The organism is Pseudomonas sp. DVZ6 (assembly GCF_024259445.1).
Taxonomy (GTDB): Bacteria; Pseudomonadota; Gammaproteobacteria; order Pseudomonadales; family Pseudomonadaceae; genus Aquipseudomonas; species Aquipseudomonas peradeniyensis.
The window spans coordinates 55,011-111,699 of sequence record NZ_JANCLM010000004.1; the positions used below are offsets into that span (position 1 = coordinate 55,011).

General features: G+C 62.6%; 53 protein-coding genes and 1 tRNA gene (2 of these 54 only partly in view). 20 read left to right on the forward strand and 34 right to left on the reverse strand.

The window, feature by feature from the left end; translation table 11 throughout:
• Positions 1-1,325 carry the 5' portion of a serralysin family metalloprotease gene (locus tag NMG10_RS03685; protein WP_203647587.1) on the reverse strand. 133 nt of this gene lie to the left of the window's left edge, so only the first 1,325 of its 1,458 coding nucleotides appear in the window; it begins with the start codon at positions 1,323-1,325; its stop codon lies beyond the left edge, outside the window.
• Between the two features lie 441 nt (positions 1,326-1,766).
• Between NMG10_RS03685 and NMG10_RS03690 the strand changes: the two genes are divergently transcribed.
• Positions 1,767-2,144 carry a hypothetical protein gene (locus tag NMG10_RS03690; RefSeq protein WP_186712839.1) on the forward strand — a complete coding sequence of 126 codons (378 nt, stop codon included), beginning with the start codon at positions 1,767-1,769 and terminating at the stop codon, positions 2,142-2,144.
• A gap of 407 nt (positions 2,145-2,551) precedes the next feature.
• The gene (locus tag NMG10_RS03695) at positions 2,552-4,684 is read left to right on the forward strand and encodes a TonB-dependent siderophore receptor (protein WP_203647588.1); all 2,133 of its coding nucleotides are present in this window, start codon (positions 2,552-2,554) and stop codon (positions 4,682-4,684) included.
• 132 nt (positions 4,685-4,816) lie between these two features.
• Here the strand turns inward: NMG10_RS03695 and NMG10_RS03700 are convergent.
• Positions 4,817-4,906: transfer RNA gene (locus NMG10_RS03700), tRNA-Ser, on the reverse strand.
• Positions 4,907-5,196: 290 nt separating this feature from the next.
• Here NMG10_RS03700 and NMG10_RS03705 point away from each other — a divergent pair.
• The 3 genes from NMG10_RS03705 (at position 5,197) to NMG10_RS03715 (ending at position 7,845) form a co-directional block, all read left to right on the forward strand.
• Positions 5,197-5,886 (forward strand): crotonase/enoyl-CoA hydratase family protein, encoded by a 690-nt coding sequence (locus tag NMG10_RS03705; protein WP_234562521.1) that lies wholly within the window; start codon positions 5,197-5,199, stop codon positions 5,884-5,886.
• A gap of 192 nt (positions 5,887-6,078) precedes the next feature.
• The gene (locus tag NMG10_RS03710) at positions 6,079-6,798 is read left to right on the forward strand and encodes a 1-acyl-sn-glycerol-3-phosphate acyltransferase (RefSeq protein WP_203647590.1); all 720 of its coding nucleotides are present in this window, start codon (positions 6,079-6,081) and stop codon (positions 6,796-6,798) included.
• A 75-nt stretch (positions 6,799-6,873) separates the two neighbouring features.
• A complete protein-coding gene (locus NMG10_RS03715; protein WP_050704649.1) occupies positions 6,874-7,845 on the forward strand; it encodes a magnesium and cobalt transport protein CorA in 972 nt (323 codons plus the stop codon).
• A 217-nt stretch (positions 7,846-8,062) separates the two neighbouring features.
• Here the strand turns inward: NMG10_RS03715 and NMG10_RS03720 are convergent, their stop codons facing one another.
• Positions 8,063-8,788, reverse strand: a complete 726-nt coding sequence (locus NMG10_RS03720) for an amidotransferase (RefSeq protein WP_232856404.1) — start codon at positions 8,786-8,788, stop codon at positions 8,063-8,065.
• Positions 8,789-9,316: 528 nt separating this feature from the next.
• Here NMG10_RS03720 and NMG10_RS03725 point away from each other — a divergent pair.
• A complete protein-coding gene (locus NMG10_RS03725) occupies positions 9,317-10,120 on the forward strand; it encodes a cytochrome c (RefSeq protein ID WP_254463847.1) in 804 nt (267 codons plus the stop codon).
• Between the two features lie 13 nt (positions 10,121-10,133).
• Here the strand turns inward: NMG10_RS03725 and NMG10_RS03730 are convergent, their stop codons facing one another.
• The 4 genes from NMG10_RS03730 to NMG10_RS03745 form a co-directional block, all read right to left on the reverse strand.
• Entirely contained in the window at positions 10,134-10,466 is a 333-nt protein-coding gene (locus NMG10_RS03730) for a ribonuclease E inhibitor RraB (RefSeq protein ID WP_186712832.1), read from the reverse strand.
• A gap of 185 nt (positions 10,467-10,651) precedes the next feature.
• Complete coding sequence (locus tag NMG10_RS03735) at positions 10,652-10,888, reverse strand: hypothetical protein (protein ID WP_110736624.1); 237 nt, start codon at positions 10,886-10,888, stop codon at positions 10,652-10,654.
• Between the two features lie 144 nt (positions 10,889-11,032).
• Positions 11,033-13,108, reverse strand: coding sequence for an LTA synthase family protein (locus NMG10_RS03740; RefSeq protein WP_254463848.1), 2,076 nt, complete (start codon positions 13,106-13,108; stop codon positions 11,033-11,035).
• 299 nt (positions 13,109-13,407) lie between these two features.
• Positions 13,408-13,599, reverse strand: coding sequence for a PLDc N-terminal domain-containing protein (locus NMG10_RS03745; protein WP_203647593.1), 192 nt, complete (start codon positions 13,597-13,599; stop codon positions 13,408-13,410).
• Positions 13,600-13,725: 126 nt separating this feature from the next.
• On the opposite strand from NMG10_RS03745, the gene NMG10_RS03750 reads away from it, so the two are divergent.
• A complete protein-coding gene (locus NMG10_RS03750; protein WP_203647594.1) occupies positions 13,726-14,664 on the forward strand; it encodes a ZIP family metal transporter in 939 nt (312 codons plus the stop codon).
• A 149-nt stretch (positions 14,665-14,813) separates the two neighbouring features.
• On the opposite strand, the gene NMG10_RS03755 is transcribed toward NMG10_RS03750, so the two are convergent.
• A complete protein-coding gene (locus NMG10_RS03755; protein WP_203647595.1) occupies positions 14,814-15,344 on the reverse strand; it encodes a hypothetical protein in 531 nt (176 codons plus the stop codon).
• Between the two features lie 60 nt (positions 15,345-15,404).
• Positions 15,405-15,926 carry an ankyrin repeat domain-containing protein gene (locus NMG10_RS03760; protein ID WP_254463849.1) on the reverse strand — a complete coding sequence of 174 codons (522 nt, stop codon included), beginning with the start codon at positions 15,924-15,926 and terminating at the stop codon, positions 15,405-15,407.
• A gap of 268 nt (positions 15,927-16,194) precedes the next feature.
• Here NMG10_RS03760 and NMG10_RS03765 point away from each other — a divergent pair, with 268 nt between their 5' ends.
• Complete coding sequence (locus tag NMG10_RS03765) at positions 16,195-16,467, forward strand: DUF3509 domain-containing protein (protein WP_203647597.1); 273 nt, start codon at positions 16,195-16,197, stop codon at positions 16,465-16,467.
• Between the two features lie 18 nt (positions 16,468-16,485).
• Here the strand turns inward: NMG10_RS03765 and NMG10_RS03770 are convergent, their stop codons facing one another.
• From NMG10_RS03770 to aroC, 3 genes are all read right to left on the reverse strand, one after another.
• Positions 16,486-17,022, reverse strand: coding sequence for an oxidase (locus NMG10_RS03770; protein WP_232856409.1), 537 nt, complete (start codon positions 17,020-17,022; stop codon positions 16,486-16,488).
• A complete protein-coding gene (locus NMG10_RS03775; protein ID WP_232856410.1) occupies positions 17,022-18,176 on the reverse strand; it encodes an MFS transporter in 1,155 nt (384 codons plus the stop codon). Before NMG10_RS03775 ends, NMG10_RS03770 begins: the two co-directional genes overlap by 1 nt.
• Before the next feature lie 125 nt (positions 18,177-18,301).
• Positions 18,302-19,393 carry a chorismate synthase gene (gene aroC, locus NMG10_RS03780; RefSeq protein WP_203647600.1) on the reverse strand — a complete coding sequence of 364 codons (1,092 nt, stop codon included), beginning with the start codon at positions 19,391-19,393 and terminating at the stop codon, positions 18,302-18,304.
• 276 nt (positions 19,394-19,669) lie between these two features.
• Here aroC and NMG10_RS03785 point away from each other — a divergent pair, with 276 nt between their 5' ends.
• Positions 19,670-20,629, forward strand: a complete 960-nt coding sequence (locus tag NMG10_RS03785; RefSeq protein WP_234562876.1) for an alpha/beta hydrolase — start codon at positions 19,670-19,672, stop codon at positions 20,627-20,629.
• A gap of 151 nt (positions 20,630-20,780) precedes the next feature.
• Positions 20,781-21,563 carry a hypothetical protein gene (locus NMG10_RS03790; protein WP_254463850.1) on the forward strand — a complete coding sequence of 261 codons (783 nt, stop codon included), beginning with the start codon at positions 20,781-20,783 and terminating at the stop codon, positions 21,561-21,563.
• A gap of 170 nt (positions 21,564-21,733) precedes the next feature.
• Here NMG10_RS03790 and prmB read toward each other — a convergent pair whose 3' ends face one another.
• Positions 21,734-22,642, reverse strand: coding sequence for a 50S ribosomal protein L3 N(5)-glutamine methyltransferase (gene prmB / locus NMG10_RS03795; RefSeq protein ID WP_198742723.1), 909 nt, complete (start codon positions 22,640-22,642; stop codon positions 21,734-21,736).
• Positions 22,643-22,821: 179 nt separating this feature from the next.
• Here prmB and NMG10_RS03800 point away from each other — a divergent pair, with 179 nt between their 5' ends.
• From NMG10_RS03800 to NMG10_RS03820, 5 genes are all read left to right on the forward strand, one after another.
• Positions 22,822-23,412: a cysteine hydrolase family protein gene (locus tag NMG10_RS03800; protein WP_050704637.1), complete on the forward strand. Its 591-nt coding sequence runs from the start codon at positions 22,822-22,824 to the stop codon at positions 23,410-23,412.
• Positions 23,413-23,500: 88 nt separating this feature from the next.
• Entirely contained in the window at positions 23,501-23,821 is a 321-nt protein-coding gene (locus NMG10_RS03805; RefSeq protein WP_203647603.1) for a hypothetical protein, read from the forward strand.
• Between the two features lie 222 nt (positions 23,822-24,043).
• Positions 24,044-24,604 carry a Smr/MutS family protein gene (locus tag NMG10_RS03810; RefSeq protein WP_232856412.1) on the forward strand — a complete coding sequence of 187 codons (561 nt, stop codon included), beginning with the start codon at positions 24,044-24,046 and terminating at the stop codon, positions 24,602-24,604.
• Positions 24,605-24,673: 69 nt separating this feature from the next.
• On the forward strand, positions 24,674-25,219 hold the full coding sequence (gene folE / locus NMG10_RS03815) for a GTP cyclohydrolase I FolE (protein ID WP_110736603.1): 546 nt from the start codon (positions 24,674-24,676) through the stop codon (positions 25,217-25,219).
• A 57-nt stretch (positions 25,220-25,276) separates the two neighbouring features.
• Positions 25,277-25,648, forward strand: a complete 372-nt coding sequence (locus NMG10_RS03820; RefSeq protein ID WP_186712821.1) for a glutathione S-transferase N-terminal domain-containing protein — start codon at positions 25,277-25,279, stop codon at positions 25,646-25,648.
• A 156-nt stretch (positions 25,649-25,804) separates the two neighbouring features.
• Here the strand turns inward: NMG10_RS03820 and NMG10_RS03825 are convergent, their stop codons facing one another.
• Complete coding sequence (locus tag NMG10_RS03825; protein ID WP_050704632.1) at positions 25,805-26,407, reverse strand: glutathione S-transferase family protein; 603 nt, start codon at positions 26,405-26,407, stop codon at positions 25,805-25,807.
• A 144-nt stretch (positions 26,408-26,551) separates the two neighbouring features.
• Here NMG10_RS03825 and NMG10_RS03830 point away from each other — a divergent pair, with 144 nt between their 5' ends.
• The gene (locus tag NMG10_RS03830) at positions 26,552-27,742 is read left to right on the forward strand and encodes a benzoate/H(+) symporter BenE family transporter (protein WP_234562877.1); all 1,191 of its coding nucleotides are present in this window, start codon (positions 26,552-26,554) and stop codon (positions 27,740-27,742) included.
• A gap of 97 nt (positions 27,743-27,839) precedes the next feature.
• On the opposite strand, the gene NMG10_RS03835 is transcribed toward NMG10_RS03830, so the two are convergent.
• Both NMG10_RS03835 and NMG10_RS03840 read right to left on the reverse strand, forming a co-directional pair.
• Positions 27,840-29,780 carry a methyl-accepting chemotaxis protein gene (locus tag NMG10_RS03835; protein ID WP_254463851.1) on the reverse strand — a complete coding sequence of 647 codons (1,941 nt, stop codon included), beginning with the start codon at positions 29,778-29,780 and terminating at the stop codon, positions 27,840-27,842.
• A gap of 114 nt (positions 29,781-29,894) precedes the next feature.
• Entirely contained in the window at positions 29,895-31,292 is a 1,398-nt protein-coding gene (locus NMG10_RS03840) for a PLP-dependent aminotransferase family protein (RefSeq protein ID WP_254463852.1), read from the reverse strand.
• A gap of 123 nt (positions 31,293-31,415) precedes the next feature.
• On the opposite strand from NMG10_RS03840, the gene NMG10_RS03845 reads away from it, so the two are divergent.
• Entirely contained in the window at positions 31,416-32,591 is a 1,176-nt protein-coding gene (locus NMG10_RS03845) for an MFS transporter (RefSeq protein ID WP_254463853.1), read from the forward strand.
• A 4-nt stretch (positions 32,592-32,595) separates the two neighbouring features.
• Here the strand turns inward: NMG10_RS03845 and NMG10_RS03850 are convergent, their stop codons facing one another.
• Positions 32,596-33,357, reverse strand: coding sequence for an SDR family oxidoreductase (locus NMG10_RS03850; protein WP_110736592.1), 762 nt, complete (start codon positions 33,355-33,357; stop codon positions 32,596-32,598).
• Positions 33,358-33,533: 176 nt separating this feature from the next.
• Here NMG10_RS03850 and NMG10_RS03855 point away from each other — a divergent pair, with 176 nt between their 5' ends.
• On the forward strand, positions 33,534-34,535 hold the full coding sequence (locus NMG10_RS03855) for an NADP-dependent oxidoreductase (protein WP_232856419.1): 1,002 nt from the start codon (positions 33,534-33,536) through the stop codon (positions 34,533-34,535).
• A 100-nt stretch (positions 34,536-34,635) separates the two neighbouring features.
• Here NMG10_RS03855 and pyrF read toward each other — a convergent pair whose 3' ends face one another.
• Entirely contained in the window at positions 34,636-35,337 is a 702-nt protein-coding gene (gene pyrF, locus NMG10_RS03860; protein ID WP_232856420.1) for an orotidine-5'-phosphate decarboxylase, read from the reverse strand.
• Positions 35,338-35,519: 182 nt separating this feature from the next.
• Here pyrF and NMG10_RS03865 point away from each other — a divergent pair, with 182 nt between their 5' ends.
• Entirely contained in the window at positions 35,520-35,687 is a 168-nt protein-coding gene (locus NMG10_RS03865) for a DUF2897 family protein (RefSeq protein ID WP_082337674.1), read from the forward strand.
• Between the two features lie 47 nt (positions 35,688-35,734).
• On the opposite strand, the gene NMG10_RS03870 is transcribed toward NMG10_RS03865, so the two are convergent.
• The 10 genes from NMG10_RS03870 to rffA all read right to left on the reverse strand — a co-directional run bounded on the left by NMG10_RS03870 (position 35,735) and on the right by rffA (position 48,362).
• Positions 35,735-36,073 (reverse strand): ComEA family DNA-binding protein, encoded by a 339-nt coding sequence (locus NMG10_RS03870; RefSeq protein ID WP_232856421.1) that lies wholly within the window; start codon positions 36,071-36,073, stop codon positions 35,735-35,737.
• Positions 36,074-36,216: 143 nt separating this feature from the next.
• Positions 36,217-38,229 carry a nucleoside-diphosphate sugar epimerase/dehydratase gene (locus NMG10_RS03875; RefSeq protein WP_234562424.1) on the reverse strand — a complete coding sequence of 671 codons (2,013 nt, stop codon included), beginning with the start codon at positions 38,227-38,229 and terminating at the stop codon, positions 36,217-36,219.
• A gap of 79 nt (positions 38,230-38,308) precedes the next feature.
• Positions 38,309-39,340 carry a glycosyltransferase family 4 protein gene (locus NMG10_RS03880; RefSeq protein ID WP_232856423.1) on the reverse strand — a complete coding sequence of 344 codons (1,032 nt, stop codon included), beginning with the start codon at positions 39,338-39,340 and terminating at the stop codon, positions 38,309-38,311.
• Positions 39,337-40,335, reverse strand: coding sequence for an SDR family oxidoreductase (locus NMG10_RS03885; RefSeq protein WP_232856424.1), 999 nt, complete (start codon positions 40,333-40,335; stop codon positions 39,337-39,339). Before NMG10_RS03885 ends, NMG10_RS03880 begins: the two co-directional genes overlap by 4 nt.
• The gene (locus NMG10_RS03890) at positions 40,332-41,480 is read right to left on the reverse strand and encodes a glycosyltransferase (RefSeq protein WP_232856425.1); all 1,149 of its coding nucleotides are present in this window, start codon (positions 41,478-41,480) and stop codon (positions 40,332-40,334) included. The genes NMG10_RS03885 and NMG10_RS03890 overlap by 4 nt, the downstream gene beginning before the upstream one ends.
• A 106-nt stretch (positions 41,481-41,586) precedes the next feature.
• A complete protein-coding gene (locus NMG10_RS03895) occupies positions 41,587-42,825 on the reverse strand; it encodes a hypothetical protein (protein WP_232856426.1) in 1,239 nt (412 codons plus the stop codon).
• Between the two features lie 397 nt (positions 42,826-43,222).
• The gene (locus NMG10_RS03900) at positions 43,223-44,569 is read right to left on the reverse strand and encodes a Wzz/FepE/Etk N-terminal domain-containing protein (protein ID WP_232856427.1); all 1,347 of its coding nucleotides are present in this window, start codon (positions 44,567-44,569) and stop codon (positions 43,223-43,225) included.
• A 460-nt stretch (positions 44,570-45,029) separates the two neighbouring features.
• On the reverse strand, positions 45,030-45,938 hold the full coding sequence (locus tag NMG10_RS03905) for a glycosyltransferase (protein ID WP_232856428.1): 909 nt from the start codon (positions 45,936-45,938) through the stop codon (positions 45,030-45,032).
• A complete protein-coding gene (locus NMG10_RS03910; protein WP_232856429.1) occupies positions 45,938-47,236 on the reverse strand; it encodes an O-antigen translocase in 1,299 nt (432 codons plus the stop codon). The genes NMG10_RS03905 and NMG10_RS03910 overlap by 1 nt, the downstream gene beginning before the upstream one ends.
• The gene (gene rffA / locus NMG10_RS03915) at positions 47,226-48,362 is read right to left on the reverse strand and encodes a dTDP-4-amino-4,6-dideoxygalactose transaminase (RefSeq protein WP_232856430.1); all 1,137 of its coding nucleotides are present in this window, start codon (positions 48,360-48,362) and stop codon (positions 47,226-47,228) included. Before rffA ends, NMG10_RS03910 begins: the two co-directional genes overlap by 11 nt.
• 791 nt (positions 48,363-49,153) lie before the next feature.
• Here rffA and NMG10_RS03920 point away from each other — a divergent pair.
• Complete coding sequence (locus NMG10_RS03920; protein ID WP_232856431.1) at positions 49,154-50,026, forward strand: methionyl-tRNA formyltransferase; 873 nt, start codon at positions 49,154-49,156, stop codon at positions 50,024-50,026.
• Positions 50,027-50,194: 168 nt separating this feature from the next.
• On the opposite strand, the gene NMG10_RS03925 is transcribed toward NMG10_RS03920, so the two are convergent.
• The 6 genes from NMG10_RS03925 to NMG10_RS03950 all read right to left on the reverse strand — a co-directional run.
• Positions 50,195-51,244, reverse strand: coding sequence for an LPS O-antigen chain length determinant protein WzzB (locus NMG10_RS03925; protein WP_254463854.1), 1,050 nt, complete (start codon positions 51,242-51,244; stop codon positions 50,195-50,197).
• 594 nt (positions 51,245-51,838) lie between these two features.
• On the reverse strand, positions 51,839-52,102 hold the full coding sequence (locus NMG10_RS03930) for a lipopolysaccharide assembly protein LapA domain-containing protein (protein WP_232856450.1): 264 nt from the start codon (positions 52,100-52,102) through the stop codon (positions 51,839-51,841).
• Positions 52,103-52,118: 16 nt separating this feature from the next.
• Positions 52,119-52,415 (reverse strand): integration host factor subunit beta, encoded by a 297-nt coding sequence (ihfB, locus tag NMG10_RS03935; RefSeq protein ID WP_203647627.1) that lies wholly within the window; start codon positions 52,413-52,415, stop codon positions 52,119-52,121.
• Positions 52,416-52,738: 323 nt separating this feature from the next.
• Positions 52,739-54,415, reverse strand: a complete 1,677-nt coding sequence (gene rpsA / locus NMG10_RS03940; RefSeq protein ID WP_046856619.1) for a 30S ribosomal protein S1 — start codon at positions 54,413-54,415, stop codon at positions 52,739-52,741.
• Positions 54,416-54,538: 123 nt separating this feature from the next.
• Positions 54,539-55,225, reverse strand: coding sequence for a (d)CMP kinase (cmk, locus tag NMG10_RS03945; protein ID WP_203647628.1), 687 nt, complete (start codon positions 55,223-55,225; stop codon positions 54,539-54,541).
• Positions 55,222-56,689 carry the 3' portion of a bifunctional prephenate dehydrogenase/3-phosphoshikimate 1-carboxyvinyltransferase gene (locus NMG10_RS03950; protein WP_232856451.1) on the reverse strand. 740 nt of this gene lie beyond the right edge of the window, so only the last 1,468 of its 2,208 coding nucleotides appear in the window; its start codon lies beyond the right edge, outside the window; it ends in the stop codon at positions 55,222-55,224. Before NMG10_RS03950 ends, cmk begins: the two co-directional genes overlap by 4 nt.

Below are 56,689 nucleotides of genomic sequence, written 5' to 3' on the forward strand. Positions count from 1 at the left end.
GCATGACCGGTAAAGGCGTTGACGAACTGCAGCGGCAGCTTGTTCACGGCGAACGCGGAGATGGCCGACAGGTCGATCTTGTCCACGCCCGAGGTGAAGTCCATGATGCGATCCGGCGCCGCCTTGGTGGAGTCGCTGACAGCCGCGAACACGAAGGTGTCCGAGCCGCTGCCGCCCCACAGTTGGTCGGCACCGCCGCCGCCGTAGATGATGTCGTTGCCGGCACCACCCTTGAGCACGTTGGCCAGCGCGTTGCCGATCAGCAGGTCGTTGCCCGAGCCACCGAAGGCGTTTTCAATGGTCACGCCCTTGGCGATGGAGACGTTGCCGACCATGCCGCCGACGTCGGAGAACGACGCTTCGTTGAGGTTGATCTTCTGGTTCTGGGTGAACCCGGAGAAGTCGAAGGTGTCGTTGCCGCCACCGTCCCACACCGAGAACACCAGCTTCGACGAGGCCGAGGTGGCCGAGTAGAAGTCGCGATCAGCGGTGGAGTTGAAGCCGTAGGTGGTGTCATTGGCACGGGTGGCGTAGTTGGCGCCGTAGAGCTTCTGGATCGCCAGGATGTCGTCCATCAGCGGGGCCGAGGCGTAGTACTGACCGCCACCCTTGATGAAGTTCTGGCCGTTGTTGCTCTCGCTCCAGTAGCTCATGATGCTGTAGCCACGGGTGTCCTGGGCGTAGTCGGCATCACGGTAGGTCGGGTTGCCCTCGCCGGCGTTGTAGTCGCCAGGGTGGGACAGGCCCAGTACGTGACCGATCTCGTGGGTCAGGGTCTGACGACCGTAGTTGCCGGTGCCCGGGTTGATGTTGACCTGGTAGCCGCTGTTGATCAGGTACCAGGATTCACCCTTGTGCGAGCCCGGGCCGTCGAACGGCAGGTAGGCGAATGCCGCGCCGCCGTTGCTGGCGCTGAAGTTGCCGTAGGTCATGTGGCCATCGCCACCCGATGCCGCCTCGGTGAAGGTGACCTTGGCCACGTCCGCCCAGGACTGCATGGACAGCTTGGCTTGTTGCTTCTGCAGGTCGCTGAACTGGCTGAAGGTGCCCAGTCCGCGGCTGTAGAAGTCCGCCGGTGCCTTGGTCAGGAAGGTGTAGGTGAGGCTGATCGTGCCGTCCTTGTTCAGGTCTTTCCAGGAAGCGCCGTCACGCAGGATGTGATCGGCGGCCTGGTCGGCCGTGAAGGACTTCTTGCCATTGATGTTCGCGCCGCCGCGGTCGTACTGGTGGGCAAAGCTGTCGATCAGGCCGAAGGAAGAACTTGGGCCCTTCGGTTGCAGTGCGGAAACGGCGGAAACAATGGCGTTTTCTTTGACTTTCGACATGCAGATTACTTCCTTGTGTACAAAAAAGCAGTTGATGTCCGACAGGGTTCTCCCACCGGGCGAGAACTTCCTGTCACTCGCCTTTATGAGGCGCAAAAAAACTGACACACATTGAAACTTGATGTCCAGCGTTTTTTGACGTCATTTTTTCGTTTTCGAAAATTAAACTGCGCCGTACTAATTTGCGCAAACTGCGATGGATCAACGGCGCCAGCGATAAGCATTAGTTACAGTCATGCCCCATGACAGTTATAGACAACGGTTCGAAGTTTACTTTCGAAAATGCGACTTTCACTTGTTGAGCGCCACCGCTCGCTCGTCTATGCGCTTTACTGCGCGACAACCCGCCACACGACCCTCCGTCGCCTGCTCGTTGACTTGCCGGCGTGGCAAGCGCTCAGTAGGCGTTGGTCAACGACCCCTTCCTGACAGGACGACGCAATGACAAGACTCACGGTGCAATCCGGCGATTTCTTGCAAGGTGAAGGCGAGTATCGCAATGGAGCGCTCACTCTCAAGACCCCGCGCAGCCCCTCGCCCGGCGAGCGCATTTCGCTGGCGCGGATCAAGGACCTGAAGCTGGCCAACCTCGAATCGACCCGCAGCCTCGGTGGCGCCCTGGGCTGGGGCGTGGCCGGCGCCCTGGTGGCCGGCCCGGTCGGCCTGCTGGCTGGCCTGCTGCTGGGCGGCAAGGAGGAGGAAGTCACCTTCCTCGCCACCTTCAAGGATGGCCGCAAGCTGCTGGCCATCACCGACGGCAAGACCTGGTCGAAGATCGACGACAACTGGCGCCGGCACCAGCGGCCGGCGGCGGCCTGAATCAACGGCCGCTTCGTTCGTTCTGACATTACAAGCCCGATTACCGGCAAGCCGGCTCCAACAGGGGCAGATGCATCTGTAGGAGATCACACAGCCTTCCGGGCTGCGCTGTCGCGCAGGGAACAAGGTTCCAGCGTGGGAGCGGCGGTGCGCCGATGCGACTTGCCCCGCGATCACCGGCGAAGCCGGTGCCAAACGCCGCATCGCGGGGCAAGCCCGCTCCCACGCTGCCCCAGTCAAATCAAAGAATTATGTTTTGTTCCATGAGAGCGGGCTTGCATCAGCCATACGAACGTTTCCCCTGAAACCTCGAATCCCTCCCCTGGCAGCCTGCTACCATGGCGCCCTTTTGCCTGCCCGACAGCTGCCGAGCGATAACGGCGCGTCCACTTTTCAAGGAGCCTTGCATGACCCCGCTTCGCCCCCGCCTGCCCCTTGGCCTGCTCGGCCTGGGCCTTGCCCTGCACACTGGCCAGGGCCTGGCCGAGGACAGCGTGACCCTGGCCCCGGTGCGCATCTCCGAAGTTCAGGACAACAGCGGCTACCAGGCACGCGAAGCCCAGGTCGGCGGCCTGCACAGCGCGCCGCTGCTCGACACCCCGGCCTCGGTCAGCGTGTTCAGCCGCCAGCTGCTGGACGACCGCCAGGTGCGCAAGCTGAGCGAAGTGCTGCAAAGCGATGCCTCGGTGGGCGAAAGCTACGCGCCGATCGGCTACTACGAGAACTTCAACGTGCGCGGCTTCGAGCTCAATGCCGCCAGCAGCTACCGGATCAACGGCCAGACCATCGCCGGCGAGCAGAACGTGGCGCTGGAGAACAAGCAGCAGGTGGAGCTGCTCAAGGGGCTGTCGGGGCTGCAGAGCGGCGTGTCGGAGCCCGGCGGGCTGGTCAACTATGTGACCAAGCGTGCCGAGGACGTGCGCTCGGTCACGGTTTCGAGCAACGAGCAGGGCGAACGCTACCTGGCCACCGACCTGGGCGGCTGGTTCGGCGCCGAGCGCCAGTTCGGTCTGCGGGTCAACCTGGCCCACGAGGACATCCGCTCCTATGTCGACCACGCCGACGGCAAGCGGGATTTCGCCTCCCTGGCGCTCGACTGGCAGATCAACCCGAATGCCGTGCTGGAGCTGGACGCTGAATACCAGCACCGTGAGCAATATTCGGTACCAGGTTACCAACTGCTCGGCGGCAAGCAGTTGCCCCACAACGTCGACCCCAAGGATCACCTGGCCTGGCAGTCCTGGGCCAAGCCGGTGCAGAACGACTCGCTGAACCTGGGCGGGCGCTTCAAGTATCAGTTCAACGACAACTGGAACGGCACCTTGAGCGCTTCGCGCAGCAAGGTGGTGATCGACGACTACAGTGCCTTTGCCTGGGGTTCGAGCGAAGGTGCCTTCTTCGGCAGCAACGGCGACTACGACATCTACGATTTCCGCAGTCCCGACGACACCCGGCGGATCGACGAGGCACAGGCCACACTCGATGGACGCTTCGACGCCCTGGGCGTGAGCCATGAGCTGACCGTGGGTACCAGCGCGCAACGCCGCACGCTCGATCAGCGCCCGTACTACAACGAATGGATCGGCAGCGGCAATATCAACACCAATGCGCCAGCCTACGCACCTTCCGGCAAACCGATCGGCGCCAGCGAGCGCCGCCTCGACAGCCGCCAGTACGGCCTGTTCTTCAGCGACCGCATCACCTTCAACGAGCACTGGCAGACGGTGATCGGTGCCCGGGAGGTCCGGTTGGACGAGAAGACCTGGAACGAGAATGGTGTCGCCGGACGGCATACCCAGCAGTACCAGTTGCTGCCCAATGCGGCACTGATCTACAAGCCGCAGTCCGATACCACGCTCTACGCCAGTTACTCGAAAGGCCTTTCCGCAGGCGGCACTGCGCCCTGGTTCGCCAGCAACGCCGCCGAGATCCTCGCTCCGACCCTGTCGCGCCAGCTCGAAGTCGGCATCAAGCGCGATTGGCAGGGTATGAGCTTCAGCGCGGCGCTGTTCCAGATCCGCCAGGCCTATCAATATGCCCGCCCCGACGGAACCCCAGCGCCGACCTACGTGCAATCGGGCCAGCAGAAAAATACCGGTCTCGAACTCGGCGCCAGCGGCTGGGTGACCTCCAACCTGCAGATCCAGGCCAGCGCCGCAGCGATCCGCGCCCGCGTGCAGAACAGCGACACCGACGCCTACGAAGGTCACCAGGCAATCAACGTCCCGCGCCTGCGCGCGGCGCTGCAGGCCGACTACGCCCTGCCCGTCCCTGGCCTGGCCCTGCTCGGCGGCGCCCGCTACAGCGCCAGTAAGTACGCCAGCCACACTGGCGACGCAGAAGTCGGCGGTTATACCGTGTTCGACGTCGGCAGCCGCTACCGCACGACCATCGGCGGCTACGACACCGTGCTGCGCCTGACCGTGGACAACGTCTTCGACAAGCGCTACTGGCGCGACGTGGGCGACTACCTGGGCGACAACTACCTGTTCCAGGGGGCGCCGCGCACGGCACGGCTGTCGGCTTCCGTCAGTTTCTGACAGCGCCATCGCGGGGCAAGCCCGCTCCCACGCCAAAGGGAGCGGGCTTGCCCCGCGATCAGGGCTTCAACAAAAACGCGAGACAAACAAAAAGCCCCCGAACCTTTCGATTCGGGGGCTTTTCGCAGAATGTGGCGGTGAAGAAGGGATTTGAACCCTTGATACGATTTCTCGTATACACACTTTCCAGGCGTGCTCCTTCGACCACTCGGACACTTCACCGTTTTCTCTTCAAGCTATTCAGCCTGTCGAGGCGCGCTAATTTAGTAGAAGCCTTTCCCTTTGGCAAGCATTTTTTTCAGAATTTTCATGCGCTTAAGCCAATCGACCGAAATACCGGGGCAATCAGGGCAATGCTGCCATTGTGCCCAGCGCTTTTCCCGCCCCTCGCGCCGCTGCCCCGATGGCACAAGGCACAAGCTCCCGCCGCTGACTGACCAGTCAGTCTTGGCGCTTTACCTGGCCGGTGCCGCTGGGTAACGTCACCGCCACGCCCTCCAAAGGACTCTGCCATGAGCGAGCTGATTACCTACCACGCCGAAGACGGCATCGCCACCCTGACCCTGAACAACGGCAAGGTCAACGCCATCTCCCCGGATGTCATCAAAGCCTTCAATGCCGCGCTCGACCGCGCCGTCGAGGACCGTGCGGTGGTGATCATCACCGGCCAGCCGGGCATCCTCTCCGGTGGCTACGACCTCAAGGTGATGACCGCTGGCCCCAAGGAGGCCGTCGGCCTGGTCACCGCCGGCTCCACCCTGGCCCGCCGCCTGCTGTCGCACCCGTTCCCGGTGATCGTCGCCTGCCCCGGCAATGCCGTGGCCAAGGGCGCCTTCCTGCTGCTGTCGGGTGACTACCGCATCGGGGTCGAAGGGCCCTTCAAGATTTGCCTGAACGAAGTGCAGATCGGCATGACCATGCACCATGCCGGTATCGAACTGGCCCGCGACCGCCTGGGCCGTGCGGCCTTCCAGCGCTCGGTGAACAATGCCGAGGTATTCGATCCGCAGGGCGCCCGTGAAGCCGGCTTCCTCGACAAGGTGGTGCCTGCCGAGCAGTTGCTGGAAACCGCCCTGGCAGCGGCCCGCGAAATGAAGAAACTGAACATGCTGGCGCACAAGAACACCAAGCTCAAAGTGCGCAAGGCGCTGCTGGAGGCGCTGGACGAGGCGATCCTGGCGGATCAGAACCACCTGGGCTGATTGCCGAGTCTACTTCTCTGTAGGAGCGGGCTTGTCCCGCGAACACCGGCGAAGCCGGTGGCACGCACCGCGTCGCTTGTGTTCGCGGGACAAGCCCGCTCCTACAAGGGCCTGCCTGACATTTGTCGAGCATTTGCCCCTGACAGTGCACATCCGTACACTGCGCCGCGACTGTCCGGTGTGAGTCGTACCATGCTTTATATGCTTCGCATGCTCCTGTTGGCGCTGCACTTCCTGCTCGTGGGTGTCGTCGGTCTGGTGATCGGCCTGCTGCGTCCGTTCAACCCCGATAACAGCCGCCTGTTCGCCCGCCTGTACAGCGTGCCGGCCGCCTGGCTCATGCGCATCAAGGTCAAGGCCGAGGTCGGCCCGCTGTGGGACCAGCCCCCCGGCTGCGTGATCATCGCCAACCACCAATCCAACTACGACCTGTTCATCATCGGCCAGGTGGTGCCCCGCCGCACCGTGGCCATCGGCAAGAAGAGCCTGGGCTGGGTCCCGCTGTTCGGCCAGCTGTTCTGGCTGGGCGGCAATGTGCTGATCGACCGCAAGAACGCCTACCAGGCGCGCAAGGCCATGCAGACCACCACCCGGACCCTGCGCGACGACACCTCGATCTGGATCTTCCCCGAAGGCACGCGCAACCCCGGCGAGCAGTTGCTGGCGTTCAAGAAGGGCGCTTTCCACATGGCCATCGAGGCCGGCGTGCCGATCGTGCCGGTGTGCGTCAGCCGCTACACCCAACGCCTGGGCCTGAACAGCTGGCGCCAGCGCACCGTGGTCATTCGCTCGCTGGCCCCCATCGCCACCGCAGGCCTGACCCAACAGGACCTGCCCGCGCTGATCGAGCAATGCCGCAGCCAGATGCAGCATTGCATCGACCATATGGAAAGCGAGCTCACCGCGCCCTGATCGGCGTGCGGACTTGCCCCGTGCCGCTACACAGCCCAAGCTGTGTAGCGTGTTCAATCGGATAAGCGGACAACCATGGGTCGAGTCGTCGCATCGGCGGTGTACAGCGCCGGCAGGAAGGTCACCAACATCAGCCTCGACGAGGGCGCCGAATGGGCGCGCAAGCCCGGGCACTTTGTCTGGATCGGCCTGGAAGAGCCCAACGCCGAGGAACTGGCCAACCTGCAGCGCCAGTTCGGCCTGCACGAGCTGGCCATCGAGGACGCCCTGGAGAAACACAGCCGGCCCAAGCTTGAGACCTTCGGCGACGCGCTGTTCATCGTCACCTACTCGCCGGTGCGCCACGAGGGAAAGCTCGAGTTCATCGAGACCCATATCTTCGCCGGCAACGGCTACATCATCACCTGCCGCAACGGTCACTCGAAGTCCTATGCCCTGGTGCGCCAGCGCTGCGAGGCGCGTCCGCTGCTGCTCGAGCACGGCGAGGACTTCGTGCTCTACGCCCTGCTGGATTTCGTCACCGAGAACTACCAGCCGGTGAGCGAGGCGATCCACGGCGAGATCGAGGAGCTGGAACAGAGCGTGCTGAGCAATTCGCTCAAGGAAGAGGACATCCAGCGCCTGCACAGCCTGCGCCGCGACATCCTGCGCCTGCGCCGCTACGTGGCGCCGATGGTGGAGATCAGCGAGGAACTGCAGCGCCTGAGCTTCCCGTTCATCGACAAGAACATGCGCCCGTACTTTCGCGACGTGCAAATCCATGTCACGCGGCAGATGGAAGACCTGGCCGGGATCCGCGACATCGCCAGCCAGACCATCGAGATCGGCATGCTGCTGGAGTCGTCACGGCAAAGCATCACCCAGCGCAAGTTCGCCGCCTGGGCGGCGATCCTGGCGTTTCCCACGGCGGTCGCCGGAATCTACGGGATGAACTTCGAGAACATGCCGGAGCTGGCATGGCGCTACGGTTACTTCGGCGTCCTGGGGGTGATCGCCCTGGGCTGTTCGGGGCTGTATTACAGCTTCAAGCGTTCGGGCTGGCTGTAACGCCAATCGTGGGCGAGCCCGTTCTAATGGAATAAAAGTAACTTGCAGATTTCACTGAAACAGCGTGGGAGCGGGCTTGCCCCGCGATGCGATGTATGGCACCGGCTGCGCCGGTGATCCGGGCGGTGCGGCGTTCCGACAAGCCCGCTCCCACGCAGCCTCAGTCAAATCAAAGAATTGCGATTGTTCCATGAGTGCGGGCTTGCCGATGCGGATCTCAGATCGCGCGGCTGCCGGGCTGCTGGACGAAACGCAGCATCCACTCACCCACCAGATCCCCCTGGTGCTCGGTGGCCAGGCTGGCCACCGCCTTCTCATAGACTTCATTACCCAGCGACGCCTGTCGCGCGTCGAGCAATGCCCGGGAGTAGTCATGGACGAACTCCGGGTGCCCCTGGAAGCACAGCACCTGGTCACGGATGTGGTAGGCGGCGTTCGGGCAGAAGTCACTGGAGGCGATCACCGTGGCCCCTTCGGGCAGCTCGGTGACCTGGTCCTGGTGGCTGATCAACAAGGTCAGCTCGGACACCTGCGGGTCCATCCACGGCGCATGGGCCGCCAGGCTGTAGCGGTGAACGCCCACGCCCCAGCCCTTGTCGGCGCGCTCGGCCTTGCCGCCGAGGGTCAGCGCCAGCAGCTGGTGGCCGAAACACACGCCCAGCAGCTTCTCACCACGCTCGTAGAGCTTGAGCAGGTAGGCCTTGAGCGTCTGGATCCACGGATCGTCGCCGAACGAGTCGGCCTTGCTGCCGGTCACCAGGTACGCATCGAAGCGTTCGCCGTCCGGGGGATAGTCGCCGTTCATCACGTTGTACACATCGAATTCGGCCGCGATCGGCTGACGCGAGAACAGCTGCTCGAACATCCTGCCGTAGCCCTGGTACTGCGCGATCAACTCCGCTCGCAGGACATCGGTCTCAAGGATGCAGATGCGTAACGACATAGGGGTAGTCCTGAACGACATGTGGGTGGGATTTGCTGTAGAGACTGACGCGAAAGGGCCGTACAAGCAAGTAGGATGTCCGGACGAACGGTAGGCCCTGTAACCCTTGGTAACCCCTGCCGCGCACTCGTCTAGCCTGAGCGTGCCAGCGGGGTGGCCAGTGGCCTTAATGCCATGAGGAATCGACATGAAAATTGTTAGAACAAAGGGTTCTGAAACAGGGATGACGCGGGCCCTACTGTTGGTTGTATATCCAGATATACGCGGCAAGCAGGAACGGCGTGCAATCACGCCGCTGCGATCGACCCGACGCTAGACAAGGAAGCCAAGGGTTATTCAGGAATAACAACAAGAAGGCGGTCCGCCATGTTCAGACAATCCAAGGTACGCCAAGCCGGCCTCATACTCTTCGCCACGACGCTGTTGCTGATCCTGCCGAACCTCACCCGGCTGTTCGGCTGAACGCGGCGGTGGCCTTTTCCGAGCACGCGTGGGTAATCTGCCGACCTTGATGGTTGGAGATCGTCCATGCGCCTGTGTCTTGCCCTGCTCTGCCTACTGCTCGCCCCGACATTGTCGGCGGCGCAGTTGAACCTCGAACTGGGCGGCGACAGCCGGCGCTGGAGCAGTGAACAGCTACTTGCCCATCCGCAGGCGCGAAACATCACCATCGAACAGGACGTGGCCTACAAGCGCACCTTGCATTACCGCGCCGTGCCCCTGGCGGTGCTGCTGCAGGGCGTGAACCCGAGCGATCACCTGCAGGCCGTGGCCCTCGATGGCTTCGCCGCCGAGATGCCCGCCGGGCCGCTGTTGCAGGCGGGCCCCGCGCAGGCCTGGCTGGCCATCGAAGACCCCAGCCACCCTTGGCCCGCGCTGAGCAAGGGCAAGCCAGGCGCCGGGCCGTTCTACCTGGTATGGACCCAACCCCAGGCCAGCGGTATTCGCCCGGAACAATGGCCGTATCAGATCGCCAGCATCCGCCGCCTGCCCCCGGTCGAGACGCGCTTCCCCGCCCTGCTGCCCGACCCGGCCGTGGCCGAGAACGACCCGGTGCGCCAGGGTTTTGCCCTGTTCCAGCAGAACTGCCTGGCCTGTCATCGCCTCAATGGCGCCGGCGACGCGCACCTGGGCCCGGACCTGAACCTGCCGCACAACCCCACCGAGTACTTTCAACCGGCCTACCTGCGCCAGTACATTCGCGACCCGCAGAGCCTGCGGCACTGGCCGCAGGCGAAGATGCCCGGGTTTTCCACCCAGGTGCTGGATGAACCGGCGCTCGATGCCGTGCTGGCATACCTGAAGCATATGGCGGGGCGCAAAGCGCACTGATGCCCTTGCGGGTCTAGGCGATCGGCCTTTCCTGCTTGACGCCCCAACCCTCGACTTCGCCGCCGTAGGGCGAGACGACCTGTTCAAAGGCCTGTTCGAAGGCGCCGATACCGCCATGGGTGGCGTACATCACCTTGCTCAACTCCAGGTGCCAGGCGCCGTCGTCGCGCTCGCTCACCTGGGCGTTGAGCGATTCGCCACGAAACTGCCCCGCTGCCCGGCGTGCACCCGCCTCGCTGGGAAACACGGCGTAGAACTCGATGGGATGGATGCGGGTGAAATCAAAACCGCCAGCTTTCATCTGGCGCAGGACACTGCTGCTGATGTCGTCGTTCTGGCTGCTCATGAAACGTCCTCCTGCAAAGCAATGGATAGACTTTCCGTGCACAACGCACCTGCCTGGCACACAAGGAATGCCTGACAATACGAGCGGATTGCAAGACGCGATGAAAACGGCGGCGGCCCGCAGAGAAGGCCGGCGCCTGACTTGAGCGTAGCGCCTGAGACAGCGCTACGCCAGAGACACCCGGTTCAGGGCGCTTCGCGAATGGTGGTGATGGTCACGCCGCTCTGTTCCTTGAGCCAGCGCGCCGTGGGGGAAAAGCTGCGGTCCTGGAAGTCGTTGAGGTCCAGTTCGTCCATGAGCGGGAACAGGCGCGAACGGATGGCGCGTGCGGCATCTTCCTCGCTGGGGCGCTGCTCGGCATTGAGCAACAGCGTTTGCGGCTCGCCTTTCTGGTCTGCAAAGCTGACTTCCCATGCTTTCATCGATCAGCCCTCGCTGGCGCAACGGTGAATGGAACGGCGTACTCACTTGACCATGGTGCAGGGATGAATGTTCAGCCGCATACATGAAACCGCATGAAAAAAGCCCGCCGGTTCAGGGCGGGCTTCATGGGGCAGGCGGCGGCCTTACTTCGGCGTGCCGTGGACGACACCGGCGGTGTTGTCCAGCAGGCTCTTGGTCGCGGTCTGGATATAGGCCTCGAGCTTCTTGAGCATTTCCGGCTGGTCGGGGCTTTCGATCAGTTCGGCCTTGAACTCACGGCCCAGCTGGTAACGGTACATCCGCGGGGTCATGTCCTTGGACTCGATGAGGATGCGATCGCCCTGCACCAGGCCGACGATCTGCTCGCTGCCCGACGGTTTGATCATGCCCACGCCCTGGTCGCCCTCAGGCAGGTTGAGCAGGTCGCGGCCCCAGCACTGGTGGCGGGCCTGGCCACCCAGGCGGCCCATGATGGTCGGCACGATGTCCACCTGGGTACCCACGGTGTGGTTGACCGCGCCGAACTTCTCCTGGATGCCCGGGGCAATCAGCAACAGCGGCACGTTGAAGCGGCCCAGGTCCAGCTCGGTGACCTGCTGGTGGTTGCCGAAGCCATGGTCGCCGACGATGACGAACAGGGTGTCCTTGAAGTACGGCTCCTTGCGGGCCTTCTCGAAGAACTGGCCCAGCGCCCAGTCGGAATAGCGCATGGCGGTCAGGTGCTCGTCCAGGCGCCCTTGGCCGGTGACCTTCTCCACCGGCAGGTCCTTGGGCAAGGCATACGGCGTGTGGTTGGAGAGGGTCTGCAGCAGCGCGTAGATCGGCTTCTTGCCGTCGTGCTTGGCCAGCTCTTCGTTGCCGCGATTGAACATGTCCTGGTCGGACACGCCCCAGGTCGGGTCGGAGAACACCGGGTCGACGAAGTCGTTGCGGCCGATGAAGGTGGTCATGCCCTGGTTGCCGAAGAACCCGGATTGGTTGTCCCAGGCGAAGTCACCGTTGTAGACGTAGACATCGTCATAGTCGCGGGCACTGAGCAGCGCCGGCAGGCCGGACAGCTTGTGGCCGCCTTCCGGGGTCTGCATCAGGTACTCGAAGCCCGGCAGGTTGGGGAAGCAGGCCATGGTGGCGAACATGCCCTGGTGGGTGTGGGTGCCGTTGGAGAAGAAGCGGTCGAACAGCAGACCTTCCTTGGCCAGCTTGTCGAAGTACGGGGTGATGTTGTTCGGACTGCCCAGGGCGCCCACCGAGTGGCCGGCGAAGCTTTCCATGAGGATGACCACCACGTTCTTGACCGGCAGCGTGTTCGCCACGGGCGGCACGAAGTCGCGACGGATCGCGGCCTCGTCGGCATCGACCAGGGTGTCGTTGGCGGTCAGCAGCTGCTCGCGCACGGTCTGGGTGGCCAGCGGCTGCTCGAGTACCGGCTTCCAGATGTTGGCGCGGTCCTCGCCGAAGCGGCTCTTGGCGGCGTCGATCAGGGTCAGCGTGCCGTTCAGGCCCAGCTGGTTGACGAAGTTCGAATCGGTGGTGAAGGCGTCGCCCCAGCGCATCGGCGGGCCCTGGCGCAGGGTGCCACGGGCGGCGACCACGGCCACCAGCAGTACGACCATGAACACTGCCAGGCGGCCATACCACGGCGCGAGCTTGCGGCTGCTGGCGGGCTGGACGTTTTGCTCGCCACGGGTCAGGCGATCGATGCCCTTGAACAGCAGGCTCAGCAGCCAGGTGCCGACCAGCCAGGCCAGCAGGTAGCGGACCACCGGGAAACCGTACCAGAGCATGCTCATGACGGTCTTGGGGTCTTCCTTGATGTACTGGAACACCAGGCCGTTCAGGCGCTGGTGGAACTCGCGGTAGAAGTCCATCTCCATCAGGCCGAGGAACATCACCACGCTCGAGGCAATGGTCAGCCAGAAGCGGAAGAAGCCACGGCGGGCCATCAGCCAGGGGCTGAGCAGCGCCAGCAGCAACGGGATGCTGATGTACACCACCACCCGCAGGTCGAAGCGCAGGCCGTTGAGGAAGCCCTCGGCGACGGTCGAGTTCGGCGTGTCGCCGATCATGTCGCTGTTGTAGACCAGCAGCGCCAGGCGCACCAGGCTGAGCATCAGCATGATCACCAGGCCACTGAGCAACGTGTAGGCCAGGTGGGATTTCAGGGTCGGCGAGAACGAGCCTCGCACGCCCTGTTGCTTCAAGGCGTCCGTGTTAGCCATGAATGGAGAGGTCCTAGGATTGCGGTTTGCGGGAAGGCGAAGTCGCCAACAGCCTGGTGGTCGGGCCCTCGAGGGCGAGGTGAGACCAAGGCCGCATTGTGCGGCGCGGATTTTCAAAAATCGAGTGTGAAAATTTTGTCGAGAGCAACTATCGCTTACATAACCTGTAGGAGCGGGCTTGCCCCGCGATCACCGGCGAAGCCGGTGCCCAACACCGCATCGCGGGGCAAGCCCGCTCCCACGCCGTTCCGGTTGACTCAACTGAATCAACAGGCAAAGCCGGTGCCATGTCCCCATAGTCAGATCCGCACATTGCCCCGCGGCCCGGCGATTGCCCAGATGATCAGCCCCAGCACCGGCAGCAGCAGGATCAGCAGGATCCACAGCACCTTGCTGCCGACCTCGGCGCCGCTCTTGAGCACATTGAGAATGGCCCAGATATCCAGGGCCAGGATGATCAGACCGACCAGGCTGTTGAAGGTGGACCCCATGGCGCCGCTCCCGCACGGTAAATGTGTTCAAGAGCATAGCTGGCTATGGCCCCGATAGAAGGGAATCCTTGGCCGGGCGTACGGGTCAGTGGATAGACTGCTGTCATTCACTGCCCCGAGGTTCGCATGCCCCCTGCCCACACCCAAAGTGCCGTCCCCGACTCAATGTTCAGCGCCTGGCGGCAACAGGCCCTGGCCACGCCCTGGCTCAGCGCCGGCCTGGCCCTGAGCCTGCTGGCCGTCGCCGCGCTGTTGCTGGCGAGCCTGTGGAACGCGGTCAACGGTGACCACGCCGACAACCTGCACCTGGCCCTGCTCGGTGGGCTGTCGGGCTTCGGCGCCACCGCCCTGGGCGCGGTGCTCGCGGTGATCCTGCGCGACGTCAACGCCCGCACCCAGGATGTGATGCTGGGCTTTGCCGCCGGCATGATGCTCGCCGCCAGTTCGTTCTCGCTGATCCTGCCGGGCCTGGACGCCGCCCGCGAAATCACCGGCAACGGCCCGGCGGCGGCCTTCACCGTGGTCCTGGGCATGGGCCTCGGGGTGCTACTGATGCTCGGCCTGGACCGCTTCACCCCGCACGAGCATGAAAGCACCGGCCCTTGTGGCCCGCAGGCCGAGCGGGTCAGCCGGGTGTGGCTGTTCGTGCTGGCCATCACCCTGCACAACCTGCCCGAGGGCATGGCCATCGGTGTGAGCTTCGCCAACGGCGACATGAACATCGGCCTGCCGCTGACCAGCGCCATCGCCATCCAGGACATCCCCGAAGGCCTGGCCGTGGCCCTGGCCCTGCGCGCCACGGGGCTGTCGAACTTCAAGGCGATGATGGTGGCGATCGGTTCGGGCCTGATGGAGCCGCTGGGCGCGGTGATCGGCCTGGGCATTTCCACCGGCTTCGCCCTGGCCTACCCGATCAGCATGGGCCTGGCGGCGGGAGCGATGATCTTCGTGGTATCCCACGAGGTGATTCCGGAGACCCATCGCAATGGGCACCAGACTGCGGCGACGCTGGGGCTGATGGGCGGGTTCGCGGTGATGATGTTTCTTGATACCGCGTTGGGCTGAAAGGCCAATGCGCAATCCCTGTAGGAGCGGCCTTGTGCCGCGAAAGGGCCGCAAAGCGGCCCCGCGATCATTGTATTGACGCTGAAATCCCGGGGCTGCTTCGCAGCCCTTTCGCGGCACAAGGCCGCTCCTACAGGGGGAATCGTTGCTTAGACGTGCACCGCCACCTTCAGCGCCTCCAGCGCCGGCTCCACCTTGATGCCTACGGCCTCGCCCAACTCCAGCACACGGGCCAGGTCATTCTGCCCCACCATCACCATCTGCAGCTCGTCATCGAGCAGCTGGCTGAAGTTCAGCAGCACGTAGCCCCCGGCTTCCTTGTTCAGCGCGCCCATCTGCACCTGGATGCGGTTGAGCGCGGTCAGCGCCTCGGTGCGCGCCAGCTGCTTGGACTTGAGGGTGAACGGCACGCTCTTGTCGAACGAGTCGCTGATCTGCTTGAACAGGTCCTGGTAGCTGTCGGCCTGGAACAGCACGGTATCGGGCAGGCTGCCGACCACCACCCATTCGCCCAGCGGGAACGGGAAGCTGTCGTCGTAGTTGATGTCCGGGTTGGCGGCGAGGAAGGCGGCGGGGTCGGCGTAGGCCTGGGCGGCCTCGGCGGCGATGCGCTCGATCTCCTCATCGCGCATGCAGCCGGCGCCGATGAGGCGGATGAGTTCGAGCAACTGGTCTTTCATGGGGGGCCCTGCGGGTTGGCGTGAAAGGCGCCAAGGATAGCCGCAAACGCCCCCGAAGGGTTAGCCGGCCTTCGCCTCCAGGCGTGCGGCGGCGTCCACCGCGCCCATGGTCCGCGCAGCCGTCAGCGCGGTGGCGCCGGCCGCGTCACGCCGTGCCGGATCGGCCCCCTGGGCCAGCAGGTAGTCGATGATCTCCAGGCGGTTGAACATCGCCGCCAGCATCAGCGCGGTGCGGCCGTCCGCGGCGGCGGCATCCACCGGCACGCCGTGCTCGAGCAGCAGGCGGATCATCGCCAGGTCGCCCTTGAAAGCGGCGCCGGCCATGGGCAACTGGCCGTTGTCATTGGCGATCAGTGCGTCGGCGCCATGGGCCAGCAGCACTCGCACGGCGTCGTGGTGGCCGTGGTAACTGGCCAGCATCAGCAAGGTGTCGCCCTTGTGGTTGCGCAGGTCGGCGGGCAGGCCACCGTCGAGCAGGCGACCGAGCATGTTCGCGTCGCCGCGGCGGGCGCGCTCGAAGACCTCCTCGGCGAAGGCCGCGGTTTCTTCGGCGGTCATGGTGGCGGGCTGGTGATCGGACATCGGGAACCTCCTGGCATCTGGCAATGGCCCAAGTGTCCATCAGGCAGCGGCGAGCGGTCCAGGGTTCAGATTCTATCGGCGGCAGAGAGCCAGGCTATGACCGTGCAAAATGCACTGTGCAAAATGCACGGGCGTGCAAATTGCAATGCGCAACCTTATAAAAACAAATTTAAGTAATTGATTTTAAAGGTTTTTTTCTTGAGCAAAGGCTGGCACGGCCGCTGCAATCATCAACTCAAGTCTGCCAGTACAACAGTCAGGAGTTGATATGGACCTCATCCAGGAAAAATTCGCCTCGGTCTTCGCCGCCTACCAGGTCACCACCCAGCCGCGTCCGGACGGCGGTGTCCTGCTGACCCTGCGCGCCAGCGACGGCATCGTCACCCGCCGCGTGCTGACCTATGCGCAGCTGCACAGCGCCGAGCAACTGTCCTGGGCGATCAGCGCCATCCGCCGCGACCTGGCCGGGCAGCCGAGCGAGCTGCCGGTGATCTCGATGCTGCAGAGCCAGCAACGCTTCGCCCTGCCGACCTACCGCTGATTGCGCGACCCGACCCTTTCAGAGTTCGTCGAGCCCGGCAAATTGCCGGGCTGTTCCATCACCGGTGAACCGCGGCTGCACCGCCTGCTCGCTGGCGAACAGGCGCAGGGCCAGGCAGAACGGGGTGTCGCCCAGGTCCAGCCAGCGCCGTGTACCGGCGGGCACCACCAGCACATCGTCCTTCTCGCACAACACGGCGTACACCGCGTCTCCCAAACGCAGGCTGACCTGCCCGCGCCCGCTGATCAGCGCGAACACTTCCTCGCCCTCATGCACATGCTCGTCGCGCAGGTCGACCTGGCTTGGGTCGACGCCATCGCGGCTGAGCACACCGAACACCACGCTGCCATGGGCGGTCATCAGCTGGTCGAGCGGCTCACCGCACGCCGCGACCACTTCTTCCTGGCTGCTGCCCGGACGCAGGCGCGCACCGGACTGCCAGCGGCCGAAGCGCACGCCCTGCTCAGCCAGGGTCGCGGCAATGTCGTCGTGGTGGGTCAGCACCTTGTGCGGCAGTTCCGGGCTGGACGGGTCGAATACGCTGAGGATGCTCATCAGGGGTGGTTCCTGCTGTCTTTGAGTCGGAAGGCTATGATAACGGCTGCCGCGAGTGCCGCGACGCTGGCCATACCAAAGGTGAAGTGCGGGCCCAGCAGTTTCCAGCTGTAACCCGAGTACAAGGCGCCCAGCGCGCCGCCGGTGCCCGAGAGCGCCGCGTACAGCGCCTGGCCCTGGCCCTGCTGACGGGCGCCGAAACTGGCCCCGACAAAGGCAATGGCCGCGGCGTGGAAACAGCCGAACGTGGCCGCGTGCAGCACCTGGGCGAACACCAGCGCCGCCGGGATATCGGCCAGGTTGCCCAGCAACAGCCAGCGCACGGCGGCCAGCAGGAAACTCGCCAGCAGCACCTTGCGCACGGAAAAACGGGCGAAAATCCGGCTCATGCCCATGAACACCAGCACCTCGGCCACCACCCCCAGCGCCCACAGCAGACCGATGGCACCACGGCTGTAGCCCAGGTGCTCCAGGTGCAGGGTGAGGAAGGTGTAGTACGGCCCGTGGCTGAGCTGCATGAGGGCCACGCACACATAGAAGGCCAGCACGCCGGGCGCCCGCACCTGCGCGAGAAAGCCCCCTGCCCCGCGCCGCTCGGCCTGTTCCACCGGTTGCGCGTTGGGCACCCAGAGGCTGGCGGCGACGATCCCGGCCATGATCGCCACCAGTGCCACCGGGTAGATGTCCAGGCTCAGCCATTCGAACAGGCGCCCAAGACCGACCACGGCGAGGATGAAGCCGATCGAGCCCCACAGTCGCACCTGGCTGTAGCGCGCGGTCTGGCCATGCAGGTGGGCCAGGGTGATCACCTCGAACTGCGGCAGCACCGCGTGCCAGAAGAACGCGTGCAGGGCCATGACCATCGCCAGCCAGGCATAGCTGTTGCCGAAGAAGATCAGCGAAAAGGTCGCCAGGGTCGACAGCGCGCCCAGACGCACGATCAGCAGGCGCTGGCCACTGCGGTCGCCCAGCCAGCCCCACAGGTTGGGTGCGACGCAGCGCATCAGCATGGGGATGGCCACCAGCTCGCCGATGCGTGCCGGGGAGAAGCCCAGGTGGTCGAAGTACAGGGCCAGGAACGGCGCGGTGGAGCCGAGCAGGGCGAAGTAGAAGAGGTAGAAGCTGGAGAGGCGCCAGTAAGGGATCGGGGGCATGGGATGGGCCTTGTATGAGCCTGCACCGGCCTCTTCGCGGGTAAACCCGCTCCCACAGGGATCTCGCAGCATTGGAGATCCCTGTGGGAGCGGGTTTACCCGCGAAGAGGCCGACCCTGGCTAAGTCAGAGCTGGCCCAGTACCGGGGTGCCCACTTTCACGTCGGCATTCTGCGCCCGGTGGCGCAGCAGGTGGTCCATCAAGGCGATGGCCATCATCGCCTCGGCGATCGGCGTGGCGCGGATGCCGACGCACGGGTCGTGACGGCCCTTGGTGATCACCTCGACCGGGTTGCCGTCGACGTCGATCGAACGGCCCGGGGTGGTGATGCTCGAGGTCGGCTTGAGCGCCAGGTGAGCGACGATCGGCTGGCCCGAAGAGATACCGCCGAGGATGCCGCCGGCATTGTTGCTGAGGAAGCCCTCGGGGGTCAGTTCGTCACGGTGCTCGGTGCCACGCTGGGCGACGCTGGCAAAGCCGGCGCCGATTTCCACGCCCTTGACCGCGTTGATGCTCATCAGCGCATGGGCAAGCTCGGCGTCGAGGCGGTCGAAGATCGGCTCGCCCAGGCCCGGCATCACGCCTTCGGCGACCACGGTGATCTTCGCCCCCACCGAGTCCTGGTCGCGGCGCAGCTGGTCCATGTAAGCCTCGAGCTCCGGCACCTTGTCCGGGTCGGGGCTGAAGAAGGCGTTGTGCTCGACCGAGTCCCAGGTCTTGAACGGGATCTCGATCGGGCCGAGCTGGCTCATGTAGCCGCGCACGCGGATGCCCTGGGTGGCCAGGTACTTCTTGGCGATGGCGCCGGCCGCCACGCGCATGGCGGTCTCGCGCGCCGAGCTGCGGCCACCGCCGCGGTAGTCGCGGATGCCGTACTTGTGGTGGTAGGTGTAGTCGGCGTGGGCCGGGCGGAACAGGTCCTTGATCGCCGAATAGTCCTTGGACTTCTGGTCGGTGTTGCGGATCAAGAGGCCGATCGAGCAGCCGGTGGTACGCCCTTCGAACACGCCGGAGAGGATCTCCACTTCATCCGGCTCCTGGCGCTGGGTGGTGTGCCGGCTGGTGCCGGGCTTGCGCCGATCGAGGTCGTGCTGCAGGTCGGCGAGGGAGATTTCCAGGCCTGGCGGGCAGCCGTCGACAATGGCGACCAACGCCGGGCCATGGCTCTCGCCAGCGGTGGTGACAGTGAACAGCTTGCCGTAGGTATTGCCGGACATGGACGCTCCGCGAATCTGCCTGAGGTGATCGAAAGCGGCAGTATACGGAAAACGCTACAGGATGGGTTGCCCATGCCGGCCTCTTCGCGGGTAAACCCGCTCCCACAGGGATCGCGCCAGATTCTAAAAATTGAGCAAGACAGTTGCTCCCACAGGCCGGCCCATCTCACTGTGGGAGCGGGTTTACCCGCGAAGAGGCCGGCACGGCAAGCGAGCCATGCGAACCTTCATCGCGCTGCAATGTCTCAATGACACCTAGCCATGTAGTACCCCTCCATGAAGTCGCGCCTCGCCGCCCTGCTCCTGCTGTTCTGCGCCAGCCTCGCCCAGGCCGCGCCCACCGTACTGCAACGCCCCATCGACCTGGACACCGGCCAGGGCGTGCTGCACGGCAGCCTGCTGCTGCCCCAGCAAACCACCCCGCCACCGGTGGTGCTGATCATCGCCGGCTCCGGCCCTACCGACCGCGATGGCAACAACCCTGCCTCCGGACGCATCGACAACCTCAAGCGCCTGGCCCTGCTGCTGGCCGGCGAGCACATCGCCAGCGTGCGCTTCGACAAGCGCGGCGTGGCCGCCAGCCAGCCGGCCACCCCCGACGAACGCGACCTCAGCGTCGAACGCTATGTCGCCGACGTGGTGGCCTGGGGGCGCGCGTTGCGCCAGGACCCGCGCTTCGGTCCGCTGATCCTGGTCGGCCACAGCGAAGGCGCGCTGATCGCCAGCCTGGCCGCCGAGCAGGCCGGCGCCAGCGCGGTGATCACCCTGGCCGGCAGCGGCCGGCCGGTGGCCGACGTGCTGCGTGAACAACTGGCCCAGCGCCTGCCTCCGGCGCAACTGGCCGGTGGCGTGGCACTGATCGACCGGTTGCAGGCCGGGCAGACCAGCCTCGACGTGCCCGCCCCGCTGCGCCAGGTATTTCGCCCCAGCGTGCAGCCGTATCTGATCACCCTGCTGCACCAGGACCCGGCGGCCGCATTCGCCCGGCTCACGGTGCCCGCGCTGATCGTCCAGGGCCGCAACGACATCCAGGTGGAGGTGGCCGACGCCGAGCGCCTCAAGGCCGCCAAGCCCGACGCCCAGCTGGCGCTGATCGACGGCATGAACCACATGCTGCGCATCAGCCCCCGGGAGATGGGCCAGCAGCGTGACAGCTACCGCAATCCCGAGCTGCCGCTGGCCCGTGAGCTGGGGGAGCGCATCGTCCTGTTCATCCACGGGCTGCCGCAGGCCTGAAAGCGCCCTCAGGTATTGGCCCGGCCTGCCGATAACGCGGCTAAGAAGGCAGTGATCCGGGGGCATGCGCGCCCCGATCGCGGGCAAGCCCACATCTGCGATGTCCTTGCAGGTACCGGCACCCGGCCGCCGTGCACCTGAGGATTCCCTGATGACCGATGCCCCCGCCGCCGAGGCGACCGAAGAACAAGCCCCGGAAAGCGCCCCGCTGCCCTGGGCAGACCTTGCCGCCGAGCATTTCCAGTTGCTGCGCCTGGCGCCGCTGCCGACCGACCGCAACAGCGGCGCCCGCCCGCTGCGTTTCGTCCAGTTCGGCTACGCCGAGCGCCACGACAAGGCCCACAGCCTGCTGCGCATGGAAATCCGCCTGCCGGGGCAGAAGGTGCGCAAGGAACAGAACCAGCTGGATATCCGCGTCGACCACGAAGCGCGCACGGTGCGTATCGGCGACCCGGCCGGTCTGCAGCTGGAACCGCTGAACCGTGGCCTTGGCCGCTACCTGCTGGCGCAGGCGGTGCAGTGGCTGCAGCAGCGTTGCTCGCACTACCGGGTCGAGGGCATGAGCCTGCCGAACAAGGACGCCCTGAACGAAGACACCCGCCTGCGCCGCGACCATGTGTTGGGCAGCGTCGGCCTGGCGGTGGAGTACACCGACGGCCAGTTGCTCAAGGGGCGCGTGGTGGAGACGCCGGTGGGCCAGCTCAAGGGCGGCTGGAACACCGAGAAGGTGCAGCGCGTGGACAACCTCGAGGCCGCCGGCATGCTGCAGCAGGCCGAGCAGAACCTGATGGAGAAGGAAGCCCAGCTGCGCGAGCGTGACGAGCGGGTGGCCAAGTACCGTCGCGAGGACAGCGGCCTGCGCTTCACCATCACCTGCCTGGTGGCGTTCGCGGTGTTCCAGGCCGGGTTGCTGATCTGGATCGCCACCCGCTGACCTGCCCTACGCGATCCGTGTAGGAGCGGCCTCGTGCCGCGAAAGGGCCGCAAAGCGGCCCCGGCGATCTTTGCATCAACACTGATATCCTGGGGCCGCTACGCAGCCCTTTCCGGCCGGTCCGACGCCTCGGCAAGGCCGCTCCTACAGCAGGGGGCGGTGTGAATCCTTCAGACCCGCGCCTTGAACAGCTCCTGATGCTGCCGGCACTGCTCGGCGGTCAGCATGAACACCCCGTGGCCACCGCGCTCGAACTCCAGCCAGGCGAAGTCCACCTCGGGATAGAGCGACTCGACATGCACCTGGCTGTTGCCCACCTCGACGATCATCAGGCCCTTGTCGGTCAAGTGGTCGGCCGCCTCGGCCAGCATGCGCCGCACCAGGTCCAGGCCATCGTTGCCGCAGGCCAGGCCCAGCTCGGGCTCGTGATGGTACTCGGCCGGCATGTCGCCGAAATCCTCGGCGTCGACATACGGCGGGTTGGACAGGATCAGGTCGAAGCGCTGCCCCGGCAGGCCAGCGAAACCATCGCCCTGCACGGTGTACACCCGCTCATCGAGGCCATGGCGCTCGATGTTCTGGTTGGCCACCTCCAGCGCGTCGAAGGACAGGTCGGCCAGCACTACCTCGGCATCCTGGAACACCTCGGCGGCGACAATGCCGATGCAGCCTGAGCCGGTGCACAGGTCGAGGATGCGCGCAGGCTCGCCGGCCAGCCACGGCTCGAAGCGTTTCTCGATCAACTCGCCGATGGGCGAGCGCGGCACCAGCACCCGCTCGTCGACGATGAACGACATGCCGCAGAACCAGGCCTCGCCCAGCAGGTAGGCGGTGGGCACGCGTTCTTCGATACGGCGCTTGAGCAGGTGCTGCAGGCGTACCGTTTCGTCATCCTCGAGCGCGCAGTCCAGGTAGCTGTCGGCTACCTCCCAGGGCAGGTGCACCGCGCCGAGCACCAGCAGGCGAGCTTCGTCCCAGGCGTTGTCGGCACCGTGGCCGAAGAACAGTTCATGCTCATGGAAGCGGCTGACCGCCCAGCGGATATGGTCGCGCAGGGTGCGCAGGCGGGATGTGATCACGGGGTACTCCTTTTCAGACAGGACAAAAGTCTAACAGCCCACACCGCACATTTGTTTCCTCTGATAGCCAAACCGATAGCCACAAGCCAGCAACCACGCTGTCTGCGCTGTCAACCATTCACATTGGCGTCAAGGCAAGGGAGAATAGGCGTACAAAAGCCCTACCCAAGGAGCCCTTGATGTCCGTTCCAACCACGATGTTCCGCCTCACTGGCCGCGACTACCCGCCGGCGAAGCTGGGCCAAGCCAGCCTGATCGTCATCGACGCGCAGAAGGAATACCTGAGCGGTCCGCTGGCGCTGTCGGGCATGGACGAGGCCGTGGCGAACATTGCCAGGTTGCTCGATGCCGCCCGCAAGGCCGGTCGCCCGATCATCCACGTGCGCCACCTCGGCACCGTCGGCGGTCGCTTCGACCCCCAGGGGCCGGCCGGCGAGTTCATCCCGGGCCTGGAGCCACTGGCCGGTGAAACCATCATCGACAAGCGCATGCCCAACGCCTTCAAGAACACCAAGCTGCACGAGACGCTGCAGGCCTTCGGCCCGCTGGACCTGATCGTCTGCGGTTTCATGAGCCACTCCAGCGTCAGCACCACCGTACGCCGCGCCAAGGACTATGGTTATCGCTGCACCCTGGTGGAAGACGCCTCGGCGACCCGCGACCTGGCCCTGAAGGACACCGTGATCCCCGCCGCGCAGATCCACCAGTGCGAGATGGCCGTGATGGCCGACAACTTCGCCTGCGTCGCCCCCACCGCCAGCCTGGTCTGAGCCACGACCGCCCGGCGGACGGGCGGAACCCCGAGGTGACCCGCAGGTCGAAATCCGGATCAGCTCTACCAGATCCTGAGGAATTCGAATGAAGCTCAAAGGCAGTTTCGATGCCAAGCGCCTGCGCCAGCGCGAGCCGAGCAACTGGGGCGCGCGGGTTTCCGCCGCTTTCTCGGTGCTGCTGGCCACCCTGGGCATTTTGCTCGCCATGGCCGGTTTCGCCGGCCTGCTGGGCAATTACGCAGCGCTCGCCGAGCTCAATGCCAACCGCCCGCTGTCGGCGATTCTCGTCGTGGTCGGGTTGTTGCTGTTGTGGATCGGCGTGCGCGTCTGGCGACGCAGCCGCATCCGCCTGCGCCGAGGGCGCGAGCTGAACCTGTCGCCGCACCTGATGAAGAAGCACGACTGACAGATTTATACCGCCCCCCTGTAGGAGCGGCCTTGCCGAGGCGTCGGACCGGCCGGAAAGGGCTGCAAAGCAGCCCCAGGATTTTCGCTTCGATGCATGGATCGCCGGGGCCGCTTTGCGGCCCTTTCGCGGCACGAGGCCGCTCCTACACAAACCGCGCGCAGCTCAGGGCTTCACGCCGACGCGCAGTCGCGTAAACTACGCCGCCCACGTGGAGGCACCATGCAAGACGACGATTTTTCCCTCTTCCGCAGCCAAGTGCAGGGCGTCAAGCCGATCAAGCACGACCGCGCCGAAGTCGGCAAACCCAAGGCCGACCGCAAGCAGCTGGCCGGCCTGCGCCAGGCGGCGACCATCCGCAGCGACCAGGCGTTGGTGATCGACGGCCTGTCCGACCAGTTCGTCATCGACGTCGGCGCCGAGGATGAACTGATGTGGCGCCGTGACGGCGTCCAGGAAACCCAGATCCGCAAGCTCAAGCTCGGCCAGATTGCCTTCGAGGGCAGCCTCGACCTGCACGGCATGAGCGTCGAGAAGGCCCGCGAGACGCTGTGGGCCTTCATCGCCGAGGCGACCAAGCTCGAAGTGCGCTGCGTGCGCGTCACCCACGGCAAGGCCGCGCGCCTGGACGGCAAGCGCCCGATGATCAAGAGCCACGTCAACACCTGGCTGCGCCAGCACCCGCAAGTGCTCGGTTTTGCCTCGTGCCAGGCCCGCCACGGCGGCACCGGCGCGGTGTACGTGATGCTCAAGCGAACCATGCTCGAAGGGCGCGACGAGTGACATCGCGCTTGCAGCGCCGCCGTCGCCGCCGTACCCTTCGTCTTTGCGAAAAATCCCACAGGTAGATCCATGTCCCTGGAACAGAACTACACCGCGATTCTCAGCCAGATCGGCGAGGACGTCTCCCGCGAGGGCCTGCTCGACACGCCCAAGCGGGCCGCAAAGGCCATGAAGTACCTTTGCCGCGGTTATGAGCAAACCCTGGAAGAAGTCACCAACGGCGCGCTGTTCACCTCCGACAACAGCGAAATGGTGCTAGTCCGGGATATCGAGCTGTACTCGATGTGCGAACACCACATGCTGCCGTTCATCGGCAAGGCCCACGTGGCTTACCTGCCCAAGGGCAAGGTGCTGGGCCTGTCCAAGGTGGCGCGGATCGTCGACATGTACGCCCGTCGCCTGCAGATCCAGGAAAACCTCAGCCGCCAGATCGCCGAGGCCGTGCAGCAGGTAACTGGCGCCGCGGGCGTGGCGGTGGTCATCGAAGCCAAGCACATGTGCATGATGATGCGCGGTGTCGAAAAGCAGAACTCGACCATGCTCACCTCGGTGATGCTCGGCGAGTTCCGCGACAACGCCTCCACCCGCAGCGAGTTCCTCAGCCTGATCAAGTGATCGGCCTGTATCCCGAGCCGACCCCATGGGTCGGCTTTTTCATTTCAGGAGTTGCCCATGATCGTCAAAGCCCTGCGGGTCGGCCTCGGCCAGCTAATCGTGTTCGGCGACTGGATCAGCCGCCCGGCGAAAAAGCAGCGCGATGCCGCGGCCCAGGCCCAGGTCGAGCAGCAGGCCAAGGGTCTGGCGCTGTACCAGTTCCATGCCTGCCCGTTCTGCGTGAAGACCCGCCGCACCCTGCACCGCCTGAACGTGCCGGTGGCACTGCGCGATGCCAAGAACGACGCCCAGCACCGCCAGGCGCTGCTCGAAGGCGGCGGCCGGGTGAAAGTGCCGTGCCTGCGGATCGAGGAGGACGGCAAGGTGACCTGGATGTATGAATCCAAGGACATCATTGCCTATCTGGACAAACGCTTCGCGGCGGTCTGACCCGCACGCACGCCCCACACTGTAGGAGCGGCCTTGTGCCGCGAAAGGGCCGCAAAGCGGCCCCGGCGATTGATGCGTCGACGCTGAGACCGAGGGGCTGCTGCGCAGCCCTTTCGCGGCACAAGGCCGCTCCTACAGGGGTGGGGCAGCAGCGAGTCAATCCACCATCGGCACATGCCGTGGATGGCTGGCCACCCGCGCCAGCCAGGCTTTCACCGCCGGATATTCGGTCAGGTCAAAGCCCCCTTGATGCGCCACATGGGTATAGGCGTACAACGCCACATCGGCAATCGAGTACTGCTCGCCGACCAGGTAGGGCGTCATTTCCAGCTGCTTGTTCATCACCTTTAGCGCCTTGTAGCCGCCCTTGTGCAGCCCCTTGTATTCCTCCAGCCGGTCCTGCGGCAGCCCCAGGTAGAACTGGATGAAACGCGCCACGGCAATGTACGGCTCGTGGCTGTACTGCTCGAAGAACTGCCATTGCAGCACCTGGGTACGCAGGCGTGGTTCGCTGGGCAGGAACTCGCTGCCATCGGCCAGGTAGTTGAGAATCGCGTTGGACTCCCACAGGCAGGTGCCGTCCTCGAGCTTGAGCACCGGCACCTTGCCGTTGGGGTTCATGGCCAGGAACTCGGGCGTTTCGGTTTCGCCCTTGAGAATATCCACCGGGTGCCACTCATACGGGCGGTCGAGCAGGCTCAGCATCAGCTTGACCTTGTAGCAGTTGCCCGACTGGTAATCCCCATACACCTTGTACATCGCCCCTCCCCTTTCACGCAGTTGCGCAGTAATACCCCATAGTTGGCGACTGTACGGCTAAATGCAATGCCTGCTGTATGGCAAGGATCACGCCATTGCACGGTAGCCTGAAAAAACTGCTTACACCTGCACAAGGAATTCCCCATGACCGATGCCACCTCCGCGCGCCTGCGGCCGCTGGCGGACAGCTCCCCGTCGGCGGTCGTCGCCGGCTTCATCGCCATGCTCACCGGCTATACCAGCTCGCTGGTGCTGATGTTCCAGGCCGGCCAGGCCGCCGGCCTGACCAGCGCGCAGATCTCGTCGTGGATCTGGGCCCTGTCGATCGGCATGGCGGTGTGCAGCATCGGCCTGTCGCTGCGCTACCGTACCCCGGTCACCGTGGCCTGGTCGACACCCGGCGCGGCGCTGCTGATCACCAGCCTCGGTGGCGTCAGCTACGGCGAGGCCATCGGTGCCTATATCACCTGCGCCGTGCTGGTGCTGGTGTGCGGCCTGACCGGCAGCTTCGAGCGCCTGGTGCGGCGCATCCCCGCTTCGCTCGCCTCGGCCCTGCTGGCCGGGATCCTGTTCAAGATCGGCAGCGAGATCTTCGTCGCCGCCCAGCACCGCACGGTGTTGGTGCTGGGGATGTTCTTCAGCTACCTGCTGGTCAAGCGCCTGTCACCGCGCTACTGCGTGCTGGCCGCGTTGCTGGTCGGCACGGCATTGTCCGGCGCCCTGGGGCTGCTGGACTTCAGCGGCTTCCAGCTGGAGATCGCCACCCCGGTGTGGACCACGCCGAGCTTCTCGCTGGCGGCGACCATCAGCATCGGCATCCCGCTGTTCGTGGTGGCCATGACTTCGCAGAACATGCCCGGCGTCGCCGTGCTGCGCGCCGACGGCTACCAGGTGCCGGCCTCGCCGCTGATCTCGGCCACCGGGTTCGCCTCGCTGCTGCTGGCGCCGTTCGGCTCCCACGGGATCAACCTGGCGGCGATCAGCGCGGCGATCTGCACCGGGCCGCATGCCCATGAAGACCCGGCCAAGCGCTACACGGCAGCGGTCTGGTGCGGGATCTTCTACGGTATCGCCGGCACCTTCGGCGCGACCCTGGCGGCGCTGTTCGGCGCCCTGCCCAAGGAGCTGGTGCTGTCGATCGCCGCCCTGGCGCTGTTCGGTTCGATCATGAACGGCCTGAGCGTGGCCATGGGCGAGGCACGCGAGCGCGAGGCGGCGCTGATCACCTTCATGGTCACGGCGTCGGGCTTCACCCTGTTCTCGATCGGCTCGGCGTTCTGGGGAATCGTGGCGGGGGTGCTGACCTTGCTGATTCTCAGTCCGCGCAGGGGCTGACAACGCTATCGCGGGGCAAGCCCGCTCCCACGCCCAGACCCCGTGAGCGGGCATGCGTGGGAGCGGGCTTGCCCCGCGATAGGGCCGCCACAGCCAATCACAGCCTGAAGTGGCCAACCATCCCCTTCAGGTCATTGCCCAGCTGCGCCAACTCGACGCTTGAGCGGGCATTGTCCTCCATCGCCAGCGCCGCCTGGTCGGCACTGCCACGGATCTGCGTGACGCTGCGGCTGATCTCCTCGGCGACCGAGCTCTGCTGCTCGGCCGCCGCGGCGATCTGCTGGTTCATCTGCTGGATCAACGACACCGCCGCGGCGATGCTGCCCAGGGCGCTCTCGGTCTTCAGCGTGTCGGCCACCGCCAGGCGCACCAGCTCGGTGCTGCCACGGATCTGCGTCACCGACTGCTGGGCGTTGCCGCGCAGGCTGGCGACCAGCCGTTCGATCTCCTCGGTGGACTGGCGGGTACGCCGGGCCAGGGCGCGCACCTCGTCGGCCACCACGGCGAAGCCACGGCCCTGCTCGCCGGCGCGGGCCGCCTCGATCGCCGCGTTGAGCGCCAGCAGGTTGGTCTGTTCGGCCACGCTCTTGATCACCTCGAGCACGTCACCGATGGTATGGATCTCGGCGCTGAGGCTGTCGATACCGCTGCTGGCGGTCTCGGCTGCCACCGCCAGCTGCTCGATGCGCTGCATGCTCTGGCGCACCACCTGCTGCCCCGACTCGACCTTGTCGTCGGCATCCTGTGCCGCCTGGGCCGCCTGCTCGGCGTTGCGCGCCACGTCATGGACGGTGGCGGTCATCTGCTGCATGGCAGTGGCCACCTGCTCGGTCTCATCCTTCTGGCTACCGACTTCGCGGTTGGTCTGCTCGGTGACCGCCGACAAGGCCTGGGCGCTGCCGGCCAGCTGATCGATGCCCTGCTGCAGGCCACTGACGATGCCGGACAGCCCCTCGGCCATCTGCTGCATGGCCTGCAGCAGCTGACCGACCTCGTCGGCACGCGGCGGCTCGGCCTCGATCCCCAGCTCGCCCGCGGCTATGCGCCGGGCACGGCTGATCACCCGCTTGAGCGGCGCGACCACGGCCCGGGTGATCAACCAGGCCGCCAGCACGCCCACCAGCAGTGCCAGGGCCGTGGCCGCGGCGATGGCCACGGTGTTGCGCGCAAGCTCCGCCTGCATGGCCTGCTCCTGGGCGAGGTAGGCCTGGTCGACCCGCGTGGTGACCTGCTCGGCCCGGGCCTGCAACTGATCCTTGATACCCCGCTCCTGGCCCAGCAGGTCGGTGTACTCGTTGAGCTTCTCGGAGAAACTGGCGATATGCCCGGCCACTTCGCCCAGCACGCTCTGGTAGCCGGCATCGGTCACCGCCGACTTGAGCTGGTCCACCAGGCCGGCGGCCTCCACCGTCTGGGCGATGCGCCCCTCGGCGACAGCCTCGCCGCCCTTGCGGCTCTGCTCCAGGCGCACCCGGGCCTCGTCCATGGCCTGCAGCATCAGCCGCGACACCTGCCCCACCTGTCCGGCCTGCTCAAGGAACTCGCCGCCTTGCTGGCCCTGGGACTGCTTGAGGGTGTAGGTGCCGTCGTCGGCCAGGCCGGCCTGCAGCACATCGAGGTTGTTGGCCACGCTCGATACCGACCAGCTGGCCATGTCCAGCGCCAGCTCCTTGGCCTGCACCGCCTGGACGAACTGGTCGAAGGCCTGCCCGTAGGCACTGAGGTCGGCCTCGGCGGAAGTCAGCGCAGGCGCGGCGCGGGCCCGCTCCACCAGCCCTTGAAGGCCCATGCGCAGGGCATCGGCCTCCTTGATATCCGAACGCAGGGCGAAGGCCTGCTCATGTTGGCGCAGCTTCAACAGGTCGGTGTTGAACTGGGCCATCTGCCGCAGCCCCTCGAAGCGCTGGCCGACGTTGGCCAGGGCGTATACGCCGATGGCGGCCACCACCAGAGTGAGCAGCAACACCAGGGCAAAACCCAGGCCCAGCTTGCGCGCCATGCCCAGGTTGGCCAATACACCGTGCTTGGTCGCCGTCATCACCGCCCTCCTCGCTTTTTGGCCCTCCGCCGGCGACAAGAGTGACAATGGCGCCGACCTGGTCACAAGGGCCGCGTGCGCGAATGGTGTCATTTAGCTATGAGCGTGTCGCTTTCAGACCGCCAAAGGTCGCCCTGCATGCCGGAAGAACGCCTGGGCCCGGGAATCCTGCCCATAGGCGACATTGATCCGTAGCCAGTCACTGGCCCGCCCCTGCGGATCGAAAGCGCTGCCCGGGGTGAGCAACACCGCATGCTCCAGCGCCAATCGCTCCAGCTCGGCAAAGTCGCGCCCGGGCACCCGGGCCCAGACGAACATACCGCCGACCGGCTCACAGAACACCTCCCAGCCACAGGCCTCCAGTTGCCCCAGCGTCCTGGCCCGGTGCTGCCCCAGGCGCAGCCGCAAGCGCTGCACGCTCTTGCGGTAGCCGCCATTGGCGAGCATCTGCCCGACCACCTGCTCGGCGAAGCGCGAAGTGCCAATGCCGGCCACCATCTTCAGTTCGGCCAGGCGGGCGATCAACGGTGGGTCGGCCACCAGATAGCCGACCCGCAACGAACTGCTGAGGGTCTTGGAGAAACTGCCCAGGTAGATTACCCGCTGCTCGCTGTCGAGGGTCGCCAGGCGCGTGGCCGGGCCGTCCTGGAAGTCCGCGTACAGGTCATCCTCGACGATCCGCAGGTCATGCTCGCGGGCCAGCTCCAGCAGGCGGTAGGCGACCTTGGGCGTCAGGCAGGTACCGGTCGGGTTCTGGTACAGGCTGTTGATGAACAGGCAACGGGGCTGGTGCGCGGCCAGCAACTGCTCGAGCACCACCAGGTCCGGGCCAATGGCGGTGCGCGGCACCTCGAGCATGTGTACACCGTGCACGCGCAACAAGTTGTACAGGTTGTAGTAGCCGGGGCGCTCCACCAGCACCGTGTCGCCCGGTTTCAGCAAGGTCCGCACCAGCAGGTCGAGGGCATGGCTGGCGCCCTGGGTGGTGAGGATCCGCTCCGGCTCGGCGGCAATATCCAGCCGCGCCAGCCCCTTGTGCAGTTGCAGGCGCAGGCTGGCCAGGCCCTGGGGCGGGCAGTAGTCGAACAGCGCCTCGGGCGCGCCGCGGCTGACCTGGCGGATGGCCTGGGCCAGCTCGGCTTCGGCCCGCCAGGCCACCGGTAGCCAGCCGCAGCCGAGCTTGAGCAATTGTTCATGCCCTTCGCGAAACTGCCGCCAACTGCCGTCGATTGCCTCGCCCCAGGGCTCGCCGGGGTCGGGCCGCAAGCCCGGCTTGCGCTCGGCGACGAAGAAGCCCGCGCCATGTCGCGCCTCCAGCCAGCCGTTGGCCGCCAGGCGGTCGTAGGCCTCGATCACGCACGAGGCGCTTACCGACTGCGCCTTGGCCAGCGCGCGGATCGACGGCAGGCGCGCGCCGGGGCGCAGGCGCTGCTGTTCGATCCAGGCCTGCAGGTGCTCAGTCAGCTGCTGGACCAAGGGGGTGGGAAGGTCACGATCAAGATGAAAATGCATGGCAAGTGTTCGCTGCTTTCAGGCAAACAGTTAAGCATAAATGCCCCGTGAGTGTGCCTTGGCGAGCACCTGTGCAAAGGCCGATGCTGCCAACCACAGCCACTGCCTTGCGGATCCGCCCCGATGCCCACTTGTCACGCCCCAGCCCTGCTGGCTTTCGCCCTGTGCCTGATCACCCTGGCGGTGAACCTGCAGGCCCCGCTATACATCACCTACGCCGACCTGTCCGGGCAAGACGCAACGGCAACCGCCGTGGCCTTTTCCGGCTATGTGCTCGGCGTGCTGCCGGTGCTGCTGGCCCTTGGCGGCTTGGCCGACCGGGTGGGTCGTCGCCCGATGATCCTGGTCGCGCTGGCCCTGTCGATGGTCGCGACGCTGCTCATGCTGCTGGCGCCGAGCCTGCAGATGCTGGGCCTGGCGCGCCTGTTCCTGGGGCTGGGCACAGGCCTCGCCTCGGCCACCGCCACCGCCTACATGAGCGAGCTGATGGCCCCGGATGCCAGTGGCCGCGCCGCCACCTGGGTCACCGCCAGCACGTCGCTCGGCTTCGGCCTGGGCGCGGCGCTGACCAGCCTGTTCCTGCTGCGCGGGCCGACCCTCACCCCCGGCAGCTTCCACCTGCAACTGGCATTGGCCGCCGTCGCCCTGCTGCTGGTCTGGCGCCTGCCCGACCCTCGCCCGGCGCAGCGCCGCGCCATGCTGCGCCTGCCCTGCTACCCCGCCGGCAGCCTGGCTTATGGCCTGGCGATCCTGCTGGCCTGGGCCTGTGTCGGGCTGGTGATCGCCCTGCTGCCGGGGATCCTGCGTCAGCACGGGCTGAGCGCCTGGTCGGGGTTCTCGACCTTCTGCGTGATCAGCTGCGGCCTGCTGTTCCAGCCGCTGGCCCGGCGCCTGGCCAGTGCCCAGGCGACCTTGCTGGGGCTGCTGATCCTGCCGTGCAGCTACGCGCTGCTGGCCTGGGGGGCTGACAGCGGCAATCTGCTGGGTATGCTGCTGGGCGCCGTGGCTGCGAGCAGCGCCTGCTATGGCTTTATCTACCTGGGCGGATTGGCGGCGGTGAACGAGCTGGCCGGGAGCGAGAAGCCCCGGGCCAGTGCCGGGTTCTTCCTGCTCGCCTACCTGGGGTTCAGCCTGCCGGTGATCTTTACCGGATTGCTCAGCGATCGGCTGGGATCGCGCATGGCGCTGGAAGTGTTCGGCGGCGTCCTGCTGGTGGGCTGTGCCGCCGTGGCATTGGGCCTGTGGAAAACCTCGCGGGCCTCTTCGCGGGTAAACCCGCTCCCACAGGGGTCGAATTAGTCGGTCAGATCGCCAAGGCGCCGCCATCGACAGTCAGGCTGTGCCCCGTCGTGAACGCCGCGCCATCGCTGCACAGGTACAGCACCGCGCTAGCGATCTCCTCGACCTTGCCGATGCGCCCGACCGGATGCATCGCCGCGGCAAACTCGGCCTTGCGCGGATCGGCCTCGTAGGCGCGGCGGAACATGTCGGTATCGATCACCGCCGGGCACACCGCGTTGACCCGAATGCCCTTCTTCGCATACTCGATGGCCGCCGACTTGGTCAGGCCGATCACCGCATGCTTGGATGCCGCATAGATGCTCATCTTCGGTGCCGCCGACAGGCCGGCCACCGAGGCCGTGTTGACGATGGCGCCGCCGCCCTGGGCCAGCAGCAAGGGCAGTTGGTACTTCATGCACAGCCACACACCCTTGACGTTGACCCCCATGATCGCATCGAACTCCGCCTCGCTGCCCTCCGCCAGCCGCCCCTTCTCGATCTCGATACCGGCGTTGTTGAAGGCGTAGTCGAGGCGGCCATAGGCCTTGATGACCTGCTCGTGCAGCTGGCGCACGTCACTGTCACGGGTGACGTCGCAGGCGACGAACAGCGCCTCGCCGCCAGCCTGGCGGATCAGCGCCACGGTGGCTTCGCCCCCGCTCGCGTCACGGTCGGCCACCACCACCTTGAGCCCTTCGGCGGCGAATGCCTGGGCCGTCGCCCGGCCGATACCCGCCGCGCCACCGGTGACCAGGGCAACCTGGCCGGAGAAAGTCATGCTCATCACTGGCTCCTGCAAAAGGATGGGAAGTCGTGGCTGAGTCTAGTCAGGGCACCGCCGGGCTGGGCAGCATCATCAAGGGCACGGTTGGACTACTATCGTTCGCGGTGATCTTGCGTGACGCGGCCCATTCAACCCGCCGATCATCACCCCCTCACACTCGTTCAGGAGAACTCGCCATGCCCCACACCAACCGCCGCTTCCTGCTGACCCGCCGCCCGGTCGGCGCCGTGCGCCGTGACGACTTCACCTACGAGCAGGTGCCCGCCAGCGAGCCGGGGGAAGGCCAGGTGCTGGTGAAGAACCTCTACCTGTCGCTGGATCCGGCCATGCGCGGCTGGATGAACGAAGGCAAGTCGTATATCCCACCCGTGGGCCTGGGCCAGGTCATGCGCGCCCTCGGCGTCGGCGAGGTGGTCAGCTCCAATCACCCGGACTACAAGCCCGGCGACCATGTCAGCGGTGCCCTTGGCGTACAGGACTACTTCACCGGCGAACCCCAGGGCCTGCACCGGATCGACCCGCGCCTGGCGCCCCTGCCCCGCTACCTGTCCGCCCTGGGCATGACCGGCATGACCGCCTACTTCGCCCTGCTCGATGTCGGCCAACCCAAGGCCGGCGAAACCGTGGTGATCTCCGGCGCCGCCGGCGCGGTCGGCAGCATTGCCGGGCAGATCGCCAAGCTCAAGGGCTGCCGCGTGGTGGGCATCGCCGGGGGCGCGCAGAAGTGCCAGTACCTGCTGGATGAACTGGGCTTCGACGGGGTCATCGACTACAAAACCGAAGACGTACTGGCCGGCCTCAAGCGTGAGTGTCCCAATGGCGTGGATGTGTACTTCGACAACGTCGGCGGCGATATCCTCGATGCCGTGCTGTCGCGCCTGAACTTCAAGGCCCGGGTGGTGATCTGCGGCGCCATCAGCCAGTACAACAACAAGGAAGCGGTCAAGGGCCCGGCCAACTACCTGTCGCTGCTGGTCAACCGTGCGCGCATGGAAGGCTTCGTGGTGATGGACTACGTCAAGGAGTACGGCAAGGCCGCGCAGGAAATGGCCGGCTGGCTGGCCAGCGGCAAGGTGAAGAGCAAGGAGGATGTGGTGGAAGGCCTGGAGACCTTCCCCGAGACGCTGCTCAAGCTGTTCAGCGGGGAGAATTTCGGTAAGTTGGTGCTGAAGGTCTGAGATCAGCAGCCAAGCGCTTTGTGGGAGCGGGCTTGCCCCGCGATGGCGATTGCCTGGACTTGCGCCATCGCGGGGCAAGCCCGCTTCCACGATCCCTGATTCAACCGCGGATTTCAGCCACCACGGCAGCCAGTGCCTTGGCCGGATCTGCCGCCTGGCTGATCGGACGCCCGATCACCAGGTAATCGGAACCGGCGTCCAGTGCCTGACGCGGCGTCAGAATCCGGCGCTGGTCATCCTGGGCACTGCCCGCTGGGCGAATACCCGGGGTCACCAGCTGCAGCGACGGGTGCGCCGCCTTCAGTGCCGGCGCTTCCAGTGCCGAGCACACCAGGCCGTCCATGCCGGCTTTTTGCGCCAGCGCCGCCAGGCGCAGCACCTGCTCCTGCGGATCGACATCCAGGCCGATGCCGGCCAGGTCCTCGCGCTCCATGCTGGTCAGCACGGTCACGCCGATCAGCAGCGGCTGCGGGCCGCTGCGCTTGTCCAGCTCCTCACGGCAGGCCGACATCATGCGCAGGCCACCGGAGCAGTGCACGTTGACCATCCACACACCCATCTCGGCCGCGGCCTTGACCGCCATGGCGGTGGTGTTGGGGATATCGTGGAACTTGAGGTCGAGGAACACTTCGAAGCCCTTGCCGCACAGGGTTTCGACTATCCCTGAGGCGCTGCTGGTGAACAGTTCCTTGCCCACCTTGACCCGGCACAGGGCGGGGTCGAGCTGGTCGGCCAGCTTCAGGGCGGCGTCACGGGTGGGGAAATCCAGGGCGACGATCAGGGGCGTCTGGCAGGCGGACATGGGCAGGGTCTCTTGGCAAGTCGTAAACGGCGCGCATTGTAAACGAAGTGGCGCGGGGTTTGGGGGCCGCGGGTCATGAGATTTGGCCCGGGCGGGGGCGGCTCCTATAATTGAACCAACGGCTGCGGCAATGGCTCGAATGCCATGTAAGCGGTGCCCTATACGCTTTCAGGAGAATCTCGATGCCTTGGTATGCCTGGTTGATACTGCTTGTTGCTCTCGGGTCGATTGTCGGCGGGTTGATGCTGCTGCGGGATACGGCGAAGAAGTTGCCGCTGACCGAGGAGCAGTTGAAAAAGGTGCATGAGCGCAACGCCGAGGCGGATGCGAAGGATGCGGCAGACCGCTGACAGGCGGTAGAAAGCCGACCGATGCATGATCGGCCGGCTAGCCGAGGTTAATCCACCCTCAGCTTTTCACGGTTGCGTTCCAGCAGCGCATTGCCGATACCCTTGATCTCCAATAGCTCGTCGACCGATTGGAAAGGGCCGTGCGCCTCGCGATAGGCCACGATAGCCTCGGCCTTTGCCTTGCCGATGCCATTGAGCTCGCTCTGCAGGGTCGATGCATCGGCCTGGTTGAGATCAACCTTTTCCGCTGCTACCGATGACGCGGCAGCTCGCGGTTCGACCTGTTCGACAGCGGGCGCCGGCGCCGCTGCTGGCGCAGCGGAAAGAGTGAATGACAGGCAAGTGAAGAGTGGTAGCAACAGATAGGTCAGTACATTGTTTCGCATGATCAAAGACTCCTTGGTCCAGGATTTCAGAGGCAGCGTTCCTTGGCTGCCTCTAAACCCTAGTCGCTCTGGATGTCCGATCAAGATGCCGGTGCCGGGGAGATTATTTCCAGATCATTCCAGCAGTGCGTCGCCCCTGGGTGTCAGGGATCCATGCGTCGCTGCAGATGGATCCAGTCCACGATCTCGCTGTCCGGGGAATAACCGCTGACCATTTCGCGCAACAGTTGACGAACCGCAACGTAATCATCCGCCTGGACGGCGCCTTGCAGTCGAATCAACTGTTCCTTGAGCACGGACCAATCCAGGAAGTCCTCGTCGGCACTCATGATCATCGGATGCCGGGTGGAAACCACATTGTCCCCGATCAGTAATTCTTCATAGAGTTTCTCGCCGGGCCGCAATCCAGTGAACTCGACGGCGATGTCGCCATTGGGATTTCGCTCCGAGCGAACACTGAGGCCAGAAAGGTGAATCATCTTCTCCGCCAGCTCGACGATCTTCACCGGCTTGCCCATGTCCAGCACGAACACATCCCCTCCCAGCCCCATGGACCCCGCCTGGATAACCAACTGCGCGGCCTCGGGAATGGTCATGAAATAACGGGTGATCTTCGGATGGGTTACGGTCAGCGGACCACCCGACTTGATCTGCTTGTGGAAAAGTGGAATCACCGAACCCGAGGAACCCAGTACGTTGCCGAATCGGACCATGGTGAATCTTGTCCGATTGACATGGGATAGATTGCTGCTGCGACCAAACAGGACAGGAGCAGACTCACGGCTCAAGGCCTGCAGGATCATTTCCGCCAGACGCTTGGTACTGCCCATGACATTGGTTGGACGCACTGCCTTGTCGGTGGAGATCAATACGAAGTTCGAAACGCCTGCCTGCAACGCAGCCTGTGCCGTGTTGAGCGTTCCGAATACGTTGTTCAACACACCTTCGGCGATATTGTGCTCGACCATGGGTACATGCTTGTAGGCAGCGGCATGGTAGACCGTATCGATATGCCAGGTACGCATGACATCAAGCAACTGGTCAGGATTGCGAATGGAGCCCAGGATCGGCAGCACCCTGACAGGCAGCGACTCACGGGCAACCCGTTGCTCCAGCTCGCTGAGGATGCTGTAGAGATTGAACTCGCTGTGTTCGAACAGCAGCAGATTCTTCGGGCGAAGACTCAGTATCTGACGGCAGAGCTCGGACCCGATCGACCCGCCGGCTCCGGTTACCAGAACGGACTGGCCGACAACACAGCGCTCCAGCAGCTCGTCCTGGGCTGGCACCGGGTCACGTCCAAGCAGATCGGCAATGTCGACCTCCTGGATATCATCGACCTTGACCTGACCACGGGCCAGGTCCATGAAGCCAGGCACACTACGCACATGCAAAGGGAAACCTTCGAGGAAGCCAAGTATCTCACGGCGACGCGCACGGGTCGCCGAAGGAATGGCCAGCAGGATTTCCTCGGCGCCGGTCAGGTCCAGCATTCTCTGGATATGCTTGGGTTTGTAGACTTGCAGCCCGGCGATCACCCGGTCACTGATACTTACATCATCGTCAATGAAAGCCACCGGCCGCATCAACCGGCCCATGCGCAATGCCGCAACCAACTGGTTGCCGGCAGCGCCTGCCCCGTAAACCGCAACCTTCGGCAAACCGTCATCACGATTGGTGAAGGGCACGTGCTTGGCCGCTGCGAACCAGTCGCCGAGGAAATATTGGCGCATCACAAGGCGCAGACCGCCCAGGAACACCAGGCTCAACCACCAGTAGTTGAAGATGATCGAACGCGGCACCACCGCTTGATGGTTGCTGTACCAGTAGACCACCAGGGCAAGGATCAACGACGAAAGGCTGACGGCCTTGGCAATGGCGATCAGCGCATCGTTACCGAAATATCGCATGACCGCACGGTACATGCCGAAGCGGATGAACAACGGAATCGCCACAATCGGGGCGGCGATAAAGAGCCACAGGTGCTCCTTGATCGGATTGGACAGCTCTTCGACCCCCAGGCGAACGAGAAATGCCAGCCACAAGCTCCCCCAGACCAGCACGACGTCAGTTGCCACCTGCAACAGCCTTTTGTATCGCCGAGGCAACCCTAGCAATGCGGACCGAAAACTATCCATAACCCCTTTCAAAATCATTCTCCTCTTACCTGAACCTTAGCCGCACTCGCAACTGTAGTGGCGGGCATGATCAATGCCGCCGGGGCCCTTTGGACACTCATGCTGGCGACTTGTCGACGATTTCCCTTTGCCCCGCCTTGAACTTGACCGCAAGCGCGAGGAGCGGTGCATAAGCCAAGATCACGCCAACCAATGCATCCACATGCCCCAATGCCACGACGGCCGCCCAAGGCAGCAGCCAGAGCAGATTGATGGCCGTCACGGCCAGCGTGACGGGACGGTGCTTGCCAAATTGTCGCGAAGCATACTGGTAGGCATGGCTTCGGTGCGCTTCATAGACCTTGTCGCCACGCAACAGCCGACGAGCCAGGGTAAAGGTGGCATCGACAATGAAAACACCCATCAGGATGATCCACGACCAGAGCAGCACGGGGTCGCCGTTCGCGGCATGCAACGACAGCAGCGCCAACTGGATTCCCAGGAAACCACTGCCTGCGTCGCCCATGAAAATACGCGCCGGCGGGAAATTCCAGAACAGGAAACCAGCCACGGCCAATGCAAGCAAGGCTGGTGCCCACACCATTGATGAAGCGCCGCAAGCGACATAGATGACGCATGCACCCAAACAGACCGTTATCGCCTGAAGGCTAGCCAAGCCATCGATACCGTCCATGAAATTATAGAGATTAAGCATCCACACAATGTAGAAAGCCGCCAGCACGTAGGTAACCAGGCTGATGTCCAGTGTCGCGCCCAGGACCACCAGCTTTGGAGCATTACCTAGCCAGAACAACACCCAGCAGGCTGCGGAAAAATGTCCCAGCAATCGCCACCGGGCTGCAATATGGCCATGGTCGTCGAGAAATCCGATTACCGCCACCAGGCCGCAGCCACCCAGAGAACCGATCAGCAGCCCCGTCGAGATGAGATCGAGGCCGTAGGCAACCGGCAATGCCGCGAGGAACGCCAGCACGATTGCCACACCACCACCGCGTGGCGTGGGAACGGAGTGAGAACTGCGGGCATTGGGAACATCGATGATGCTTCGGGCAATTGCATAACGACGCAACGCCCCTGTCAGCAAGTAAGAAACCAGCAGAACAGCAATGGGAAGGATCCAGTAACTCATCGAATGGGGTTTTCCAGGAAATGTTTTGCAGTGATGCCGAGCGCTTCCTCCAGTGACACCGGCGGCTCCCAACCGAGCATCTGGCGTGTCTTGGAGATATCGACCTGAAGCGAGCCGCAGAGACGTTGTGACAGCGCCCGCTTACCCAGCAGATTGGCCCCGAGGGTCAGTAGCGAGCTCGGAACCGGTATCAACCTGGCCGGTTTGCCCAGGGCGACCGACATCTTCTGCAGCAGCTCCGTGGTGGAAACGTCATGGCCGTCACTCACCAGAAACACTTGGTTGGCTGCCGCCGGGTGCGAGCAACACAACACGATCAGGTCGACGAGGTTGTCCAGGGCCACGAGGCTGCGCTTGTTATGTATGGCACCGAAAGGCAACGGAATCTGTTTGTCGAGCCAACGCATCATGTTGTGGAAGTTGGCCTTCACCCCAGGTCCGTAAACCAGCACAGGCCTGATGACGACGATCTCCATGCCCAGGTCACGTCCCAGCTTCATCAACTGCTCTTCCGCTTCCTGCTTGGACACCCCGTAAGGGTCCGAGGGCGAGGCATCATCATCTGCATGGTAGGGCCGCCCCAAAGGCGTTCCCTCGCCATTGACCTTGATCGAGCTGATAAAGACAAAGCGCTTTACCCCAGCCTGGGCGGCGCGCCGGGCAAAGGCGAGCGTTGCCTCGACATTGACCTTGCGAAATTCCGCCAGCGGGTCGGCGGCGACCTCGTTCATCACATGCACCCTGGAGGCACAATGAATCACTACATCAAATGGCCGCTCAGCCTGAGGCCAGGCAGATTCGCTTGCCAGGTCATCGAACAGGTGTGGCTCAACCCCGGCGGGCAATGGTGTTGATTGCTGGCGCACTGCCGCAACCACCTCTACCGGCATCGTCGCCAATCGCTTCAACACACCTTGACCAACAAATCCGGAACCGCCTGTTAACACTATGCGCATCGTACCATCGCCCCTTGTCCTTTCTACTTGCGGCGTCATTGGCGGTCCATGATCGCCTTGATGAACACCTGCATTTCCCCAACCACCAGATCCTGCGAGAAGTCCCGGCGAGCCCTCTGCAGACCAGAGAGCGCGAGCCTATCACGAAGTACCGAGTCGCCATGAAGCCGGGTGAGAACCTCGCGGATCTGCGCAATGTCGCCTGCTTCATGGAACAGCCCGGTGACGTCTTCCTCGACGGCATCGGTCAATCCGTAGATTCGCGAGACCATGCTGGGCACCCCCACCGCTGCGGCCTCGATCACCGCCAGGCCAAAACCTTCCCGGTAGCTGGGCATGCAAAACACGTCGGCCATTGCCATGTAGTGCTCAGGTGTACGGGTGAAGCCCACACGGTGAAAACGGTCCTGGCAAGATTGCAGGATGGCCGCCAGCGACTCATCGATACCCTCATCGTCAGGTCCGACAACCAGCAGGTGGGCATCGGCATACCCTTCGCCAAGCGATGCAAAGGCTTGGGCGAGATCCAGAATCCCCTTGGCCGTATTGACCCGTCCAAGAAACAGGAAAACCTTGGCGTTTTCGGCGATGTTCATCTCGCTACGCATTTGCGCGGCACGCTGCGGATCCGGCTTGAAGCGCTCGATATCCACGCCACTGATGGAGCCTTTGCCAAGCACCCTGATCTTGTCTCTGGCGACGATCTTTGACTCGATCAGGAAATCTCTTTGCGAATGACTGTCCGTCAGCAGGTGCGTTGCGGCGCCAGCCAGGAGACGGTCAAGGAACATCAGGAAGCGACGCCCCAGCCCACGCCGGGTGAACCAGACCTGCCCGGTAAAGATGTGCACGCGGCACCGTGTCGCCGACAGCCACCCCGCCAACATGGCGACAAGCCCTGACTTGGGCATCAGGGAAAGCACGCAGTCGTAACGACGCTGCATCAGGATTCGCCAAAGCCGGTACAGCGAGATCACGTCACGCTTGAGGGAGATCTTGCGTTCGATGGCATAGGGAATGAAGTCGACATGCTCTCCCAGCAGCGCCTCGACGTCATGGCGCGTACCGGGCACCACCAGTGTCACATCGTAGTTCGCGGAAAGACGCTTGATATGCTCGCGCATGAAGACATGCAAAACGACAGGGACCGTGGCAACCAAACAGATTTTCTTACGCGGCCGCATTTGTGTTTCCAAACGACTCACTACCCTTCAGATTGAATGATAATTACAGACAAGGTCTCGCCGGTCAGTTCACAACTTCTGGCAGCGACCACAGCAGCCCTCGACGTCATGCAACCGCTCCCTGCATGCGGTTCAGCCTAGATTGGCGTCTGGCGTCACGCTCCTGCTGCCCGGCGAACAGATAGAGGGAAACGGCAAAGATCGGCATGACTTGCAGCCCCTTGAAATTAATGATCACGAAGATCAAGAACAGGGCCAACGCAAAAACCTTGATATCACGACTTTTCTCATAGCGCCCGCCGAACAGGACGGGCACGAGATAAAAGCAATTCAGCAACATAAAAACGACGATAGAACCAAAACCGGAAAAATACAAAAGTCGCAGATAGCCGACATCTGTCCCTTTGTAGAACCCCAACTCAGAAGTGTCTTCAGAAAAATAGCGGCCATCACCATACAGGTAGGTGGATAGCTGATCAGGGAATATATACATCTCCGACAACGACTGGACGCTGTCACTGTGCAACTCACCCTTGGTTACGATATTCCTGAAGATTTCAGTGGCTTGGTACAAGGGCCCAGACGTTACATAGAAGCTCAGCACCACCATCGTGACGACCGACAGCAATAGTAGAACCTTCAGTCCCAAGCCACGACGGCTCAGCCCCAGGATGGCGAAAGGAATAATTGCACTACGAGCAACTGCCATCGCGATGGGGAAGATCATGATGACGAGCAAACTCTTCAGGAAGCTTTTCTGTGAAATGAGCAGATAGTAAAACACCGTGATGACCAACGTAAGCGCGCCATCCACATGAAACAAGCCAAAGCCCAGCGCACGCAACCCGTAAATATGCTGGAAGACCTCCGCCGAGCGTGGTGATATAAAGCCCAGCAGCGTGGTGTACACGTCCCTGTCTAGGATCGATATGATCGCCAACGCGCACTGCAGGAAAATCCAGGCCAGCAACGCAGACGGTCGCTTGGTCAAGACGCGGTGAATGACATAACCGAAAAATATATTCAGAAAGATCTTGCTGGACACCACAAAGTGAAAGAACAGATCACCAGGCGCTCCCGCAGATGCCACCAGCGCCCCCCCGAGCAGCCAGCCACCAAAAAGCAACAGGAAGGCAATTGCGAACCCACCATTACTCATCAGCAACCTGAAAAAGCCCAACATATAGAAGGGCATGAGCAATACCGCCATCGGTACCTCGGTGCCATAGACACGCGGAAACCCAATGGTCACCGTCAGTACCAACAGAGCAAGTAGAAAAGAACCTTTTCTCTCCTGCTGCCCAGCGCTGCTCATGTCTACAGCTGTTGTCATTGGGTTGCTCATCCAGCTACCACACTCACTTTGATCTTCCCCACTATCCTTTGAACGGTTTGCCGCAGCCTTCTGCCCTGCACATCACCGCCGCCCGAATGACCATACCTTTGCAATCCGGAAAATCGTCACGGGCCACGTTCATGGCATGCGCCATGATCCACGCTAATGGAAGATGCTTGGAAAGGCGCCGCCGGCGCCGTTCCTGACTTGGTAAAAACGACCTGGCAGATAGCATGAACAAACTCCGCTGCGGCCAACCTAGATATCAATATGCCTGTACCTCTACGGGCACTTCACCAGAGGAGCAGGTGATCCTCCATACTACCGCATATCTGTCTTTGCCAGAGTCGCCAGAGGACAACCACCCGCAACCTGCCTTTACACCAGCAAGCGCCGGCCTGCCCCCTTAGCGCGGGTCGACCTCGATGAGGTCATCGCGGCGGCGAGCAACAGCCTGCGGGGCCAACGGCTCAGTGCCAGCACTCCTCGCCTGCATACCAGCGATCAGCAGGTGACGAGCCAGCGCGATACCCGCGCCTACCACCAGGCCTACAAGCAACCCACCGATCCCGAGCAACCACTTGCTGGGTGAAACCGGGTCAAGCGGATTGACGGCACGCTGGTCGACACTGACCAACTTGAGGTCCTTGGCCTGCAAGCTCACTTGTTCCAAGGCGAACCGCTCAGCCTTGATGCTTGCAATATCCTGCAGGTACAAATCTGCCTGTTTTCGCTGCTCCAACGCCTCAACCTCTCGATTGCGGTCAAGCAACTGCAGCTCCTTGGCAATCTGCGGAATTCGCGTGTCGGCAAAGTCGTCGGAGCGGCGCTGGAGCAATGCCGCGCGCTCAGCCTCAAGGGCATCGGAGCCCAGGAAGTACAGGGGGTCACGACTGGTTACGTCGGCAACCACGACATTCGTTGCGTTGACTCCAGCACTGCCGGCTATCGAAGCCGGGGTCGACGGACGCTTGATGCCAAGCCGCCGAGCGATGAGCAACGCCTCATCCAGCTGCGCGATACGATTGGCGCGCAGGGTTTTCAGCTCGGTTCGGCGTGCGCGCATCTCATCAAGCAGTTGGGCACGTTTTACCGCATCCCGCTCACTCAGCGAGGCGATTTGAACCTCCTTGAGCATCTCGTAGGAAACTCTCGACTTCTCGAGCCGGGTATCCAGTTCCTTGAGCCGGTTGGCCACGACGGTAATGACATCCCTATCGATTCGCTCGCGCTCGACCAGTGTGGCCTGCTCTATCAAGCCGTCGATAATGGCAACCCCGTCGTCGCCGGCACGGTAGGTGAGGTCGAGGGTGAGCGCCTCGGGGCTTCCCTCGCCATTCGACGCACTGCTGCGGCGTACCTGAAAGGCATTGCGACCGAAGAGCTCGAAGCGTTGCTCCACGCTCAAGCCTGGAACCTGGAAAGAATTGAACTGTTCTGGATGGGCCTGGAAGTAGGCAAAGCGGGTGTCGTAAGACTCAAGTGCAGCACCGACCCGCTGCAGCGCCTGTTCAGGCTGAAGCTTGTAGACACCGGACCGATTCAGGGCATCCAGCTCGAACTGGGCGACTGGACGCAGGACGCTGGTGACCCGATAGCTGGGGGTCGCCATGTACCCATAGGCCAATGCAGCCAACGTAGTCACCGCCATCGTGCCGAGGATCAGACGCTTGCCCCGCCACAATGCGACCCCTGCGCTGAAGAGATCCAAACCTGAGGCGCCCACCACTGGAAAACGATTGATAACAGTCACGATCGACCTGCCTTAGAGCTGAAGGAATACTGCGGCAGGACCCATCCCATGGCTTGGCGTAAGGCATATCCGTGCCACTTTGTGGAAATGCAGGCCGTGCCCGCATGCAAGGAAAGGCTCGCATTATGGCAGCGAACGCCATTTATACAAGCAGCAGGCAGCGCCCTTGGCTACCACACAGAGTTGACAGTACAGTGTCACCCTCCCGCGTACCATGCTCGAAAACCTGGCGCCTCGAAGACAGGAAATTTCCTACGCAAGCCAAAGAAAAATCAAACCATCCCACCGCGCTCCGCAAGTTCACCTGAAGACACTGGAGGCTTGACTGGACGCCCAGACCGAAAATGCTGGACCTCCCCCCCTCAGCCTGCACATGGCCTACGGCCTGACTGAAGCATCACCGCCCGAGCGGGCGGCGCTTGTACATCAGGAGCACGCATGAAACACGAGCGGCTTGCGCTCAGCGAACCTTCTCCTCGGGCCCGACCAAGCGGCGAACCTGAACCGCCTGAATAAACTTCCGAGGTCGAAAATAGAAGATATTCTTCAGACCGAACGCCAGGTTCTCTGGCAGTACCTTGCGTGTGGAACGTGCCATCGCCAAGAAAGTCACAAGGAAGTTCGCGTACAAATCCGTGCGCAATTCCGGGTGACTGTCAAAGTAATCCGCAACGTCTCTAAAGTAAATCCTGTAGGCCTTGGTACGCCCCGCCAAGGTGGACAGATAAGAACCATTACCCGGATTGCAGCGATACATGACCAATGGCTTGTTGATGAACACACCGCGCCCGGAAGGAATCATGGTGTCCATCGCAAAGTACCACTCCATCGACTCCTGGGCAGCGGTCACCTTGCGAGCGGAACGGCGGTAGGCATAAGCACTGTGGACGCAAGTCGAACCCCAGCGGGCCAGCTCCGGCAGCGAAAAGAAGGTGTGATAAGGCGCCTCCTCTCCGGGATAGGGCGGTATTGACTGATAACTGCGATCATCAGAAAAGTACACAGCCTTGTGGAAAACGATGTTGACATCAGGGTACTGGACAAAAAGATCGTACTGTTCCTGGAGCTTCCCACTCATCATGATGTCATCGCCATCAAAGTGAAAAACCACATCCCCTGTCGCCAAGGCATGAACGGCATAATAATTATTTGACACACCCACATTTTGCTCACGCAAAACCAACTTCAAGCGTCCCGGGTGCTTTTCAGCACATTCCCTAATAATACGCTGGGTACTATCGGTCGAGCAGTCATCAGAAACAATCACCTCAAGGTCAAAATTGACTTCCTGACCCAGGATACTTTCGAGACACTCTGCAATATAGCGCTCCTGATTGTAGCAGGAGACAACCACGGTTGCGCTCAACATCAAACCACCCTTTTCGTATAAATATAAAAACCAATGACAGAGCAGGCGAAATAAATAATATTCATTGCCAGGTGCGCAATGAATACGCCCTGCAGCCCCCACCCCTGCTTCAATGCCAGGGTACTGAACAGACAGAACAGGACCCCTTGACTTATCTCACCCAGCACATAGATCCGGGTCGCAGCCTTGGCGACCACCACAAAACCTATGACGTAGGAAGTCACCCTGAACAGGTCTCCCAGCAACTGATACTGGATAAAATCACCCAGCTCGGCAAAATCGGCTGACAACAATAGCGGAATGAAGAAGCTGCGCAGTCCGTAGAAGCCAATCGCACCCACACCAAACAGGCATATCGCCAGCACCATGAACTTGCGAACCACCGCCGCTACCTTGAGCCGATCCTGCAAGCCCGAAACGATCGGAATGAAGTACGCCGCGAGAAAGACCACGAAGAACCCCATGTAGGCACTGGACAGCTTGAGCGATGCCTGCCAGAGCCCGGCCGCTTGCAGCCCCGTATTCTCCAGCAACAGATTACGCACAACAATTTCTACAAGCGGTACGCTCACCGCGCCGACAGCAGCCATCAGCGTGAAACCCGAGAGCTTTGCAAATTGCGGCCGGTAGGCGATACGCCAGCGCACATGCCTACGCAGCCTTGAGCGGGCAAAGAAATACAACGCCGGCAGGCTGTATGACAAATAAAATACGATAATCGACAGCGCCGCCCCGACCAGGCCGAACTGACGGATCAGCAACCACGCCAGGGGTAGCGTGAGCAGATTACCCACGATCTGTATGGTCGCGTAAACGCGGGTTTCATGCAGGCCATTGGCAGTGCCATTGACGATATTGGTAAATGCGAAACCGAACTGCGCAACCCCCAGCACCACCATCAGCCAGGCGTATTCTCCCCCCAGCAAATAATGAGACAGCGGGCCGCTGAAGACTATCGTCCCCAGCAGAATCAGCGTGCACAGTCCCAGCGAATAGAGTCGCGCCCCTGCAAGAAACCGAAGCATCTGCTTCGGTTTGTGCCGATACTCGGCGACGTACTTGATGACACCGTTCTGGATCCCGCCGCCGGCCAGCAACGACAGGAACAGAACAGCGCTCATCAAGTTACCGAGCGCACCCAGCCCTTCCACCCCCAGGTAGACCGCGACCAGCTTCAGGAACAGAAAACCCACCAGAATTTTCGACAGATGGGACGCTGTCGTGAATAGCGCGCCGGCGAGCACCCCTATACGCTTGCGAACCGACTCGACTTCATCGCGAGAGGCGCTATTCGACATCGATCGATTTCACAACAGCATCGATGACCTGCTGAACTTCTTCATCAGACATGGCAATCCACAGCGGCAGGCGGAGCAGGCGCTCGCTTTCCCGGGTGGTGTGGTTGTCCACGCCATGGAAGCGCCCCAGGGACTTGCCGGCTGGCGCCGAATGCAGCGGAATATAATGGAACACCGCGCCGATACCCAGCTCGCGCAACCGGCTCAGGACGCTGGTTCGATGCTGAAGATCCCGCACCTTCAGGAAGAACATATGGGCATTGAAACGGCACCCCTCAGGCACAACACCTAGCTCGACAAGCCCTTTGCCCACCAGCGGCTGGAACGCGTCCCAGTAACGCTGCCAAATGGAAAGGCGCGTCTGGTTGATTTCATCGGCCTTCTCGAGCTGGCCGTAGAGATAGGCAGCCTGCAGCTCGCTTGGCAGATAACTGCTACCGACGTCTACCCAGGTGTACTTGTCGATCATCCCGCGGAAGAACTGGCTGCGATTGGTCCCTTTCTCGCGAATGACCTCCGCACGCCCGATGAACTGAGGATCATTGATAAGCAACAACCCACCTTCACCGCCACTGGTGTAGTTTTTTGTCTCATGGAAGCTGAACGCAGCCATGTGCCCGATGGTCCCCAGGGCTTTACCATGGTAAGTCGACATCATTGCCTGGGCTGCATCCTCGACCACATAGAGGTTGTGGCGCTTGGCGATATCCATGATGACGTCCATCTCACAAGCCACACCGGCATAGTGCACAGGAACAATCGCCCGAGTACGCGGTGTGACAGCCGCCTCGATCAAGGTCTCGTCAATGTTCATCGTATCGGGACGCACATCGACGAACACGATGGTCGCACCGCGCAAAACGAAGGCATTCGCCGTACTGACGAACGTATAGCTGGGCATGATGACTTCATCACCCGGCTTGATATCCAGCAGCAGCGCCGCCATTTCCAGCGCTTGCGTGCAGGAAGGTGTCAGCAAGGTCTTGTGACAGGAAAACCGCTCTTCAAACCACTGTTGGCATTTATGGCCATAAGCACCATCCCCGGACATCTTGTCGCTGCGCATGGCGGCCAGTACATGAATGTCCTCGTTCCCGATATGAGGTGGCTTGTTAAATGGAATCATCTTCTAGTCCTTCAAGAGCGGCTTTTTCAGCGACAATACGTAAGTGCCGCACAACTAAACCAAGCTGACAACAACCTGCTTAAACACCGCGAAGATAATTGATCGCGACATCGCCAATGTACTTGCAACAAAGCCCCCTTCAAGGGCGCCTTCACGACTCATGCACAATGAGCCTTCCGCTCCGCGCAGCATTGTATGCTTGATGCCTCATCGCGTTACAGAACATCTCATTAAGCCTACGGACCGACTCCGACCTCCTGCCTGGAAAATTCGATCCCCCAGCATCATCTCCTTTTCGCCTGGCTCGCCTTCAGTTGACCTCACATTCGAAACCTGTCACTCCCGGCAGATTCATGGCAAAGGCTGGCTGAGCCGATTGAACGGAACATTACTTCAACGCCGCATAGGCGGTCACGTCGGATTGTTCAGATTTTTCCCATGCGAAAGAGCTTTTAACCTCGGTGATTCTGCCAATTTCCTGCAATAATTCAAGAGCCAATCACCGATGCACCTCGCCAGCAGGACCTCAAGAAACGCCCTCCGGACACCCTACCTTTCCCTGTGAATACTACTCCAGACAGCGACCCCAGCCCAACGCCGGCGGGCAGCATTCGCCCTTCAGCCACCCCAACAATGGAGGCCACAGGGCTTGCGGGCGTCGAGAAATCAAAGCTACCCTTCCCAGGCAGGTATCGCGCCCGGCACCGAGTCCGTCACATGAGCACAGCGACGCAGCCGCACAGGCGAGCAATCTCAGGGCACCCAACACCCCATCCGCACCGAGAATCACAATGCTTACAATTTTTGCAATGACCGAGAAGGGCCTTGCCTTCACCGAACAGGCCACCTCGAAATTCAAGGATATAATATCGCTAGTTGTCATCGGCCAAGACAGCGCCGTGGCAAATGACTACTCGGAACAGATTGCAGAAACATGCAAAGCCGCCGGCGTCGAGTTCATTTTCAAGAAAGACCACAGCCAGGTAACAAGCGAATATGTCATCGCCATTTCATGGCGCTGGCTGATCAAGCACCCCACCGACAAGCTGATTGTCTTCCATGATTCGCTGCTACCACGCTATCGTGGGTTTGCCCCCTTGGTAAATGCACTGATCAACGGAGAGAAAGAAGTCGGCGTGACGGCACTCTTTGGTGCCAGCGAGTATGACCGCGGCGATATCATCCAACAGGCGTCAACTACACTCCAATACCCCATCACCATAGCAGAAGCAATTACCGCCATTAACGCCTGTTATCTGGAATGCGGGATGGCCGTACTCTCGACACTTGCCAGCGGTAACAAGCCGACGGCAAGTGCACAAGATCACAGCCTGGCCACCTACAGCCTCTGGCGCGACGATGACGACTATCAGATCGATTGGTCACTGCCCGCTTCAACCATCCGCCGCACGATTGATGCACTCAGCACCCCGTACCGCGGCGCGTTCTGCCGAATCAACGGTACTCCCGCGCGCATTCTGGCGGCAGAAGAAGTAGAAGACGTCACGATCGAAAACCGCGACATCGGAAAAGTCATTTTCATCGAGGATGGGCTGCCGGTGATCGTCTGCGGAACAGGCCTGCTGAAAGTACTGAAGTGCCGCGACGACAACACGTCCGAGGACCTGCTCCCCCTCGCCCGATTCCGCTCACGTTTCAGCTGAAACACCGCACCAGGCACCTCCGGAAAAGAGCAGCCCAGATCCATGGCGCTCTTTTCGCCTCCACACACCGGCACTTAGAAAGGTGCTACGAAGAAACCAGTTCCACCTGGCGCTCTTCGTAGCACAACATGCGTACCGCCCGAGCATTCGGGCCACGAAAGACGCTCGTTAATTGTGCAAGGCTCGCCTGCGGATGAACAGGACACGCAGCACCGCCATACCAATCCCGAGCACGCCACCCGCGACCAAGCCGAGAATACCAATGATCTTCCTGTTGGGTCTTACCGGCTCATCCGGCAAATCAACAGCCCCATCCTGCCGGTAGACCTTCACAGCCTCCCCAGCGACCTGCAAGGACTGGTAGAACGCCAACGATTCCTGACGCTCGCGAAGATTGCGCACGAACGGATCATCAGAGGTACGATTGCGCAAATTGTCGATCTCAGCCTCCAACGCCTTGCTACCGCGCATGTAGATGAGCGATCCCTCCATACCTGCGGAGACTTCGCCAGAGAGGTTGTTCGCAATAATTGGCGGCCTTTCCAAGCCGATCGTTCGAGCCACTCTGAGCGCCTCGGTAAGCTGGACAAGCTGATCCTCGCGCAGCTTTCTCGCACCTTCCCGCGCGATGTTTATCTCCTGCTCGAGATTCTTCGCCTTGACCTTGGCGTCGGTCATTACATTTTCGACAATTTCATCTTCCCCCAGCCGCCCGGCCATTTCGACGTAGCGAGCCGCCCAATCGACAGCCCGCTTCGGATCCGAGGCCTCGACCTTGATGAAATGCCTGTCCGCCCCTTCCCTGGATACCTGCCCCAAGGAGACCGCCGACAGATAGCGATCATATTGCTCATCCTGGGAGCCGCGGCGACGAGCCTCAGGCAAGGCTGGCAAGTAGGTTTCACGGAAGAACTTGCGTCGCAATGACTCCGACTGCAAGTTGCGCAGGTAAACGTCAAAAACATCCTTGACGGTCAACATGACCAGGCCAGAACCCCCACCCCGCCCATAGTTCAACTGGGCGATATCATTCGAGGTGGGTGGCTGCACAAAAACCTTGACTTCGTATACAGGTTCCGCCAAGTAGGCATATAGCAAGGCGCCTGCTGCTACAAGTCCGGTCACAAGACCAATCAACAGCTTTTGCCCCCACAATGCCTCGGTCAGCTCAAACAGATCAATCTCATCACCACTCAGGCGCTCACGTTCATTGCGCATTTATTCTATTTTTCCTTGGGTCCGTCTGCATTGCATGAGTCACTGCACAGTAGAAATCCAGATTCACCTGGCTGGTGTTTGGCAATCTGGATTATCGATACACTTCCACAACCAGCAGCCTTCTATAGAGAAAGCAAGCCGCAATTAGTTCCGACCACCCGACCAACGCCCCGCAGCCCATCAACATCATAGGACGCGGGCGTGACACTTTGAACGCAATGAACAGCCTAACCTTGGCACCCACCTGGACACGGGCGTAGCTGGAAATGCCCTTCACGCACTCGTCAGGCAACACCGTCCATGGACGATAAACAGCCCAAAGCCTTGCCCTTGCCAATAGTGGTCAGACTGGTAACTCATTGTAAAGAGTAGACCATCAGGAACAGATGGCAGGTAGCATCGCAATATGGCCGAGCGCGCCATGAGAACCCCAAAGGCACTGCTGGCAGGCCTTGAGCGGGGCAATGAGGAGGGTTCACCAAGACATCCATTCTTCCGAATCCTTCAACAGGCAAATTGACAAGCGAGGAATTACCTCACTTCTCAAGCTGCATTCAAATACGGAAAACTCTTAGTAACTTGTAGGAAATATCTTCAAGCTTCAGTACGCACGCCTTTCCGGCCACGTTCGCGAAGCTGGCGCCGCCCTCGCGCCACACCATAGGCACCCAGCATCGGCCCCACGGCCAAACCAATAACCAATGCCACCAACACCAACACTGCCACCGGCACGGACGGCGCCGACCAGCCAAAAAGCACCAAGGATACGGACTGCTGGTTCTCCAGCACAAAGAACAATACGACAGCCGCCAATAGCAGCACGAACAGCACCACCAGGGCGCGCTTTAGATTACGCATCAGGCCGTTCCTCCATTCAAGGGTGCTCATGCTCATCTTCATTGACCCGATCACGCAGCTCCTTGCCGGGCTTGAAATGCGGCACATACTTGCCTTCGAGGCTGACCGACTGGCCGGTCTTCGGATTGCGCCCTACCCGCGGTGCGCGGTAGTGCAGGGAAAAGCTGCCAAAGCCACGGATCTCGATACGATCCCCGGTCGCCAGGCACTGCGACATCTGCTCGAGCATGGTCTTGATGGCCAGCTCGACGTCCTTGGACGAGAGCAGCCCCTGATGGGTGACAATACGTTCGATCAGCTCCGACTTCGTCATATTTTTCCCTTCGTTATCAAGCAGCTAGATCATTGCTTAATCAGTTTGTAGCACGCCCCGGCGGATTTGAACAGGGTGGTTCTTGACTAAACAAAAAAATTCAAGATAAGCCGCAGCACAGGCGATCCCCACCCTACACGAACGCGAGCGCACTGCGGCGCGACTTTGCCGGCGAGCGGTAAAGCCTACTGCTCGTACACCGCTCACGAGCCCAGAAACATCTACAAACCCTGTAGGAACAATCTGCTTCTGCTCGACCAGGCAAATCGCAGGCACAAAAAAGGGCGACCCGAGGGTCGCCCTTTTTACCGATCAAACAGAACTCAGTTCTGCTTGGCCATTGCTTCGCGCAGCAGCGCAGCCATGGTGGTATCGGCAGCCGCTTCCGGAGCGTTTTTCAGGCTCTGGATGGCTTCGCGCTCTTCAGCGTCGTCCTTCGATTTGATGGACAGGCTGATAACGCGGGACTTGCGGTCGACGCTGATGATCTTGGCTTCGATCTCTTCGCCTTCCTTCAGCACGTTACGGGCGTCTTCAACGCGGTCACGGCTGATTTCGGAAGCTTTCAGAGTAGCTTCGATGTCGTCGGCCAGGGTCACGATAGCGCCCTTGGCGTCAACTTCCTTGACGATACCCTTGACGATAGCGCCCTTGTCGTTGACAGCAACGAAGTTGGAGAACGGATCGTCTTCCAGCTGCTTGATGCCCAGGGAGATGCGCTCGCGCTCTGGGTCAACCGACAGGATGACGGTTTCCAGCTCGTCGCCCTTCTTGAAGCGACGCACGGCTTCTTCGCCAGCTTCGTTCCAGGAGATGTCGGACAGGTGAACCAGACCGTCGATGCCGCCGTCCAGGCCGATGAAGATACCGAAGTCGGTGATCGACTTGATGGTACCGGTGATCTTGTCACCCTTGTTGAACTGGCCGGAGAAGTCTTCCCATGGGTTCGATTTGCACTGCTTGATACCCAGGGAGATACGACGACGCTCTTCGTCGATGTCCAGAACCATGACTTCCACTTCGTCGCCAACCTGAACGACTTTCGACGGGTGGATGTTCTTGTTGGTCCAGTCCATTTCGGAAACGTGCACCAGACCTTCAACGCCTTCTTCCAGCTCAGCGAAGCAGCCGTAGTCGGTCAGGTTGGTGACGCGAGCAGTCACGCGGGTGCTCTCTGGGTAACGGGCTTTGATAGCAACCCATGGGTCTTCGCCCAGTTGCTTCAGACCCAGCGAAACGCGGTTGCGCTCGCGATCGTACTTCAGGACCTTGACGTCGATCTCGTCACCAACGTTGACGATCTCCGACGGGTGCTTGATACGCTTCCAGGCCATGTCGGTGATGTGCAGCAGACCATCGACGCCGCCCAGGTCGACGAACGCACCGTAGTCGGTGAGGTTCTTGACGATACCTTTGACCTGCTGGCCTTCCTGCAGCGATTCCAGCAGAGCTTCGCGCTCGGCGCTGTTTTCGGCTTCCAGGACGCTGCGACGGGAAACGACAACGTTGTTGCGCTTCTGGTCCAGCTTGATGACCTTGAATTCCAGCTCTTTGCCTTCGAGGTGGGTGGTGTCGCGCACTGGGCGGACATCAACCAGGGAGCCCGGCAGGAACGCACGGATGCCGTTAACGTCGACAGTGAAGCCGCCTTTAACCTTACCGTTGATAACGCCCTTGACCACTTCTTCAGCAGCGAAAGCAGCTTCCAGAACAATCCAGCACTCGGCGCGCTTGGCTTTCTCACGGGACAGCTTGGTTTCGCCGAAGCCGTCTTCGACCGCGTCCAGCGCAACGTGAACTTCGTCACCGACCTTGATGGTCAGTTCGCCAGTTTCGTTGTAGAACTGCTCGAGCGGGATGACACCCTCGGACTTCAGGCCAGCGTGTACGGTAACCCAGTCGCCGTCGATGTCGACAACGATACCGGTGATGATTGCACCCGGCTGAAGATTGAGGGTTTTCAGGCTTTCTTCAAAGAGTTCTGCAAAGCTTTCGCTCATTTTAATTCCTGTAGATTCGGGCGAAAAAGACGCCCATAGCCACATTCCAGACAATGTGGGTTTCGTTAAGTTAAGAAGCGCTGGCAGGACGTTGACTGGTGCCCCTGCCCGCTCTCCTCTCCATCAGGCCAGGTCGCGCAGGGCGAGCTCGCTTCTGATGCGTTGCAGCACCTGCTCGATGGACAACTCCGTGGAATCCAGCTGAATGGCATCGGCCGCCGGCTTGAGCGGGGCCACTGCGCGCTGGGTGTCACGCTCATCGCGCGCACGGATCTCATCTAGCAGACTTGACAGACTAACATCTTCACCCTTGCCCTTCAACTGCAGGTAACGGCGACGGGCACGCTCCTCGGCACTGGCGGTGAGGAACACCTTGAGCGGCGCGTCGGGGAACACCACGGTACCCATGTCGCGACCGTCGGCGATCAACCCCGGGGCCTCGCGGAAGGCGCGCTGGCGCTGCAGCAGCGCTTCGCGCACGGCCGGCAGCGAGGCGACCATCGAGGCGCCGGCGCCGACGGTCTCGGTACGGATGACGTGGCTGACATCCTCGCCCTCGAGAATGATCTGCTGCAGCTTGCCCGGCTCGGCGGCGATGAACTGCACATCCAGATGGGCGGCCAGGGCCTTGAGCAGCTCTTCGTTGGTCAGGTCGACACCATGGTTGCTGGCGTTGAACGCCAGCAGGCGGTAAAGCGCGCCGGAGTCCAGCAGCTTCCAGCCCAGCTCGCGGGCCAGCAGGCCCGCCACGGTACCCTTGCCCGAGCCGCTCGGCCCGTCGATGGTGATGACCGGTGCTTGGGAATTCACGACTTGCCCTCTTCGGCGACGCGGATGCCGACTTCCTTGCACAGCGCCAGGAAGTTGGGGAACGACGTGGCGACGTTGGCGCAGTCATGAATCACGATCGGCGCGCTGGCGCGCAGCGAGGCGATGCTGAAGGCCATGGCGATGCGGTGATCGCCGTGTCCATGCACTTCGCCGCCGCCGATCTGGCCGCCGTCGATGATGATGCCGTCCGGGGTCGGCTCGCACTTCACGCCCAGGGCGATCAGGCCGTCGGCCATCACCTGGATGCGGTCCGACTCCTTGACCCGCAGCTCTTCGGCGCCACGCAGCACGGTGCGCCCTTCGGCGCAGGCGGCGGCGACGAACAGCACCGGGAATTCGTCGATGGCCAGTGGCACCAGGTGCTCGGGAATATCAATGCCCTTGAGCTTGGCGCCGCGCACGCGCAGGTCGGCTACCGGCTCGCCGCCGACTTCACGCTGGTTCTCCAGGGTGATGTCGCCGCCCATCAGGCGCAGGATGTCGATCACGCCGGTGCGGGTCGGGTTGATGCCGACGTGCTCCAGAACCAGCTCGGAACCTTCGGCGATGGACGCCGCCACCAGGAAGAACGCCGAGGAGGAAATGTCCGCCGGCACTTCGATGCGGGTGGCGGTGAGCTTGCCGCCGGACTGCAGGGAGGCCACCGCACCGTTCGACTCGACCGCGTAGCCGAAGCCGCGCAGCATGCGCTCGGTGTGATCACGGGTCGGCGCCGGCTCGGTGACGGTGGTGGTGCCTTCGGCGTACAGGCCAGCCAGCAGCAGGCAGGACTTGACCTGGGCACTGGCCATCGGCAGAGCGTAGTTCAGCGCCTTGAGCTTGTGCCCGCCACGAATGGTCAGCGGCGGACGCCCTTCAGGGCCCGTCTCGACCACCGCGCCCATTTCGCGCAGCGGATTGGCCACGCGGTTCATCGGGCGCTTGGACAGCGAGGCGTCGCCGGTCATGGTGGTGTCGAACGACTGCGCCGCCAGCAGGCCGGACAGCAGGCGCATCGAGGTGCCGGAGTTGCCGACGTACAGCGGCCCGGGTGGCGGCTTGAGGCCGTGCAGGCCAACGCCATGGATGGTCACGCGGCCGTGGTGCGGGCCTTCGATGACCACACCCATGTCACGGAAGGCCTGCAAGGTGGCCAGGGCGTCCTCGCCCTCGAGGAAACCTTCCACCTCGGTGGTGCCTTCGGCCAGCGAGCCGAGCATGATCGAGCGGTGGGAAATCGACTTGTCGCCAGGTACGCGGATCCGTCCGGACACGCGGCCACCCGGTTGGGCCAGGAAAATCAGATCGTTGGCGTTCATAGCGTCCACATAGGCCCGGCGGGCCAGGATTTTACTGAAATGCTCGCGGGCAACCCGGGCGCGGGTGAACACGCCCAGCAATTGGTGCCCGTCCCCAGCATCGACCGCGTCGCGCAAGGCGTCGAGGTCGCTGCGAAATGTATCG

Coding starts and splice junctions, on each gene's coding strand:
- NMG10_RS03840 (WP_254463852.1), bottom strand. CDS start 31,292: ATGCATTTTCATCTTGATCGTGACCTTCCCACCCCCTTGGTCCAGCAG.
- NMG10_RS03825 (WP_050704632.1), bottom strand. CDS start 26,407: ATGTACAAGGTGTATGGGGATTACCAGTCGGGCAACTGCTACAAGGTC.
- NMG10_RS03920 (WP_232856431.1), top strand. CDS start 49,154: ATGCTTACAATTTTTGCAATGACCGAGAAGGGCCTTGCCTTCACCGAA.
- pyrF (WP_232856420.1), bottom strand. CDS start 35,337: ATGTCCGCCTGCCAGACGCCCCTGATCGTCGCCCTGGATTTCCCCACC.
- NMG10_RS03720 (WP_232856404.1), bottom strand. CDS start 8,788: ATGTCGTTACGCATCTGCATCCTTGAGACCGATGTCCTGCGAGCGGAG.
- NMG10_RS03690 (WP_186712839.1), top strand. CDS start 1,767: ATGACAAGACTCACGGTGCAATCCGGCGATTTCTTGCAAGGTGAAGGC.
- NMG10_RS03705 (WP_234562521.1), top strand. CDS start 5,197: ATGAGCGAGCTGATTACCTACCACGCCGAAGACGGCATCGCCACCCTG.
- NMG10_RS03880 (WP_232856423.1), bottom strand. CDS start 39,340: ATGAGTTACTGGATCCTTCCCATTGCTGTTCTGCTGGTTTCTTACTTG.
- NMG10_RS03805 (WP_203647603.1), top strand. CDS start 23,501: ATGAAGCTCAAAGGCAGTTTCGATGCCAAGCGCCTGCGCCAGCGCGAG.
- NMG10_RS03850 (WP_110736592.1), bottom strand. CDS start 33,357: ATGAGCATGACTTTCTCCGGCCAGGTTGCCCTGGTCACCGGTGGCGCG.
- NMG10_RS03890 (WP_232856425.1), bottom strand. CDS start 41,480: ATGCGGCCGCGTAAGAAAATCTGTTTGGTTGCCACGGTCCCTGTCGTT.
- NMG10_RS03725 (WP_254463847.1), top strand. CDS start 9,317: ATGCGCCTGTGTCTTGCCCTGCTCTGCCTACTGCTCGCCCCGACATTG.
- NMG10_RS03760 (WP_254463849.1), bottom strand. CDS start 15,926: ATGTCCGATCACCAGCCCGCCACCATGACCGCCGAAGAAACCGCGGCC.
- NMG10_RS03810 (WP_232856412.1), top strand. CDS start 24,044: ATGCAAGACGACGATTTTTCCCTCTTCCGCAGCCAAGTGCAGGGCGTC.
- NMG10_RS03910 (WP_232856429.1), bottom strand. CDS start 47,236: ATGTCGAATAGCGCCTCTCGCGATGAAGTCGAGTCGGTTCGCAAGCGT.
- NMG10_RS03885 (WP_232856424.1), bottom strand. CDS start 40,335: ATGACGCCGCAAGTAGAAAGGACAAGGGGCGATGGTACGATGCGCATA.
- NMG10_RS03895 (WP_232856426.1), bottom strand. CDS start 42,825: ATGAGCAACCCAATGACAACAGCTGTAGACATGAGCAGCGCTGGGCAG.
- rffA (WP_232856430.1), bottom strand. CDS start 48,362: ATGATTCCATTTAACAAGCCACCTCATATCGGGAACGAGGACATTCAT.
- folE (WP_110736603.1), top strand. CDS start 24,674: ATGTCCCTGGAACAGAACTACACCGCGATTCTCAGCCAGATCGGCGAG.
- NMG10_RS03785 (WP_234562876.1), top strand. CDS start 19,670: ATGAAGTCGCGCCTCGCCGCCCTGCTCCTGCTGTTCTGCGCCAGCCTC.
- NMG10_RS03835 (WP_254463851.1), bottom strand. CDS start 29,780: ATGACGGCGACCAAGCACGGTGTATTGGCCAACCTGGGCATGGCGCGC.
- NMG10_RS03735 (WP_110736624.1), bottom strand. CDS start 10,888: ATGAAAGCATGGGAAGTCAGCTTTGCAGACCAGAAAGGCGAGCCGCAA.
- NMG10_RS03855 (WP_232856419.1), top strand. CDS start 33,534: ATGCCCCACACCAACCGCCGCTTCCTGCTGACCCGCCGCCCGGTCGGC.
- NMG10_RS03905 (WP_232856428.1), bottom strand. CDS start 45,938: ATGTTGAGCGCAACCGTGGTTGTCTCCTGCTACAATCAGGAGCGCTAT.
- NMG10_RS03750 (WP_203647594.1), top strand. CDS start 13,726: ATGCCCCCTGCCCACACCCAAAGTGCCGTCCCCGACTCAATGTTCAGC.
- NMG10_RS03875 (WP_234562424.1), bottom strand. CDS start 38,229: ATGATTTTGAAAGGGGTTATGGATAGTTTTCGGTCCGCATTGCTAGGG.
- NMG10_RS03745 (WP_203647593.1), bottom strand. CDS start 13,599: ATGGGGTCCACCTTCAACAGCCTGGTCGGTCTGATCATCCTGGCCCTG.
- NMG10_RS03710 (WP_203647590.1), top strand. CDS start 6,079: ATGCTTTATATGCTTCGCATGCTCCTGTTGGCGCTGCACTTCCTGCTC.
- NMG10_RS03765 (WP_203647597.1), top strand. CDS start 16,195: ATGGACCTCATCCAGGAAAAATTCGCCTCGGTCTTCGCCGCCTACCAG.
- aroC (WP_203647600.1), bottom strand. CDS start 19,393: ATGTCCGGCAATACCTACGGCAAGCTGTTCACTGTCACCACCGCTGGC.
- NMG10_RS03695 (WP_203647588.1), top strand. CDS start 2,552: ATGACCCCGCTTCGCCCCCGCCTGCCCCTTGGCCTGCTCGGCCTGGGC.
- NMG10_RS03775 (WP_232856410.1), bottom strand. CDS start 18,176: ATGCCCCCGATCCCTTACTGGCGCCTCTCCAGCTTCTACCTCTTCTAC.
- NMG10_RS03830 (WP_234562877.1), top strand. CDS start 26,552: ATGACCGATGCCACCTCCGCGCGCCTGCGGCCGCTGGCGGACAGCTCC.
- NMG10_RS03740 (WP_254463848.1), bottom strand. CDS start 13,108: ATGGCTAACACGGACGCCTTGAAGCAACAGGGCGTGCGAGGCTCGTTC.
- NMG10_RS03865 (WP_082337674.1), top strand. CDS start 35,520: ATGCCTTGGTATGCCTGGTTGATACTGCTTGTTGCTCTCGGGTCGATT.
- ihfB (WP_203647627.1), bottom strand. CDS start 52,415: ATGACGAAGTCGGAGCTGATCGAACGTATTGTCACCCATCAGGGGCTG.
- NMG10_RS03790 (WP_254463850.1), top strand. CDS start 20,781: ATGACCGATGCCCCCGCCGCCGAGGCGACCGAAGAACAAGCCCCGGAA.
- rpsA (WP_046856619.1), bottom strand. CDS start 54,415: ATGAGCGAAAGCTTTGCAGAACTCTTTGAAGAAAGCCTGAAAACCCTC.
- NMG10_RS03845 (WP_254463853.1), top strand. CDS start 31,416: ATGCCCACTTGTCACGCCCCAGCCCTGCTGGCTTTCGCCCTGTGCCTG.
- NMG10_RS03820 (WP_186712821.1), top strand. CDS start 25,277: ATGATCGTCAAAGCCCTGCGGGTCGGCCTCGGCCAGCTAATCGTGTTC.
- NMG10_RS03930 (WP_232856450.1), bottom strand. CDS start 52,102: ATGCGTAATCTAAAGCGCGCCCTGGTGGTGCTGTTCGTGCTGCTATTG.
- NMG10_RS03755 (WP_203647595.1), bottom strand. CDS start 15,344: ATGAAAGACCAGTTGCTCGAACTCATCCGCCTCATCGGCGCCGGCTGC.
- NMG10_RS03870 (WP_232856421.1), bottom strand. CDS start 36,073: ATGCGAAACAATGTACTGACCTATCTGTTGCTACCACTCTTCACTTGC.
- NMG10_RS03770 (WP_232856409.1), bottom strand. CDS start 17,022: ATGAGCATCCTCAGCGTATTCGACCCGTCCAGCCCGGAACTGCCGCAC.
- NMG10_RS03800 (WP_050704637.1), top strand. CDS start 22,822: ATGTCCGTTCCAACCACGATGTTCCGCCTCACTGGCCGCGACTACCCG.
- NMG10_RS03925 (WP_254463854.1), bottom strand. CDS start 51,244: ATGCGCAATGAACGTGAGCGCCTGAGTGGTGATGAGATTGATCTGTTT.
- NMG10_RS03715 (WP_050704649.1), top strand. CDS start 6,874: ATGGGTCGAGTCGTCGCATCGGCGGTGTACAGCGCCGGCAGGAAGGTC.
- NMG10_RS03730 (WP_186712832.1), bottom strand. CDS start 10,466: ATGAGCAGCCAGAACGACGACATCAGCAGCAGTGTCCTGCGCCAGATG.